Raw genomic sequence first — 56,475 nt, 5'->3', positions numbered from 1 at the left:
GATTGAAGTGATTGTTAGTTTGGCTGTCATTACTACGGCTTTTTGGGGGTTTTTGGAATTGGCCAAATTCGGTCTAAAAATTCAAGAAGAGAGTCAAGCGAAAATAGAAGCAAGCGGCTTAGCTAGTGAAACAATAGAAGCTGTTCGCGCCGCGCGAGACGAAAATTGGGACAATCTCGCCAATTTGTCTTTTGAAACAAGATATTACCCGATTATTTCGGAAAATAAATGGACATTAACCCCAACTAACCCTGGTTCAATTAATGGAATTTACGATCGTTGGTTTGTTTTGGAAAGGGTTTATAGAGACGCGAATGACAATATTGGTTCCTTAGGCGCGGAAGATTTTCTAACTAAAAAAATAACGGCTACGGTTGAGTGGAATAACCGAGAAAAAACGGAACAAATTAATCTAACAACTTATCTAACCAATTGGAAATGAACAACAAAAAAGGATTTACTTTAATTGAACTGATTATTTATGTGGCCGTTTTAGGTATTGTGGTTAGTTTGCTGACTTTATTTGTTTTTAATTTAATTAATGTCCAAGCGAAAATTAGAATTAGCAGAGAAGTTTTGGAAAATAGCCAACGATCTATGGAAATAATGCTTTGGGAGATTAGACGCGCTCAAGATGTATACTCATCAACCAGTTTTTTTGACAGCCATCCAGGCCAACTCTCTTTGAAAACGACTGAAAACGCTCCTTTTGGCGAAGAAATAACTTATCTTGATTTTTATTTAGACGAAAACAATCGGATTTGCTTAAAAAGAGAAGGTGTTGAAGCAGAAGCACTCACCGCGGAAAATATTAAAATAAATAATTTATCGTTTAGCCGTTTAACAACCAGCGGAGGCGAATCGATTAGAATCGAACTATCAGCCGCCTATAACAGCCCAAGTGGAAAAATCGCTTACCAAGCGACAACCACATTGGTTTCTTCAGCCAATTTACGCAATGACTAAAATAATAAAAATAAACGCGCGAGAAAAAGGAGGGGCTTTGTTGTTAAGCATTATGCTGATTTTATCAATCGGCTTAATTGTTGGTTCTGGCTTAAGTTTTTCAGCGTTTAATAGTTTGATTAGCGCGCGGGATAAAATCAAATCAATTGAAAGTTATTACGCCGCCGAATCAGGCCTTGAAGATAGTTTGCTGCGCCTCAAAGAAGGAATGCTTTTTCCCAGCCCAAATAGTTTATCAGTAGAAAACAATTCAACCGTTGTTGAAATATCGGATTTAATCGGCGGCTCTCAAACAATAACTTCGCGAGGCAACGCCGACGGACGAATTAGAAAACTAAGCGTTGCTTATCTTGTGACGACCGATGATGTTTCTTTCTTTTATGGCGCTCAAGTCGGCGAAGGAGGAATGATTATGGGCAATAATAGCCGCGTTGAAGGCAACGTTTTTTCTAATGGAAGTATTCTCCCGCTCGGAGGAGGGGTAAGCGAAATAACCGACACAGTCACGATCGCCATTAATGGAAACAAAATTGACAGCGTTAATGTCGGAGGTGATCTTTATACGCATTCCTGTCAGGACTCTGACATTACGGGCGTTCTCCACTATGTTTCAGGCGGCAGTATTGTTAATTGCGATTACGGAAGTTCTGAAGATATGGGACCTAATGAAATTGAAGCCAAAGACCTACCTATTTCTCAAGAGCAAATAGACAATTGGAAAAACGACGGGGCGGAGAGCGAAACATTTTCTGGCGATTACCTTCTTGATGGAGGAGCGGATTCTTTAGGACCGATTAAAATTACGGGTAATATGATTATTGACAACAGTTCTATTTTGAACATTACGGGATTGATTTATGTGGAAGGAGATATTATTATCAGAAATAAAGCGACAGTTAAATTAGACGATAGTTTTGGCTCAACGAGCGGAATAATTATTAGCGATGGCAGAATTACTGTGGGAAACAACGCCAATTTACAGGGCTCGGGACAAGAAGGAAGCTTTATTATGCTTCTTTCTACTAATAATTCTTTGGATATAGCTAGTCCAGCCGTTGATGTGAGTAATAACGCCCAGGGAGCGATTTTCTACGCTTCGCAAGGCCTAATCCATTTGCATAACAATATTTTAATCAGAGAAGCGACCGCCTACCAGATTGCTTTAGATAACAACGCGGTTATTAGTTATGAAACGGGCTTAGAAAATGTTAATTTCACCAGCGGACCAGGAGGCAGCCGCCGCGCCGAGAATTGGCGGGAAGTTGAGTAAATTAGCAATGGATATTTTATCATCTCTCAATCCAAAACAGAGGGAGGCGGCCGCCGCGACAAGGGGGCCGGTTTTAGTTATCGCGGGTCCTGGTTCGGGTAAAACAAGATGCCTGACTCATCGCATTGTTTATTTAATTCAAAAAGGAATTTACCCAGAAAATATATTAGCCGTTACTTTTACCAACAAGGCCGCCGAAGAAATGAGGGATCGGGTAAGGAAATTACTTGACGACTGGGGACAGTCCCCAAGAAAGGGGACTGTCCCCGAACCCACTATCGGCACTTTTCATTCTATTTGTTTAAGAATTTTGAGACGAGACATCGGCAAACTTTCTCTTGACGGTAAAGAGGGATACAAAAATAATTTTGTTATTTATGACACGACCGATCAACTTTCTTTAATTAAAAAAGCAATTAAGGACTTGGAAATTAGCCCTGACCAATTCAAACCCGCCTCCGTTCAAGCGGCGATTTCGCGCGCCAAAGATGAATTAATAGACGCCAACTCTTACGCGGAACAAGCGCGAGAATATTTTCCAAAAACCGTCGCTAAAATATATTTAGCGTATCAAGCGGCGCTCAAAAAATCCAACGCCCTTGATTTTGACGACTTAATTATGCTGACCGAAAAACTCTTGAGAGAAAACCCATCGGTTTTGGAAAAATACCAAAACAAATGGCAGTATCTTTCGGTTGACGAGGCGCATGACACGAATTTTAGCCAATACGCGCTCATAAAAATGCTTGCCGAAAAGCACAAAAATCTTTGGTTTATCGCCGACACTGACCAAAGTATTTATAGTTGGCGCGGAGCTGATTTTAGAAATATTCTTAATTTTGAAAAGAATTATCCTGAAGCAAAATTGGTCTTGCTTGAAGAAAATTATCGTTCAACTAAAAATATTTTAGAAGCGAGCCATCACATTATTGCCAAAAACACTCAACGCAAAGAAAAAAAACTTTGGACCAGAAATCCAGAAGGCGCGCTCATTAATATCATTCAAACAAATAACGAAACAGAAGAAGGCGATTTTTTAATTGAGGAAATAGTGGGATTGATGAGCGCGGAAGGGCTTAATTTAAACGACTTTGCTGTCCTTTACAGAACCAACGCCCAATCACGCGCGATTGAAGAGGCATTTCTTAAGGCGGGCTTACCTTATAAAATTGTTGGCTCTGTCAGGTTTTACGAAAGAAAAGAGGTTAAAGACATTTTGGCTTACTTGAAAATAATCTCCAACCCAGATGACTTGGCTGGATTGAAAAGAGTTATCAATACTCCGCCGCGAGGCATCGGCAAAATTACCGTCCAAAAGGAAATTTCCGATAGAGCGAGCATGGTTTTTGAAAGCAAAAACGCCAAAATTAAAAATTTCGCTCAACTAATCAACGAACTCAAAGACGCGAGCCAAAAAGAACCGCTGACAGAATTGATTAAAATAATTATTAACAAGACCGAATACGAAAATTATGTCAGAAAGATTTCGCCGACAACGGAAGAAGGGGAGAGACGATGGGAAAATATTCAAGAACTCCTTACGATTGCTGGCAAATATGATTCGCTTGAAAAAGAAAAAGGACTAGAACAATTTTTAGAAGAAATTATTTTGCTCACTGGGGCGGATGAACTCTCGCGAGAGAAGGGAATAATCAATTTAATGACCCTCCATTGCGCTAAAGGATTGGAATTTCCCGTTGTTTTTATTGTCGGCTGCGAAGAAGGAATTTTTCCCCATTCAAGAAGTTTGCTGGCGACCGAACAAATAGAAGAAGAAAGGCGGCTCTGCTATGTCGGAATTACCCGAGCCAAACAAAAGGCGTATCTAACCTTCGCCGCGCGCCGATGCCTCTATGGACAAACGATGGCGAACCCGCCCTCGCGATTTATTTCCAACATTCCGGAAGAATTGGTAGAATATAGATATGAAAACTAAAAATAATATTAAAAAACTCCTCAAACAATACAACATCCGTCCCAACAAAGTCCTGGGGCAGAATTTTTTGGTTGACGAAGGAGTGGTTGACCAGATGGTTAAGGCGGCCGAAATTTCTTCGGAGGATATTGTTCTGGAGGTCGGACCTGGCTTAGGCGCCTTGACGAGGAAAATAGCCCAAAAAGCGAAAAAAGTAATCGCCGTGGAAAAAGATAAAAAAGTCGCCGAGATACTAAAAGAAAATTTGGGCGATTTGGATAATGTAGAAATTATAGTTGGTGATATTTTGAAGATAATGGGGGCTGCCCCCGCCGCGGGGGCAGCCCCCATTATCTCCGCGCCCTACAAAATTGTCGCTAATATTCCATATTATTTAACTTCTTTTCTTATTAGAAAATTGCTGGAATCGGAAAATCCTCCGCGAACAATTATTTTCTTAATGCAAAGAGAAGTCGCGCGGAGAATATGCGCCTCACAAGGTAAAATGACCCTGCTCTCGGTCTCCGTTCAAATATATAGCCGTCCTGAACTTCTTTATGATGTTCCAAAACAATCGTTTTGGCCCAAACCAAAAGTTGATTCGGCTGTTGTCAAAATTAGCGATATCCGCAAGCCAAAAGATATTGATATGAAAAAATTTTTCCGCTTAGTTAAAGCGGGATTTTCCAGACCGCGCAAGCAGTTGGCGAATAATTTATCGGAAAAGCTAAAAATTAATAAAGAGGAAATAAAAAAAGCCCTGATTGAACTTGGTTTAGATGTTCAAATCAGGGCCGAAAGGTTAACGATTGAAGATTGGATTGGATTATTACATATAAATTTTTAAGAATATAAGAATTAGAATGTGCGCCGGATAGAACCAGTAAAACCACATGCGGGGAAAACGCATACCGTGAGCGCCGTTGTAGAAAAAAATAGGGAGTAAAGCAAATAGAGAAAAATATTGCAGTGAATTTGTTCCAGGTGGAATTTTGAATGAGACTGAAATCGCGATTAAAATAACAACAAAAGCAATATCTCTAATCTTGTGGCGTCTAAACCCGCGCAAAGCGCAGATAAGGAGCACTCCGTATGCTCCGTAATCAAACCGCAGCAACTCTGCAACTGTTGCTATCCCAATTAGCGCGGTTATGCCCGTAAAAGTAGAGTATCGATTTAATGCAATTAGTCCTAATAATCCAGCGGTAAGCGTAAAAAATATATTAAATCCTCCTGAGTACGGAGCGCTGCCGACCTTAAAAAGGAAATAATGCGGCACAAAAGAGATAAGGGCAAATATTGCAAGACGAAAAAAATATTTTTTTACATTGCTCGTTTTTTCATAGCCTTCGCCTATAAGAAACGCAAAAATTGGCAATGAAATTCTTCCTATAATTCTTAGCCATAATATATGAGGAAAGAACAAAAAACCGACATGGTCCGCGACCATAGTAATTACGGCGATAATTTTAAGGGAAAAAGATGACATATTCTATAATCTCAATTATACACTTGAGATCTGACCTTGGATTTAAATTTTATCACCTTTGTTTAAAACTGCCAAATAAGAAAATAAAAAAAGCCCTGATTTATTCTGCCAAATCAGGGCTAAAGATTATGACAGGGACAGTCCCTCGTCGCGAGGGACTGTCCCTTAATCGCCTGTTATTGGTACCCACCGTAAACGGTTGTGCGCTTGTCATAGACAATCACGCGCCAGCCGTAGTACTCGGTCGCCCATCTGCTTAAATCGTCCTCTTTAAATTGAGCGACTGAAACTTTAATTATTTCCGTTTTTGGAATTTTTTTCCATCCTCCGTAGGCGGAAAAATATTGCCATCTCTCAATGTGGAGAAAGTGCTCGCCGGGAGGAAGATTGAATTCTCTGATTTCGTTTGGATTGAATTCTGGCGGACCTGTTTCTGGTCCGATTAGGGTAATTCTTTGCCCGTTTGCTATTAGAAAAACCTTCGGAATATACGGGAACGCCTGATTTTCTATACATCCCCTCGTTAGGTCTGGATAAACATAAGATGTCTCAAAAAATTCTTCCTTCTGTTCTGCTTTTTCGCCTGTAGGAATTTCTTTAATAACAATCCTCGGGTTTTGCGATTTGTATATGATTGGTGGCGACTGATAAGCGCACGCCGCGAAACAACCAAGAAAAAATATCACGAGAATGCTTTTCATTTTTTACCTCCTTTTTTACGGTTCAATTTGGATTTTAATTCCGAATCTCGCTGGACCGCTTGTGTCGACATCGGGCAAGTCAATGATTTCGTCTGCCCAAATTGTTCCGAGGTAGGATTTGCACGAATCACGAGTGGCGTTATAACTTGTCTTAACAAAAATCGCCCTCTCGCCTAAAAACGCGCCGTTTACCCGCAAGTCGCGGACATAAAGAGTATAGCGACTGTTCGGCTTGAGATAAACAACAGCCGTTTGACTCGCCATTTTGCCGCCCTTAAATCTCATATAACTACAAGGAAGAATGAAATTACTCCTCCATTGTCCTCGCGTTTGGGGAGAAATAATTTCCTCCGACTTGAAGATAAGGTCTCTTCCTCCTATTTGAAGCAATTTCAAAGGAGAAACAGCAAAGACCTGATTCCCTCTTTCGTCGCAGGTCTTTAGGTCGTCAACGCCGTAAGAGCCAGCGAAAAGCCATATTTCTCTATCTGCTTTTGTCGCGTTCGCGATAATAACCATCCCCGGCTTTGGGGAGGGGAGACCTCCCGCGAAACAATAAATTGGGAAAAGCGCCATTGCCACTATTGCTGCTATTGTCAAAAATCTTAATCTTTTCATATCTATACCCCCTTTTCTTAAGTTTAGTTGTTAAGTTACTGGTTTAGTCATACAGTATTTTAATGAATATGTCAAGAAAAATAGAAAATGAAAAAGCGCTGGGATGATTTTTTTGAATCCCAGCGCCTATTAACCGATTCCATTAAATCCCGTTTGGACGAACAAGAGTATTGTAAATATACCCGATTCGTCCAGTTTTTACTAATTTAACTTTTAGCCAATTTCCCTCTTCATTGAGGAAAATTAACTCGGCGCCCTTCGGCGCGACCGCGACAATTTTGTAATTCGCGCCCGGTCCTTCGCGGATATTGCTGATTTGAATTGTCGCCCCTGTGACTGCGTCAACAACATCAGAATCGCCTTTATTAGCGATTGTTCCACCGCGACATTTTTCCTTAATCGCTTTAACGATTTCTTCCGCGTAAGTATAGTCCTTGTTACGAGTAAAAGGGATACCTATTTTGCTTTTTCTCGCCCTGGCTTGAACTTTCGTCATTTTATTAGAAAACGACGAAAGGATAATATGAACTTTCTCATGACGAGGCGAACTTCCGATAAGCAAAACTTCTCCTATTTTTTCCTGTTCTCTTCCTGATATGGTAATTCCCATTTCTTCAGCAACCGCCATCGCCGCCGTTTCGGTCTGATCTATGTCGACTTTAGCCACATCTTCCGCGTCAGCATCAGTTTCTATCCGATGTCCTTGCCACGCGGCTACTCCCAAACTGGTGGCAAGAAGTGTTTCAGCGCAGCCCGTTATTACTAAAGGCAAAAGCGCCAAAAAAACTAAAAACGAAAATCTTTTTATTAATCTATCCATTGTCTCCGCCTCCTTATGTAAAATGTTAAAGAAAATTTATTTTCCTTATTATAACCGCAAGAGCAATGTTTTGTCAAGCCCCGCGACCCAAAAATGAATTTTTCCTTGTCACGCTGTGGATAAGTAAAAAGAACGAACTTGGGAAATGCTGTAAAGTATTGTATAATACTATCAATGAACCAGTTTAAAAGAAAGTTTTATATCATTGCGGTCGTTTTGACATTGCTAGCGGGCATATCCGTCGGCGGATATTTGGTTTTGAAAAGCAAATCAAGCCGGGCTAATTTTCTTGAACAACTTATCACCCAAAATTTAAGCGCTGAAAGCATGACTAATGACCCAGACCATGACGGGTTAGATGACTGGGAAGAAAAAATTCATAAAACAGACCCTCGCAATCCAGATACGGATGGAGACGGTTATTCGGACGGAGAAGAAGTTGCCTCCGGATACGACCCACTCAAAAAAGCGCCTGATGATAAATTAGCGAGCGCGGATAAAAGCGACAGCAAAAAAATGGAAAGACCAGACCCTGGAAATTTAAGCCAAATGTTGACTTATCTTATAGGCAAACAAATGAGCAATGATTCTTTTGGTTTGCCCAATATTCAAGATCTCGCTTTGTTAGAAAAAACAGTTGAAGAAGCGGCAGATGAAAATGTCGCTAAAGCCCTACGAAAATCCTCCGCTAATTTTTTATCAGAGTTTATCCCTTCTTACCAAAAGGAAGGTTTTGAATTCCAAACCACAAAAGAGAATAATTTAGACGCTATTCGCAATTATGCCGGACGACTTCAAGACAGGACAAAAGATATCGTGAAATGCCCAATAGTAAGCATTGGGGACGATGCCGATATTATTCAAAAATTTATTGAAACAAATAATTTTGAGGGAGCTGATTGCTTGGCGGAAAGTTATTTACAATCATACCAAGCAATATTAAACGAGCCAATTCCTTTGGACTGGGTTGATATTCACAAAAAGACGCTTTCTGTTTTTTGGTCAATGTCTAAAGTTTATCAGCATATTCCTGAACATGAAAAAGACCCTCTTAAGGGAATACTTATTTTGAAAAAATTTGAAGAAACTGCTAAAAACTTACGCAGTTTGATTGAGGAGATAGTGGTAGATTTAGAAAGTCGTCAAAAATGATATTTTTTCAAAAAACAATTTTACAAAAATTTACTTCCACAGCTTTAATTGTTTGCTTGCTTTTTTCAGTAATGGGAGCAGTTTTTCTTATTCCTAAAAAAGCGGCGGCAATACCCGTTACAAATACCGAGTCATTGTCATGGACAACCGTCTTCCAAACCGTATTGGACAATGTGTGGAATTATATCAAAAGCTCGTACGACAAATTGTCCGATCTTTCTTTAAAAACAATAGCGGCTTGGACTATTTGGAAGAAAGCGCAAGATCTTATTACCTGGGCGGCCGCGGTTCTCTTGAATGTCCTTTTGCATCAAATACTCGCCCAATTAACGAACGATATTACCGCGTGGATTCAAAACGGGACAGAACCAAGATTTTTATCTGAAGGGCTGGATGATTGGCTAGGAAGAGCGGCTAATAACGCTGGTGGAAATTTTGTTGACCAATATTTAGGCGCGGGGTGGCTTTGCGAACCGTTTGATCTGGATATAAAAATCGCTTTAAGGGATGTGCCAACATTTGAAACCGAAGCCGAATGCACGCTTACGGATATTGTGGATAATATAGATGATTTTTATGACGACTTTACGACCGGCGGATGGAAGGGATGGATTGAATTGACGAAACCGCAAAACACTTTTGCGGGAGCTTATCTACTCGCCAAAGACGAAAAAGTAAGAGTTATGACGCAAGAAATAAATAACGCGCAAAAGGATTTAGAAATGGGCGAAGGATTTTTAAGTCCCAAGGATTGCTATTGGTATAGCGCGGATGGAGATTTAGTTGAAACGCAAACAGATGTCTGGGGTTCGCCGTCTCTGCCTAGTGATTGCCAGCCAGACCCAAATAATAAAGGGTTTACTACAGCAGGATACACCGCGCCTTGTTCTAAAATATGCCAAATCAATACTCCTGCTTCGGTGGTAAAGGATGTTGCCAGTAAATCAGTCACTACCGCTTTTGATAAAATGAACACATATATAGGAGCGGCATTGTCAAAAACAGGACCTTACGCGGTATATATCCAAGCAATCGCCGACGCTTTAATTAACCGAATTCTTACCGAAGGCAAAGGGCTTCTTCAGGCGGATGCTGTGCCTTCGCCCAAATACGGCGATACGGGCGAATCAGAAAATTTGCCTGAAATCGTAGACACAGAGGACAATTACACGGCTGAAGCGTCCGCCAACGAATTAATAACTAACTTAAATTCTCTTGAAGAAACGCTTGATGATTACCTCATTCCGAAGCAAGAAGAAACCTTGGTCGCGTGGAATTTGGTCTATGACGCTTATGAAGACGCTATTCCTTTCTTGGAAACAACCATGGCGGAATGTTCAGGTGTGATCGCAGATAATTACACTTGGGCTTCAAGCACAAAAGCAGAAATTATTAATAATATCTTGCCTTCTATTGAAGAAGAAATTAATCAATTAGAAGAAGATATTTTTAATGCTAACGAAGCAATTTCATTAGTTAGCGTTGCTATGTTTTCCGTTGAAGATTTAATTGTTGAAATAAGAGAATGGGAAGCTCTGTACGAAGAAAGTTCAGGAATAGAAACAGATGAAATAATCGCGGCGCAAGATGATATTGATGTCGCGAAAGAGGTTGTTATTGGAGATGTCCAAGATATTTTAATAGTATTAAACCCTCTTCTAACCTCTGTTAATCTTAACGAAACAGCGACTAGAATTGATGACTTGTCCGATGAAATTTATGACGCTCTTACGGAAGTGCTAATGTTGTACTCTGATCTCGCGGGAGAAATAGGAGACCCAACCTATCCTAATTCCGGCACGATTTACGCTGAATTAGAAGCTGCCAATGAAATAATAGAAGAAGCCAAAGCAAAAGCAACTGCGTGTATTGACGAAAAAAATCGCCTCGCGGCAGCAGCGCGAGATAATTAAGACGATTTGCATTAATGTCTAACTTCTTTCTAAAACACAAAAAAATTATCGCGAGTTTGTCGCTCATTTTGGCGGTGAGCGCTTTTGGTATTTTTGTTTTTAGCGCGGGGGAGGCGAGGGCAAGTTGGGCGGAAAATGCTTTTTTTGGAGTTGTTTCAGGCGTTATCAGCGCGATTGGCGTTGTATTTACCTCTATTTTTTCCATCATTTTTTATCTCGCGTCAATGCTTTTGGAAATGGCTTTTGGATTAGAAAAGTTTACAAATATTAGTATTGTGAAAACAGGATGGGGAATTACGCGCGATGTGGCAAATATGCTTTTTGTCATAGGACTCATCATTATTGCTGGAGCGACCGCCTTAAAAATAGAGTCGTATGATGTAAAAAAATTACTGCCAAAACTTATTATCGCCGCCCTTTTGATTAATTTTAGTTTAGTTATTGGTGGCGTAATTATTGATTTTACTCAAGTCGCAACTCATTTTTTTTACGAGGAAGTAACTTCTGAAATGGGCTTTACGGAGCAATTGGCAAAACTTATGAAAGTATCAAGCGCTTTGTCTATAAATGAAAATGCCGATGCTGGAGAAAAATTAGCAGCCGGCGCAGCTGGGGTTTTGATGTTGATTTTTACCCAGCTTGCCTCTGTAGTTTTTTTATTTCTTGCTTCAATCGCGGTCGGCATAGGCGCTTTCTTTTTAATAGTTAGAATGATTACGCTTTGGATTTTGTTAATTTTAGCGCCCATGGCTTGGGCTATGTGGGTTTTGCCCGCAACAGAAGATCTTTTTAGAAAATGGTGGAGTAATTTTTTTAAATGGTCTTTTTTCGCCCCTATTTACGCCTTTTTTATCTATTTAGCGGTTGAAGCGACTAATAGCGACTCGCTTTCTAATATTATTAATGATGAAATGGCAAGCATTGTTGAGGCGACAGGATGGAAAGAAACTTTTTGGAATGGTCTTATGTCTTCACCAAATGTGTTGATGCAATATTTAGCCGCCACTGGATTTCTTTTTGGAGGAATTATCGTCGCGCAAAAATTGAGCATTTATGGCGCCGCTGGAGTAATAAAAATGGCGCAAAACGCAGGAAAAGGAGCTGGTGATTGGGGAAAGAGAAAAGCGTTAAGAGCGGGCGCGATACCATCTGGCTGGGCTGGAGAAAAGTTGAGCGCCGCGGCCGAACGAATGGGATGGACGGGCAAATTAACTGGAGCCAAGACATTAATGAAGCAAGGTGGCAGAGGACTCCGTTCTCTTTCAGAAATAGAAAGAGCGGCAACAGGAAAAGAAAAAGAAAAATACAAGAGTTATACCACCGACAACCTTCAACGGACAAGCATGGCGGTTGACGGGAGAGCGAAAGTGGCTATCGCTCAAATTTTAGCCGAGAAAAAAGCGTTTAAGGAAAACGAAAAGACGGGCTATACCCACGAAGAGATTCAAAAAGCGATTAAAATCGCCCAAAGACACGGACAAGAAGGAGATCTTTTGTCGGCCAGGCCGGATATCGCGGCTTCTATGGCATTTAACGCCGCTCCTTTAGGGAAAAAAGACGAAGCGGCAAAAGCGGCGCTTGAAAAATATATTTCTTTCACAAAGGATGGACTGTCAAAGATACAATCTGAATCGCTTGGCGGAGAAAGTCCCAATTCCGGTCAAGCGGCGGTTCAAGGATTTATTAAAAAATCCATAACTGAAAAAGGTGGAAAAATGAATCCCTCAACGCTATCCAAATTACATGAAAGCAACCCTGCGTTATCCAACCATATTACAGAAAAGGCCATCAAGCCAATATATCAAGATGAAGCAAAAAAGAAAAAACTTAAAGAAGATAGGCCTGATACAGCTAATTATGTTGAAAGCAGCGCGGGAAAGGCGCTGGGGATAGTTTAATTTTTAACTTATGCTTAACCAAACGCAAATGGAAGCGTTAAAAGATATTCCAGATCCTTTATTAAAAAAAAGGTACTTAAAATTTCTTCAACTTCCGCAAAAATTAAGAGAAACAATTCCCTCTGTGGAAACAGCTGATAAAATAAGAGCGGTGGCTGAAAAAAACAAATTAAGCAAAAACCAACTTTGGGACTTTTCTTACATTGTCGGGATGGTTCTTTTGGGCGAGACAAATATTACTGAATTTGTAAAAGAAATTCGTGACAAATGCGGATTAAATGAAGAAACAGCTCGCCAAGTCGCGCGCGATGTTAATCAATCGGTCTTTCTGCCCGTTAAAGAAGAACTTAAAAAAATTCATAATATCGCGCGATGGCCAAGAGAAGAGGAGCAAAACGCGCCAAATAGAACAATAGAACCCAAGCTAGAAGGCAATATTGTTAATTTAAAAGCAACCCATAATTCATAATTCATGCAATTTCAAGTTCCACAATTAATTGACATTGAAGATAAAATCATAGGCCCTCTGACATTGAAGCAATTTTTATATTTGGGAGGAGGGGCAATGGCAGTCGCTTTTCTTTGGAGTGTTTTAACTTTGGGAGCGTTTATTATTGTTGCCGCTCCGGTTATTGCTCTCGCGTTGTCTCTCGCTTTTTACAAAGTAAATGGACGACCTTTTGTTAATTTTCTGAATTCATTCATTACTTATTCAGTCAAACCAAAATTATATTTATGGAAAAAATAAACGCCGCTTCTATTCAAAAACATATAGAGATTAAAGAAATTAGAGATGATGTTATTTTTCTTAAAAATGGCGGGATGCGCGCTGTTTTAATGACAACAAGTTTAAATTTCGCTTTAAGGTCTGTTGACGAACAGGACGCGATTATTTTTCAATACCAAAACTTTCTTAACTCGCTTGATTTCTCAATCCAAATTGTCGCCGCTTCGCGAAGATTTAACATTAAACCATATCTTGAAAGTTTGGAACAAAAACAAATAAAGCAAGAAAATCAACTTTTAAAAATGCAATCTTACGAATACATTGATTTTGTTAAGGGCTTGACCGAATTAACCAATATTATGACTGAATCGTTTTATGTGGTTGTTCCGTATAGCCCTTCTATTGTCAAAAAATCCAGCTTTTTTGATGTTTTTTCAAGTAAACAAAACCATTCCGCTAAAGAGCAAAAATTTCAAGAAATTAAAAACGACCTTTGGCAAAGAGTAGAGTTTGTTGTCTCTGGTCTGCGCGGCGCGGGAGTTAAAGCGATTCCCTTAAAAACCGACGAATTAATTGAACTTTTTTATAAACTGTATAACCCCAGCGCCAAAGAAGACGCTGAAATTAAAAAATCTAAAGATATGAGAAACCAATGAACCTATTCAAAAAAACAAAAGAAACAAAATCGGAGGACTTGCTCCCAGGAGAACCGACTGAAACGATTGATTTAATCGCTCCTGCGGGAATGATGATTGACTCTAATTATTTACAAATCGGCGAAAAATACGCGCGAACAATTTTTGTTTTCTCTTTCCCTCAAACGATAGTGTCTAATTGGCTATCTCCTGTCATCACGCTTGACCAAGAGATGAACATCGCTCTCTTTATCCATCCAGTTGAGACAAGCGCCGTCTTAAAACAATTAACAAAAAAAACAGCGCAAATTCAATCTCAAATATCATTCCAGCAAGGAAAGGGGAAGGTTCGCGATCCCGCTTTAGAGTCAGCGCTAAGAAATGTTGAAAATATTAGAGATAAACTTCAAGAAGGGAACGAACGCTTATTTAAGTTAGGGATTTATATCACTTTCTTTGCCGACTCTCCAAAAGACCTTGATAGCGCTGAAAATAAAATCCGAGCGCTTTTGGAAAATCAGATGGTCCACGCCAAACCAGCCGTTTTTCAGCAAGAACAAGGATTTGTTTCAACGCTTCCTCTACAAGAAGACAAATTGCTTGTCCATAATAACTTTAACACCAGCCCTCTTTCTTCCACATTTCCCTTTGTTTCATCTGATTTAAGCGATAGTAAAGGAATTCTTTACGGCATCAACCGCCATAACAATTCCTTAATCTTGTTTGACCGCTTCAGTTTAGAAAACGCGAATATGGTCGTATTCGCAAAAAGCGGATCTGGCAAAAGCTATTCCGTAAAGTTGGAGATATTGCGTTCGTTAATGCAAGAAACCGATGTTATTGTTGTTGACCCGGAAAAAGAGTATAAATATTTGGCTGAAACGGTTGATGGAACATTTATTAATATTTCTCTTTCTTCTAGGCATTATCTTAATCCATTTGACCTGCCCGTTCCGGGACCAGACGAAAAGCCATCTGATATTTTAAGAAATAATATTATTAGTTTGGTTGGATTAATAAGAATTATGCTCGGTGGACTGACACCGGAAGAGGATGCGATTGTAGATAAGGCGTTGACTGAGACATACGCCGCCAGAGATATTACAGTAGATTCCGATTTTAGCGCGATTGCTCCTCCGCTCATGCAAGATTTTCAAGCTATCTTAAAGGGAATGACCGGAGCTGAAAGTTTAGTCGTTCGCTTAGAAAAATTTGTCAGTGGAAGTTACGCGGGATTTTTTAATCAACCAACCAATGTTAGATTAGACAAAGAATTGGTTGTTTTTAGTATTAGAGATATGGAAGAAGAATTAAGACCTTTGGCAATGTATATTATTTTGCGATATATTTGGAACATTATCCGCACAAAAAGAAAGAAGAGGATGATGGTTGTTGACGAAGCGTGGGTGATGATGCAACACGAAGACGCTGCTTCTTTTCTCTATGGAATTGCCAAGCGATGCCGCAAATATTATCTCGGACTAACCACAATCACACAAGATGTAGCCGATTTTATACAATCCAAATATGGCAAGCCGATCGTCACGAACTCATCTATCCAACTTTTATTAAAACAATCGCCCGCCTCAATAGACCTTATTAAAGAAACATTCAATTTAACTAATCAAGAAAAATATATGCTTTTGGAAAGCGCTGTCGGGGAGGGGATTTTCTTTGTTGGAGCAAAACATGTCGCAATCCAAATAGTCGCTTCTTACACAGAAGACCAAATTATCACATCCGACCCAGCGCAATTATTGGAAATCGAAAAAGCAAAAGAAGAATTAGCAAGAGAAGAAGAAGAAAGAGAAAAAGAAAATGAAAAAAATAAAAGCGCCCTCTAGCAACATTACTGACGCCGAGTTCGCGATTATCGGCTTAATCGCTTTCGCGAATGATTTTTGCGATTGGTTTGGATTGGACTTGCTCTTTTTTAGAATGATTGACACGATGACCGCTTTTATCCTTGGTTTTTGGTGCTATTTTCGCCTTCATAAGTTTCCTGCCGGAAAATTTAGCGGAACATTCCTAATTGAACTTATTCCTATCGTGGGCGATATTTCCCCAACTTGGACTATTTTTGTGGTAAGTATGTATTTTGAACAAAAAAAATGATTATTTTTAAAAAAAATTTATATTTTTTATTAGTTCTTGTCTTTTTTCTTTTGCCTATTGCTTTAATTCAAGGACAGTCTTCAGATATAGAAGTTGTTCTTACTTGGTCAACCAATACATATACTCACCCCACTTATACAGGGAAAGCCCTTCCTGACAGAGAAAGCTCCGTGGAGGTAGTCGCTAATATTTTTTCTCAAGAAGTTAATCCCCAAGAATTAGTTTATAATTGGTTTTTGGATGACCGTATTCAAAACGAAAATTCAGGAGAGGGAAAACAAATTTTTAGGTTTAATATGGGAGGAAGTTCCGCTAAAAAATCTATTAAATTAGAAATTAAAAACCAAGAAGGAGCGACTATAGGACAACCTTATTATTTAGTGATTAAACCGCAAGAGCCAGAAATTATTCTAAAAACAAACTCTCTTTTTAACGGATATTTTGGAATTACGCCAAAATACCAGGTCTCTTCTAATAAAAAAATTGTTTTTTCCGTTCAGCCATATTTTTTTAACATTAAAAATATTGAGGAATTAAATTACCAATGGGAACTTGGCGAAGAAAAAGCCGTTCTGACAGACGAGAAAAGTCCTGACATTCTTACTCTTGAAATTGGACAATTGGTGAATTCTTTTACGAGAAATTTAGTCGTCAAAGCGGAAAACAAAAACAATCCGCTTCAAAAAGCCCGCCTAACCGCGGAAATAAATTTTAAACCATGAAAAAAAATCTTTATAAAATTTTATTTGTCATCACTTATTACTTGTTGTTTGCCGCCGATTTCGCTTCAGCTGGCTACAAAATAGAAATTGCTTTGCCTAATGTGGTCTCTGGCAAGGAAGTCACATTTCCTGAATATATCGGATATCTTTACACATTTGGAATAGGTTTTGTCATTGTCGCCGCTTTGGGCGGGCTGGTTATTGGAGGTTTTTCCTATATGCTTTCTGATGTCGTGACAACAAAAGAGAAATCCAAAGAATACATTTGGGGAGCGCTTTCTGGATTAGTTTTAATTCTCGCCGCTTATTTAATTTTAAGCAAAATCAATCCAAATTTAGTCAATTGGTCAATAACACTATAATCACAAAATTATGCCTCTCAAAAAAATACTCGTAGTTTTAATTGTTTTGCTCGTTTTGTCGGCAACTCTTTTGCTTATTTATAATTATTTCTTCAAAGAAGAAATGGAGCCATCTGATGGAGCAGCAGAACAAGCAACGCAGTCCTATTGGAGCGATAAAATAAAGACCATCTCTCAAGAACCAGCAATGGGAGCGGCTGTTGACGGACAAAAAATTAAATATTATTCATCCAATAATGGCAATGTTTTTGAATCCGATTTTGACGGCTCAAATCAAACGCGCGTTTCGTCAAATATTCTGACGGACCTTTTGGAAATTCTTTGGTCGCCAAGTAAAGATAAAGTAATCGCCATTTTTGATGAAAGAGGATTGCCAAAAAAATATCTTTACGACTACTCCACAAAGATAACCACTCCTCTTGCGACGCAAGTCCGCTGGATTGCCTGGTCACCCGATGAGGATAAAATCGCTTACCAATACTATAACTCCCAAAACGAAGATAATAATATTAGCATATCCAACCCCGACGGTTCCGAATGGGTTAATGTTTTTTCAACGAGAATGAAAAACCTAATTATAGAATGGCCGAGTCGAAACAAAATCTCAATTAGAACCAGGCCCAGTGGCTTAGCTAAAAGCATTGTTTACGCGATTAACTTGCCCAACAACAATATTGAAAAAATATTGGGCGAGGCATACGGGATGTCTGTTCTTTGGTCGCCCAATAGCAATAAAATACTTTTTTCGGAGACAAACAGCGATGGCAAGAACTTAAAATTAAAAATAATGGATTGGGATAAACAAACCATTAAAGAATTAAGTTTTATTTCATTGCCCGAAAAGTGCGCTTGGAGCCAAGATAACCGAAATATTTTTTGCGCCATTCCAAAAAAAATATCGTCTTCAGCTGTTTTGCCTGATGATTACTACAAAAACAAAATTCTTTTCTCTGACGATTTTTGGAGAATTGATTCAGACACAGAAGAAGCAATTAAAATTTTTGAAGGAGAAGACAATCTAGAAAATAGTTATGACGCTCAAAAGGTAATTCTATCTCCGCAAGAAGATTATCTTTTCTTTATTAATAAGAGAGACGGATTGCTTTGTAGTTTAGAGCTATAATCAGCCAAAAAACAACCGCCAAGTCATTTTTCCAGTAAGTTGTGTCAACTAATCCGTGAATTAGAACACAAATCATCGTCGCCATTAAAATAATGGCTAATGAGTTTATTTTTATTCTAAAGAACCTAAATAAGAGCCAAATAAATCCGAGCAGGCCGAGTAACCCTGTTTGGAGCCAGAACGCCAGAAAGAGGTTGTGGGGCTGAGGAACGGCCCATTCAAGATAGGGTTCAAGGGTTACTTGGTATTTCAAATAATATTCTTGAAATAGTCCGGGACCAATCCCATTAAAGGGATGGTCTTTTATTATCTCCCAAGCGCTTTGCCAGATTACGAAACGAGAAGACAAAGAGGGATAAGAAAAATCAATCATTCCCTGAAATTTTTGGCTATTAATTTGAAAAGCGAAAAAAGAAGCGACAATCAGAAACATAATCCCTATTAAATAAAAAATCTTTTTCTGTTTTTTTATCGTCGCTAAAAGAAAAAACAAAGAAGCGATCAGTCCAATCCACGCGCCATAAGAATAAGTTAAATACAAAACAACAAGTAATGAACAGTGAGCGGCAAACAAGAAAAATTTAATAATTTTTTTATCAAAAACAAAATATAAATAAAGAGATAAAATCAAAATAGGCGATAAATACATCGCCAAGTGGTTGGGGGATTCGTAAAATGCTTTCAATCGGCCATCATAAGTCAGATTATGACTGAAAAAATAAAAAAGAGCGATTAAAGAGACCCAAAAACCAGAAAAGAACAGGGATGAAATAATTTTTTGAACCTGTTTCCCATTTTTAATCGCGTTTAAAACGACAACAAAAAACAGCAAAGGAACAATAAACCAACTCTTCCATATCCCAGCGCTTGTGATAATATCATCCGAAAAAATAGTTGAGATGCTCGCGCCTAAAAAGATAAGTAAAATCGGCGGGAAAAATGAACTTTTAAACATACTGCGCGATATTTCAGGTATTTTGTTAAAATTTCCAATAAACCAAGCGAGGAACAAAACACTAACAAGAGCTTCTAAAAGATTAGTCGGAATAAGCCAAATTTTGAAAGAAAAAATGTATGTTGGAATTAAAAAAACAACCAAGTAAATCCCAAAGTTAATAATTTTTTGAAAAGATAAAACTAACATTTAATGTTGTTTATTGGGCGCTATTATGATCGCGCTGGAAATTCCCAGAATGACCATTAAAAGAGATAAAACCGAAGGGTTATAGACGGGCGTTTCAAAAAAACTATGGACTAAAAAATAAGAAAGAGAACCAAGCAGACCGATAATAATGTACTTTTCTTTTGTATTATCTGATTTTTTAAGCTTTTGAAACAACTGCCAAATAGTTCCTAAGAGTAAAAAAAGCCAAAAAAACAAGCCCAGAAACCCAATTTCCGAGAAGATGTCTAAGTAAAGATTGTGCGCCGTAATTGGATTTCTGTACCCAAAACCCGAGTCAACAACAGAAGAATAATTCCCCAATCCAACCCCGCTCCAAAAATATTGAAGACCCGTTTGCCCTGATTGTCGCCACATTTCCAACCTGCCAGAGTTTGAACCTTCATCTGCGTCAAAGGAAGAATAAAATCTATCCGAAATTGGAGTGATTGGAATAATAAAAACCAAAATCAGCGAGCAAAGCGCGACCGCCGCTTTTTTGTTTTTAGCGAAAAACCAAAAAAGAACGCCCATAAAAAGAAAAGCCGCAATAATCGCCAAATAAGCGCCCCTCGCGAAAGACAGAAGTAAGCCAACAAACATTAAAAAGAAAAATATATAACTATTAAAATAAACCGCCGCCAGTGGCGCAAGCATTCCTACATAAAAAGAAAACATATGAGGGTCAGAAAATAAAGAAAATGCCCTCATAATGGTCTCGCCGTTCACATTAACCAGCCAGCTTGGGTAAGATAAAAGCATCGCGCCAAAGTTAAACCCTGAAAAAACTGGAACAACATTCCATGCCCAAAAATTATAGACCCCTTCTAATCCAAAAACGAAAACAGATAGAAACTGAAGCAAACCGACAAGCGCGAAAACAGCGCCGCCTCCGACTAAAATTAAAATTATTTTTTTAATTTTTTCTAAATTATTAACCAAAGCAAGCGTTAAAAAATAGAGCGGGAAGACGGACATAAAAAATACAATTTTTCTCAACCCCCAAAAAACATTTTCCGCTCCAATTAGCGACAGAAAAGCAGCGACAAAAAAAAGAATTAAGCCCGCGCTTTGGATGTTTTTAAGATAAACTCCCTCGCGAATAGTTTCAAAAATTTTTTTATAATTTTTCGCTAGCCAAAAAAGAAAAAAGAGAACAATTAAAACCCTCAAAGAAGACAAATCAAAACCGCGCGCCGGATTGAGGGCGACCTGAAAGGGGAGGTATAAGATTAGCAAGAGAAACCAATTATGCATCTTTTTTGATTAAAAACATTATTTCCTCCGAAGAGACGCCTTTAAAAAGCCAAAGACATACGAAATAAATCAAGGCCGAGAGAGGAGCCAAAATAAACAAATGCCAATCGCTTAAAAAATAGAGCGGCAAAATCATGATTAGAACGGCCGCCGCGCATTTAAAAATAATTTTGAAAGAATGTAGATAATTTAACGATTTATAAACAATAAAAATCATCATCGCCGTAACAATTAATTCCGTTAAAACAGTCGTCCACGCCGCCCCATAATAAGAATATTTAGGGATAAAGATAAAGTTGGCCGCCAAATTAAAAATTGCTCCGAACCCATAAATAACTGTTAACGCCTTTTGTTTTTTTAAGGAAATAATTATATTGGAAAAAAGAACTCCCAAAAAAATTACACCTGCGGCGATAATTAAAACATTTAAGACGCCGCCAGACAAAATAAAATCATCGCCGCCAATTAGAACAACTATTTTAGAAGAAAGAAAAAAGATGCCCGCCATCATGGGAAAAATGAAAATTAGCAGGATATCAAGCGTTTTTTGGGTGATTTTTTTAAATTTATCTTTTTTAAAAATGGCGTATCTGGACATCAAGGGCATAATCAACCCGACAAACATCGCCGGAAAAAAGAGCAAACTTTCCAAAAGTTTATAAGAAAGATTGTAAATACCGACATCAACAGGCGACTTCATTAAAGAAAGCATGATTGTGTCCAGTTTAAAATAAATTACAGTAAAAACAATCGCCAAGGCTAAGGGCAGAGATTCTTTTAGTATTTTTTTCCAAAAAATAAAATCAAACTGAAAGGAAACGGGAATAAATTCGCGAGTAAAAAGAAAGACCAAAATAAAATTAATTAAAGCCCCGCCTACAAAAGCGGCGACAATCGGCAAAAAGCCAAAATCGCGCCAAATAAAAAAAACGACCAACCCCAACTGTGTCAGCCGCCCAAGCAATTCACCCGCGATAATCCGATCCATTTTTAAATGTTTTTGGAAAACACCCACTAAAACCTGTTGATTTGAAAGAGCCCAGAAACCAATTGCCCCGATTAAAACCCCAATTTTAACCTGTTCAGGATAAGGAAAAAAATAAACAACCACAGGAGCAAGTCCTAAAAAAAACAAGCCGGCAAAAAATCGCAACGAAAAAGCGTTGCTGACTATTTTCTTCTCATCTGCTCCAATTCTAGAAATATCCCTCAAACAAACCGAATAAAGCCCTAAATCCGCCAAAACATTAAAAAAATAAAGGAAAGCCAAAATGGTCGCGTAATAGCCAAACTGAACTTGTCCTAAATAACGAGCAATTAAACCAACCGTTATTAAAGAAAGAGCTAGTCCAATAATCCTAGCCCCCGCCGAAATAATCGTGTTGTAAGCTATTTTTCTACTTAGCATACTCAACCACAGAAGGCGCTTTTTCTTTCTCTGGAATAGCCGCGTCTTCAACTATAATTCTGTCTTTTTTGATCTCAATAATTTGACTAGCGTCGATAATTAACGGCTCTTTGATTAAATTAAAAAAGTCCCCTGAAACGAAATATTTAACAATATTCTGTCCGGAGACATCCACTTGAAAATCAGTAACTCTGCCCAAAGAAGAACCGTTTTGGCTAAAAACTTTATTTCCAATAATTTTTTTAGCGTTAATAAGCATATGTTCTATGTTCTTAATAATTCGCGGGTTTTACAACAATTCTTCTTTCCGCGCCTTCGCCAACGCTTTCCGTGCTAATATCCAAATTTTCAGCCAGAACCAAATGAATAATCCTTCTCTCGTAAGCGGGCATTGGGCGGAGAGTGACCGACACCTGGTCTGATAATGTTTTTTGGGCGATATTATTAGCCAAATCCCTTAATGATTCTATTCTGCTTTTGCGATAAGAATTAACATCTAAAATAAAATGAATTGGCTCTTCGTTTCTCTTGTTTACGACAATCCTCGCTAAAAATTGCAAAGCATCCAAATTGGCCCCCGACTGCCCGATTAAATATCCCGCTTGTTTGGTTTGAATGTTCGCTAAAACATCATCCTTATTAAAAGAATCAATATCAACCTCGCCCTCAAAACTCATTTTTCTCAACAATTCCTCCACTGTTTCTTTGATAATATTGTTTGTGTTTGTCATGTTTTTGTAAAATGTTGTTGGATAATTCCGAAAAGAGTAATCACTACCCAATAAAGAGGAAGGGCGGCTGGCAATCTCCAAGCGATAAAAACAGTGATGATGGGCATAAAATACATCATTTGCTGGCCCATCATAGAAGCCATATCTGAACCCTTACTTTTTTGCCCAACGCTTTTTTGCGGCATAATCATCTTTGATTGAACAAACTGTAGTCCGCCTGCCAAAAGAGCTAAAAAAATACTTCTTTGAGAAAGGTCAATTAGTCCTAAAAACATAAAGTTAAGCGTTTCTGGTTTTTGAATAAATCCGTAAAGATTATTCATGTTTTCAAGATTAAGACCTGTGAAAAAAACTCTGTATAACGCGATTAAAACTGGGAATTGAACTAAAATAGGCAAACAACCAGCCGCTGGATTAATTTTATGCTTTTTATACAAAAGCATCATCTGTTTCGCTTGCTCTTCTTTGTCTTTAAATTTTTTCTGAACCTCTTTAATGTCTGGCTGCAGCTTAGCCATCGCTTTTTGCGACTGGATGGCTTTTTTAGAAAGAGGATAGAGAATAAAGCGGATGATAATAGTTAAAATAACAATCGCTATTCCTAAATCGCGAAAAGGAAGGATGTTATATATCCAAATTAAGGCGTTTAATAAAGGAAGATAAAGAACTTGATCAAATATTTTTACTATTATTTCCATATAACTTTTTTATATAATCCTACTAATTCTTCTTTAATCTCGCTGTATATTTTTTCTTTAATTACGGGGTCAACCATAACTACAACATCAAACCCTTGCTTTAATTCATTAAAAATTAGCCGCGTTATTTCTTCTAGTCGCCGTTTAATTTGGTTTCTTTCCACCGCTTTTTTAGATACTTTTAATCCCACAATAAACCCAAAGCGATTTTTTTGAAGGTTGTTTTTCGCAAATTTTAATTTAATAAAACTCTTCTGACAATATCTTCCGTTGTTAAATACTGCCTTAAAATCGTTTTTCTTTTTTAGTTTATGTTCTTTGGGTAACATGCGCCGAATTAATTACGCGGTTAGTTTTTTTCTCTTTTTTCCTCTTCTATTAGACAAAACTTTCTTGCCCATTTGTGTGGACATTCTTTTTCTAAACCCGCTTGTTTTCTTTCTTTTATTCTTTTTTGGTTGATAAGTAATAGACATATTTTTTTAATTTAGGATAACACCTCAAACAGGCATAGTCAAATACAATAGATAAATCCAACAATAAACTTTTCCACATATTATTAACATATTATTAACAAAATCATCTTTTTTTGTATTTTATAAATTTCTTGCTTGTGCTATAATAAGTTTAAATTATTTTATAATCATTATGAACTTAAAAGAACTCTGGCAAACCGTCTTAGGCGAGGTTGAATTAAATATTTCTAAAGCAAGTTTTATTACTTGGTTTAGAGACACCAAGATTGATTCCCAAAAAGAAGGGTTAATTACTGTGAGCGCGCCAAATGGATTTACCAAAGAGTGGCTGGAAAATAAGTATAATAAACTTATTTTAAAAATTCTTCGCGATAATTCAACCGACATTAAAGAGGTTAATTTTATTATCGGCAAAGCAAAACAGATAAACGACGATTCTAAAAACGAAACGATTCGAATTCCCGATTCAATCGGAAGCCAACTTAATTTTCAAGAGTTTTCTATTAATAAAGAAACAAACTTAAATCCTAAATATACTTTTGATAATTTTGTTATTGGTTCTTTTAATGAATTAGCCCAAGCGGCGGGTAGAGCAATTACTAAAAATCTTGGAACACTCTATAACCCCCTTTTTGTCTATGGAGGAGTAGGGTTAGGTAAAACCCACCTTATGCAGGCAATTGGAAATCATTTAATAAAAAAAAATCCGCCTAAAAAAGTAAAATACTTAAGTTCTGAAAAATTTACCAACGAATTAATTAATGCTATTAGAAAAAAGGGGATGGATAGTTTTAAAGATAAATATCGCAAAATAGATGTTTTAATTATGGATGATATTCAGTTTATCGCCGGCAAAGAAAAAACTCAAGAAGAATTTTTTCATACATTTAATTATCTTTATCAGAAAAACAAGCAAATTATTATTACTTCCGATAGACAACCAAGCGCGATTTCCACATTAGAAGATCGGCTTCGTTCGCGTTTTGAAGGAGGAATGATCGCTGATATTAGTTATCCTGATTTAGAAACAAGAATAGCTATTTTAAAAAACAAAACAAAAGAGAAGGAATTTAAAATTTCCGAAGATGTTTTAACTTATATCGCCACAAATGTCCAAAGAAATATTAGAGAATTAGAAGGGGCGCTTAACCGCGTCATCGCTTATTCTCAATTAAATAACACTATTCCTACACTAGAAGGCGCTTCTAAAATACTTTCTCAAATTATTAACCCCCCTCAAAAAACAACAAATTATAAAAATATAATTAAAACAGTGGCTGAATTTTATGATATTAATATTAGTGATTTAATTAACCGTTCAAGAAAAAAAGAATTAGTCCAACCACGCCAAATTAGTATGTATTTAATTAGAAAAGAATTAAGCGGGTCTTATCCTTTTATTGGTGAAAAAGTCGGCGGTCGCGACCACACAACCGTAATGTATGCTTGCCAAAAAATAGACAATGCATTAAAAAATAATTCGTCTTTTCAACAGGAGATAGATTTAATCAAAGAACGGCTATATAATTAACATTTTATCCACATAATAAATATCATAATATCCACAAATTATTCAATAAAAATTACTTAATAAATATAATAAACAAGCCAAAAAAATAAGTTATCCAGTTTTCCACAGTCCTAATGATAATGATTATAAATTTAATTAAATTATAATAATTATAAGAGTTGTTAAATAAAAAAATAAACTAAAAAATATGCAATTAATTTGTCTTCAAGAAAATTTTAAAAAGGTTTTAAATATCGCCGAAAGAATTATAGGCAGAAGTTTAACTTTACCTATTTTAAATAATATACTTTTATCCACCGAAAAAAATAAACTAAAAATATCTTCAACTAATTTAGAAATAGGGATTAATTGCTGGTTAAGCGGGAAGATTGAAAAAGAGGGCAGTATTACCGTGCCGGCTAAATTAATTAGCAGTTTTGTGAATAACTTGCCTAATAAAAAAATATTACTTAAAACAAAAAATAACCAATTAGAGGTTAAATGCGAGAATTATAAGTCAGTTATTAATGGCTTAAGTTCTGATGATTTTCCAATTATTCCTAAAATTACCGACAGTCCTTTAATAAAAATAAAAGGAAGTGTTTTGAAAAATAATTTCGCGCAAGTTGTGGATATGGTTTCTTTTTCTGAATCGCGTCCAGAAATATCAGGCGTTTATATGGAATTTAATAATAATTCAATTAAATTAGCCGCGACTGATAGTTTTCGTTTGGCTGAAAAAAACATTGAAATTAATGATAAAAAATTAAACAAGCAGTTTATTATTATCCCCCAAAAAACAGTTCAAGAGTTGATTAGGATTTTAGGGGAAGATGATATTGATGTGGATATTATTTTGTCTCATAATCAGGTTTTATTTGATTTAGGCGATGTTCAAATTATCTCCAGGTTAATAGATGGTCAATACCCAGATTATCAACAGATTATCCCAAATAAATTTATAACCCAGGTTGTGGTTAATAAGGCAGAATTAATTAATAATATTAAAATCGCCAGTTTGTTTAGCGAGAAAAATAATAATATTAATTTTTCAATCAAGCCCGACAAATCAATAATAGAGGTTTCCGCGAAGAGCGGAGATATTGGAGAAAACAAGTCGCAATTAGAAGCGAAAATTGAAGGAAAGGGTTTGGATATAATATTAAATTCCCGCTATTTCTTAGATGGGTTAAATAATATTTTCAGCGACAAAGTAATTATAGGACTAAATGCCGACACAAAACCAGTAGTAGTCAGACCCTTTGGAGATATTAGCTATACTTATGTTATAATGCCAATCAAGGCGTAAAAACCGTCTTTATCTCTATCTCGTCTTCTTGTCTGTTGAGGACGGTGTCGTAGGCGCGGACCTTGATTGTTTGGGTGGAGGAATTAGTTAGATAGGGGAGAATGTTGAAATTGACGGAGTATGGCTTAATTGTGTCAGAACCGATTAATTGGTTATTAAAAAAGAAGTCGGTTTGTTTAATCCCTAAAGACGCTTCGGCTTCGGCTTGGATAGTTAAAACCGACTGGCTAATTAAATCGTTTTGCTCGGGCGAAGTGATTTTTATTTTCGGCTGGTTTTCTATTGTATGAATGTCGTCAGATTGAGTCGGGGGATTTTGGTTATAACAAACGCCTTTAGCGCAGGGTTGATTTCTCGCCCATTCTAAAACAGGTCCTTCCCAATTTTGGAATTGAGGGTCTTCGGCGGATTTGTTGGTGTAATAAAGGACGCAATGAACTTCTTGATAAATATGTTCTTCAATTAAATCAGGAGGAGTTAAATTTGTGGCTAATTTTTTGGAAATTTTATCAATTTTAACTTTATTATTATACGCGATTTCCCCGTTGAGCATAGGAATCGCGCTACTCGTGATTGGTTTAGGCGCCGTAAAATTTTCTACTTCTATGTTTTGTGTCTCATGCGCTTTTGTTATAAACTCATTCCAAATCGGGGCGGCGACATAGAGACCGGCCGCGCCTTTTTTCATTTTTTCCGTAAAATCGTTGTTTCCCGCCCAGACGCCAACGACTAATCGTGGGGTGTATCCGATTGTCCATCCGTCCGTGTAGTCCTGGGTTGTGCCTGTTTTGGCGGCGGTTGGTAGGTCTGCGGTATAAAGATTTGATTTGGCGCCGAACATGGGCGCGCGCGCCGCTTCGTCCGAGAGAATGTCAGTAATTTGAAGGGCGATTTGTTGCTCTAAAACATTTGTCGCTTTGTCCTTGTATTCTTCTAAAATATTTCCTTCCGCGTCCTCTATTTTAAGAATAAAGTTTGTTTGATGTCTAACCCCTTCGGCGGCGAAAACGCCATAAGCGGCGGTTTCGTCTATAAGTTTAACCTCGCCGCCCCCCAAAACCAAAGACAAGCCATATTGCTTTCTGTCTTTAAGGGTCGTAATTCCCATATCTTGCGCTAAGTTGATCGTTTCGCTGACGCCGGCAAGGTAAAGTGTTTTAACGGCGGGAAGGTTGATGGATTGGGCGAGCGCCTGCCTCATCGTGAGCGGCCCTCTGAATTTTAAGTCATAATTGTTTGGCGCGTATTCCGTCCCTTCTCCTGGTCCGAATTTGCCAAAACTGGTCGGCAGATCAAATAAAATACTTTCAGGATTAAATCCCTTTTGGAAAGCGGCGGCGTAAGCGAACGGCTTAAAAGAAGAGCCGGGCTGTCGGTAAGGGCTAGTGGCGACATTAAATTGGTCTTCGGCGTAGTTTTTTGAGCCGACCAGAGCGAGAACCTGTCCAGTTTTTGGATCAAGCGCCACTAAAGCGGCGTTATCGGCGTTGTATCTTTTCTCATTTTCCAGAGCTCCTTCGTTGACGACTTCTTCGGCTAATTGTTGGAGATCCCAGTCTAAAGTAGTGTGAACCTTTAAGCCCGCCTTATTAATATCGGCATAAGTTCCGCTGTATTTTTCTTCTAAATATTCTTCAACCATCGCGACAAAATGATGCGCTTTAAGGTCTAATCGCCCAACATATTCTATTTTTTCTTCTTTTGCTATTTTCGCCTGCTCCTCGGTGATATAGTTGAATTTAACCATTCGGTCTAAAACATATTCCTGTCTGTTTTTAAGTTCTTCCGGGTGTGAGCCGTAAGGGGAATAATAACTGGGCGCTTGGGTTAGGGCGGCTAAAATCGCCGCTTCCGCCAGCGTTATATCTCGCGCTGATTTATTAAGGAATGTTTGGCTCGCCGATTCAACTCCGTAAGCGTTTGAGCCGTAGGGGACTTGGTTTAAATAAAATCCCAAAATTTCGTCTTTTGTATATTTGCTTTCTAATTCCACCGCCAAAACAACTTCCTTTATTTTTCGCGGATAAGTTCTTTCCGCCATGGGGCCACCCAAGTAGGCGTTTTTAATAAATTGCTGGGTGATTGTGGAACCGCCTTGAGAGATTTTATTTTTATTTAAATTCGCCCAGGCCGCGCGCAAAATTCCTTTCCAATCAACGCCAAAATGATGGTAAAAATTATCATCTTCAATCGCAACTGTCGCGTCTTTGACGAATTGGGGAATTTCTTCGAAAGGAATAATTGTTCTTTTTTCCTCTCCGTGAATATCATAAAGTATTACTTCTCCCGTTCGGTCGTAAATTTTCGTTGACTCAACAATCTGCCGCTCCTCCATTTTAGACGGGTCGGGCAGGTCTTTGGCAAAATAGGCGAAAATCCCAACAACTCCCAAAACGAAAAAAACCCCGCAAAAAACGGCAAATCTAAAAAGAGCCCTAATAATTTTCCTCTTCTTCTTTCGCATTACAATTCAAGTATATCAAACCATAAATTGCTGTCAATTTTAAGAAATTCAATTAAGAAATCAAGGTCAGACCTTTCTATCAGTTTGTCACTAAATAATAAGCAATCGCGATAATGTTGTTTTGAAAGGTCTGACCTTTAATTTCTTTTGGCGTTCCTGCCAACATTACCCAATTTTATTGACAAGTTTTGGTTTTCGTGCTAATTTGGGAGTGGTATTTTTAACATAAAAATATAAAAAGAAAAAGGAGGGGGATATGAAGGCAAAAACAGTAGTAGCGTATGGATTTGTTGGGGCAGCGGTTGTTTCAGCTATATTGGGTATAATTGTTGTGGCTACATTTTATCTTGACACAACCAAAACAGCGAATACAGAATTACAAAAACCGCAAGAAAAACAAGAAAGACTTTATAAGGATGATGGCTTGGGAATAATGACGATATATAGACATAGCCACAGATTATTAAGAGAAGGATATGCTCAGTGGAAGAAAGATTATCCCGAGCGAGAGGATAGAATCATTGATTTTGCTATTCACGGGCTTGATAAGGTCGGTCTCGTTTTGCTTTACAAAACAGAATAACGGCGCATAGCGCGAAAAATAAACCGATGGTTGGGCATAAAAACCAAAACAACCATCGGTTTTTTTATTTGTTTCTCCAATACGAGGACACCCCTCGCCGCGAGGGGTGTCCTCTCGGGAAGCGCGGTTTTTTATTTCTGTCAGAATAATTGTTGCAAAATGCAACAATTAAACAAAATAAATGCAACAATTAAATTAATAAAAAAATAGAGAAAGATAGGGACAGTCCCTCGCGGCGAGGGACTGTCCTTATCTATATTTTGATGGTATATTGGGGATATGTCTCTATCAGTTGGAATTGTTGGTTTGCCTAATGTGGGGAAATCAACTTTATTTCAAGCGATTACAAAAAAACAGGTGGATTGCGCCAATTATCCATTTTGCACAATTGACCCGAATGTGGGTGTGGTTAAGGTTCCCGATGAGAGGGTTGAAAAACTCGCCGCGTTGAGCGGCTCCGCGAAAAAAGTTTATGCGACGATGGAATTTATTGATATCGCCGGATTAGTTAAAGGAGCGAGCCAAGGGGAAGGTCTGGGCAATAAATTTTTGGCGAACATTAAAGAAACGGACGCGATTTTATACATTCTGCGATGTTTTAAAAACGAAAAAATTATTAACACCCAAACGGAAATTAATGTTTTGGACGATAAAGAAATTTTAGACACAGAAATGGCGTTGAAGGACTTGGCGATGGCGGATAAAATCATTTTTGGGCTGGAAAAGAAAATCAGAGCGAACGATAAAGAGGCAGAGAAAGAAGGCGGTGTTTTAAAAAAAGCGCGCGATTTTTTAGAAAAAGGACTTGTTTTAATTGACCAAAACTGGGAAGAAGAGGAAGCGAAAATATTAAACAGTCATCAATTTTTAACAATGAAGCCGAGGTTGTATTTATTAAACGGAGGCGCGGATGAAATTCCAGAAAATATTAAGGATTTATTTAAAAAGAATGAATGGCGTTTTTTGACAATGGATACTTTAATAGAATTGGAGGCGATTGATTTTAGCGGAGAGGAAAGAATATCTTTAGGGTTAGAGAAAGAACCGCAAATCAACGCCCTTATCAGGGAATCGTATCAATTGCTTAATTTAATAACTTTTTTAACGACTGGCGAGGACGAGACGCGCGCTTGGACGCTTAAAAAAGGAAAAACAATCCGAGAGGCGGCGGGCGTAATCCATAGTGATTTTGAAGAACGGTTTATTAGGGCTGATGTAATTAACTGGCAGGATTTACTTGAAGCGGGCGGATACGAAAAAGCCCGCGAAAAGGGGCTTATTAAAACAGAAGGGAAGGAATATATCGCGCAAGACGGCGATGTAGTTGTGATAAAGAGTGACGCTTAGCCCTTTGCTAAGAAGTTAGGGGCGAAGAATTTTTTAATTTTAACGAAACGGACCGGTTTTATTTGGAACGCCCCGTAAACGGTTTGGGCTACTTGCGTTGCCCAGGGGTTTAATTTTTTGTAATCTGTCTCGTCTAATAACGAGTTAAGAGTTAAGACGCGACAGAGGCGGCGATTGGGACTGAAATGAGATTTTTTTAACGGAACGCCGTCCGCTAATAAAAACTCTTCATTGTTTTCTAAGTGGCATAAATCATAGCCCGGCCTCAAATATTTCAAAGAATTTTCTTTTGTTAGTTTATAAACACCCGCTTTTAGTTGACGATGGTTTTTTGCCCAGCGGCCGGTTAAGTTGCGGACAAACATATGGGCGCCTCTTTTTTCTTGACGCATTGATTGGTTGACCGCTTCAATGTCTATTTGATAGTCAACGCCTAAAAATTCCAAAACATGGCAAGCAAGAATAGGAACTTCGTTATTCAGGAGTTGCGCCATATTAACCGTTGGAAGCGTCCCAACGAGTCGCGGGTTGCATTCAACGACATAAAGTTTGTCGGTTTTTTTATTTAAAACAAAATCCAAGCCAAAAATTCCCTGATAGCCAAGTTTTTTGAAATATTCCCCAATCTTTTCCGTATACTCAAACGCTTGTTTTGAAACTGATTCCGAAAAATGCGAGCTTGTCCAATCGTGCCCGCAAAAAAGCCCAGAGCCTTTTTCTGGGTTGTAGAGTTCGGGAATATCCAAAACCTGATACTGGAGAGATGTTGTTAAAATACCATATTTAGTCACGCATCCGGCGATGCTTGGCGAAGGGCCGTCAATAAATTTTGCGACAACGACTTCGTCCGCCTCTTTAACTTTTTGTTCGTCGTCTTCGTTCCAGACGCTCTCTAAATTTTCAATTGCTTTCTCAAAGTCGGCGCGGTTATTGATAAAAAAAGTTCCTTTGCCTCCGCCTCTTGTTGGGTGCTGAATCACAAAAGGCAGGCCGTATTTATTGATTAAATGACCATAGTGAAGTTTATCAATGGAAGCGATTTTGCCCGATGGAACAGGGATGCCAATTTCTTGAAGAATTTCTCTAAACTTAATTTTATTCTCCAAAAGTTCTTTCCCAAAACCAAAAGGATTGGCTATTAATTTCCAGCCGTTTTTTTCGCAAGTTTCCTCCATTTTTTTAGATGGTTTATAAACAAGAACAAAAGGTCCGAGTTGGTTTGGGTTTTTGGTGGCGATTTTTTCGATATATTCTTTTGTTTTTGGAATTCTGCTAATAACGGTCGTGGCGTTGCGCGCCTCTTGGATGTGCTTTGTTCCCATACCCTTTTCCAAAGAGAGGATTTTAACATCTTCTTCAATTAATTTTGTGTCCAAACTATGCCGCAAGGCGATAATCCGGTAATCAGGAATAATTTTTTCCATCCCCAGTCGGTCAAAAGCGTAAACGCCCGCCCCAAAAATGAGCGGCTGATGCTGGTTAAAAAATTCTTTTAATGTTTGAAGGTCTTTAATAATCATTTTTGTCCTCTCATAAAAACATTTTTCGCGGGGTCAACCAAAAATCTTTTCAGGTCGCGACGGCCGATAATAATGTCGTATTTCATTTCCGAACGGTCGGCGACGAACGCCTCGGCGGCGACTAACCGTTTGTCTAAAATAAAAGAAAGATTAATAATGGGCCTTTCCGCGGCGCCTAAAACACTTCTTACTTTTTTATATCCAACAATCTGGCTCATAACGCCTAATTGTTCGGCTAAATTCTTGCAAATAGTTGTTCGGTACGCTCCCGTGTCAATTTTCGCCATGGTTGGGTATTTGTTTTTTCGCGCGTCAAGAATTTCAATCGGTTCGTTGATGCCGATGACTTTGCGACCTGAAATTTCTTCAAGTCCTTCTTCCACATCGCCGCCGAAAAGATCTTGGGCTATTTTGACGCCCTTGCTCGCGTTTTTAATTTTCAAGCCCTTGACTCTTTTAAGCCGTTCATTAAGCGGCGACATATTGGCTAATTGAATAGATAATCCAGGGCGGACATTGAGCTCTAAGACAACAGGACCCTTTTCTCGGTCAAGGGCAATATCTATTCCAAGAAAACCAATTTTAGTTACCTCCTGAGCATGAATTGCCAGCCGTAAGACATCCTTCCAATCAGGGATTTGAATTCCGCTTAAGGGCAACCTTGTTCCTGGCGCGTATTCAATCAGACGGTCTCGATGGATAGCTGTGGTTGTAACGCCCGCGCCCATATCTATTCCGACGCCAACTCCCCCTAAATGAAGATTCGCTTTTCCGCCGGATTCCCTTGTCGGTAAACGCATTTCCGCCATAATGGGAACGGAATTATAGACGATAATTCTTATATCCGGGATGCCGCGATAAGAATATGGCTTAAGAAGTTTGAGAAGTTTAACTCTTTCCTCAAAAAAGGCGATGTCGGGCAATCCTGTTCGCGAAAAAGTTCCCTCTAAAATATTTAAGGCGTGGCTTTCTAAATCCCTGTTGTCTAATTGACTTCGGTCCGCCTTGACCCACGAATAAGGGAATTTCTTTTTTCTTCCGTAAACAATCAAAATACCTTCGCCGCCCAGACCTTGGTTTGGTTTAAGAACAAACGATGATGGAAGAGCCGCCCAGTCAAAGTCCCTCAAATCCTTAATTTGGCGGACGACCGAAAATGTTTCAGGAACGGGCAAGCCCGCTTTTTTGAGAATTCTCTTTGTCGTGAGTTTATTGTCCGCAATACGAACAGCCCTCAAATTATTAGAGGGCCGAAGGTAAGTCAAGTTGCGGGCGTTTAAGCCCAGGATATGCTTACTTTTTCCGAGAGGATTCAACATATTTAATTAACTCTCTAAAGCGGAAATATTCATAAAAACGCAAGCCAGTCCATTTTCCGAGAAATATGTTTATGATAATCGCCGCGAAAAAAACCAAAACAGGATAAGCGAAAACTGTGTTTTGCAGCCAGAGCCAACTGGCGACCCAATAGCAGACAATAGAAAGAATGAGCGTTTCAGATGTTAGAATAACCGCTTTTCTCGCTCCTCTTTCTATTTGGGCGGAGACAAATTTTTCAACCAAAGTAATCATAATTAAGATGGCGAAAACAGAAGACGATATTAGTCCGGTTTTTTCAGTATACGCCCCCAACCAAAAAATAGTTAAAATCGCCAAAGCGACAGAAGACAAAACAATCGCGATGCGAGGTAAATAGAGGAGACGCAAACGGCTTTTTTTAACAAGATATCTTGTGACAGTGCCGACTAAAAGAATGGCCACAAAAAAAGCCAAACCATATTTGAGGCCGGTGCTTAAAAAAGCGAAGGAGAGAATCAAGGGAGTATAAATACCAAACCCCTTGATACCGATAATTTGGCGCGCGAAAGCGATAACCGTCGCGACAATCGGGAGCATCAAAAGAAGGATGACCGTCTCTTGAGGAACTCCTTGGCTGACCATGTATTGGGTGATAAAAGACATAAAATTAGAAACTATTTGTATTTGCGCAGCAGATGGCTATAGCTAAGGCGTCGGCGGCGTCGTCGGGCTTAGGGATTTCTTTTAATTTAAGAATATTTTTGACCATTTGCTGGACTTGGTTTTTGTCGGCTCGACCATATCCTGTAACAGCTTGTTTGACTTGAAGGGGCGTGTGTTCGAAAATAGGGAGCATCATTTTTGACGCCCTGAAAAGAATTACCCCTCGCGCCTGACTTACTTTAATGATGGTCTTAGCATTTTTAAAAAAGAAAATATCTTCAACGGCCACTTTTTCGGGCTGATATTCATTAATTAACTTAACAAACTGAAGGTCTGTTTCTTTAAGTCGTTCGGCTGTCGATAAAGACGTTTCGGTTCGGATACATCCATAGTCAATCATTTCCAGTCGGCCGAATTCGCTCTTTATAATTCCATATCCAGTAATGGCTGTTCCTGGGTCAATGCCGATAATAATCATAATTACTTTAAATTACTGTAAACTTCCTGCACATCATCGTTTTCTTCTAACGCTTCAAAGAGTTTTTCCAATTGGCTGACGGTTTTTTGGTCAGTTATTTCCAAAGGATATTTGGGTTCCCATTCGTTTTCTTTTTTATTAAAAAGATAGAGAACGCTTCCGCCTTCGGCGAGTTTTCCGTCATGTTGTTTTAAGGCGTGTCTAATCTCGGCAATCGTTCGGTTTTTGTTGTCGGTAATAATTTCTATAATAATTGCCACGCCTGAAGGACCGTATGCTTCGTAAGTAATTTCTTCCATTCTTGCTCCCTCAATTTCTCCCGAGCCCTTTTTAATTGCTCGTTCAATATTTTCTTTGGGCATATTTTCTTTGCGCGCGGCGTCAATCGCCATGCGCAAGCGAGGGTTCATTTCTGGGTCGCTCCCTTTCTCTCTCGCGGCAATGCTAATCAGACGGGACATCTTGCTAAAAATCTTGCCCCGCTTCACATCAGTCGCTCCCTTCTTATGTTTAATAGTTGAGAAATGACTATGTCCGCTCATGCCTACATAATACTATCGCGAGAGAGGAGGTGTCAATGGGAAAGGATAAAAAACCTGAATAATATTACTATTCAGGTCTTTTTATTATCAGCGTATTAAAGTTTAATCTTTTTGGATCGGCTTTATTGTTTTATCGTATCTGTTTATCAAATCTCTTTGCTCTTTGTTGGCTTCTTTGGCGGCTTGCGTTAATATTTCTTTTTGTCTTTCTGGAGAATAGTTAGAGAAAGCGTAAAAAGAACCATAATGCGGCTTTGTGTCTTTTTCTTTTCTGCCAAATTTATAACAGTTTTTTAACAGTTTTTTAATATAATCTACCATAATAACAATTTATTTAATTCTTCTTTAGTATATCCGATTTTAATATAATTATCAATATCAACATCAAGTCCAATTTTTGAATAGTCAGTTTTGAGGTTTCTTTCTATGACGCGGATTTTTACTAAATCTTTAAATTCTTTTTTAATTTTACTTACATTTTCTTTCGCGTTAAAAAAGTGTTCTATAAAAGCTTCTTTTGGGATATGTCTTCCGTCTATTTGTTCTCTTTTTTTAGTAAAACCCCATGCGATTACTGGGTCTTGGTAAACATAGTAAATAAAAATAAGCCGTTTCCTTTTGATAGATCTGTAGATATTTTCTCTTACCTTATTGTAATTAGAGAAAGTCCCGTCTAAAAGAAAATCAAAATTATTTTTAAGAACATAATCGTGAATTTTATCAACAGCTACAGAGCAAGCGGCTTGGAACAAGTCGGAATTTCTTCCGTTATATAGTGGTAATTTTTCTCTGATATCATCGGGGTCTATTCTAGTGATTTTTTCGTATGCTTTAGCGTTGGGATCATGTTCAATAATTTCTATTGATTTTTTGGACATTTCTGTTTTCCCCGCGCCGGGTGAACCAGCCATAAAAACAGAAACAGAAAAAAGTTTATTTTTACCAAAAGATGCTTTATCGCCAACAATTTCTTGTATTATCTTTTTTGAATTTTCTTTAACATATTTTACAGCATTCTGCGTTATAATTTCATTTTTATTCATTATGCGTAATATTATTAAGTGATTTTCTCTTTGACAGCATAATCAATCCCCAACTGGCGAGGAGGGCGGTGGAGATTATGATTGAGATGATTAGAATTAAGGTTGATTTTTGGTTTGGTTGGGCGGATTGGGCGAGAGATGCGGTTTGGTTTTGGGGGTTGACTGTTTCCGAAAGAACTGTTTTTTTGTTTTCTATGCTTCCGACATTTTCCGCAGGCGCGTTTAGGGCGGAAAAACTCTCGCTTTGATTGAGATTAACCGCGACTATGTTTTCTGGCGTATTTTGGGCTTGTTGGGCGATAGGGTCGGGATTGTTGGCGGATAGATTTTCTTCTTTTGCGTTTAGGTTGTTAGAGGTAATAATATTAGGCGAACCGGGCGTGGGGGTTTTTGTCCAAAAATATTCAGAGCCGTCAAAAGCGATTGAAAACCCTTCTTTCTTTTCCGCTAAATATCCAACTTCGGCGGCTAAAGAGCCGTCGGGGTAAATAAGGCGGACTTGGTCATTGTCGTTATTGAGGGCGATTTTTGTAATCGGCCTGATTAAAACCAGAAATTGATTAGGCGCAATGAAACTGTTTGCTGGAAAAACAAAAGGCGAACTTCCGCCTTCTTGGTCGTCTAATTGCCAATTTGTTAAATTAGCGATTTGGTCGCTTTGGTTAAATAATTCGATCCATTCATTTTCCGCGTCTCCTTCTTCGGGAGCGGGCATAAATTCGCTGATAATAACTGATTGATTGTAGATATTAATGCTCACAAGAGCCAAATCGGAAAATTCTCCGTCGTTAACGAGCAAACTTGCGATATATTGTCCCGGATAAAGATAAGTATGTTTGGATAATTGTTCAGTGTCGGTCGCGCCATCGCCAAAGTTCCAAAAATACGACAACTCGTCATTATCGGGGTCAGAAGACAGGGAGCCGTCAAATAGTATTTCCTGTCCAATTAGAGCGACCATATCCGACCCGGCATTGGCAATAGGGGGATTGTTAACGACGGGAGTGGGGACGGCGGAAGAGATAGGGACAGTCCCTGTTGCGGGGACTGTCCCTATCTCTTCTTGTCCGCCCGAGTTTTGCGGATTGGGCGTGCTTTGAATAACAAAATCAGCGCTATTGTTGTTTGAATCATATCCGACTGGTTGCCGCTCTATACTTTGGTTGTTTTCTGGATTAGGGGCGGCTTGATTCTCAAAATCAACAACTTCTTCACCATAGCCAACCTTATCAACAACGGTATCTTCTTTGTTATAGAGAATAATGGTATTGTCGCTTGCGATAGAATACGAGGAGCCCGAATAGGCGAGGTCGGCGTTGATTGTATTTTTGTAATCAGGATGGGCGATTAAAAAATACCCGCGCGCGGGTATTATACCGATAAATTTGGACGAACTAACTAAATTGCTTTCAGCGCCGCTCTTTGTTTTCTTTTTTAACTTGTATTCTGTCAAATCAATGTTGTTTTCAGTAGAATTGTATAATTCAATAAATTCATTTTTAGCCGCGCCAGTTTGACCGACCATAATTTCGTTAATCACAACATCGCCAGCGCTGGCGAGAGAAGGGAGACAGAAAACAAAAACAAGACAAACAGAAAAGAAGATTTTTATTTTGAATTTATTTTTAAACATAATACTTGACAAGAATTTTCGCGTTTGATAAGATTGTAATACAGATTATTACAGCAAAATAATAATAATAAATAAAAATAAAACTATGCGCAATATCATCAATATTTCTTTGCCTGCCGCGACGGCTAAAATGGTCAGGCGGGAGGTCAAAAAGGGTAAGTATGCCAGTATCAGCGAATTTTTTCGCTCTATTTTGCGCGACTACGAAGAAGAGAGTAATCTCTTGGCTGAATTGGAAGAAATGGACAAAGAATTTGACGCCGGCAAGGGCGTGGTTTTGCGTTCTCTAAAAGATTTAAGATAATTAAAATAAAATAAAGGTTATTAATAAATAATTATATCTATAAAAATCATCGGTGGGTTATAGGTAAACTAAAGATGTCAAAATTAAAAATATTCTATAGTTCTAAGTTTATTAGAAACTATAAAAAATTGCCAGATAAAATTAAAAATTTGGCAGGAGAAAAAGAAGATATTTTTCTCCAAAATCCTTTTGATAAACGACTAAAAACCCATAAACTTTCTGGAAAATTTAGGAAAAAAGTTGAGAAATATTGGTCATTTTCTGTTGGCTATAGATATAGAATTGTTTTTAGGTTTATAGACAAAAATACGGTTCGTTTCTATTTAATCGAAACACACCGCATTTATCAATAATTAAAAACGCAGTTTGTTTTCTTCTTCTTCGCATTTAATTCCGAGGTGGTCGTAGGCGAGTTTGGTTGCGACTCGGCCGCGGGGGGTGCGGGCGAGGAAGCCGGTTTGGAGGAGGTATGGTTCGTGGACATCGGCGATGGTTTCGGCTTCTTCGTTGCTAGAAGCGGTCAGGGCTTTGATGCCGACGGGGCCGCCGTTGAATTTTGTGATAATGACTTCCAAGAGATGACGGTCTGCTGGTTCAAGCCCGTATTGGTCTATTTCCAGCATTGCCAGCGCTTCTTTGGCGGTTTGCTTGTTAATAATTCCGTCGCCTCTGACTTGGCTGTAATCCCGGACCCTTTTCAAAAGGCGGTTTGCCACGCGAGGAGTTCGGCGCGCCGCGTTGGCGATAATCTTGAGCGCCTTATCGCAATCTATCTCTATCTTGAGTATTTTCGCTGAATGAGCGATAATACTCTCTATGTCCTCTTGTTCGTAAAAATTCAAGCGATAAGTAGCGCCAAATCTTCCTCGCAGGGGAGATGAAATCAATCCAATTCTTGTCGTTGCGCCAATAAGAGTAAAGCGAGGCAGTTCCAATTGGAGTGTTCGCGCTGACGGGCCTTTGCCGATAATGATGTCCAAAGCGAAATCTTCCATCGCTGAATAAAGCGTCTCCTCAATGGTTTTATTGAGGCGGTGGCACTCATCAATGAAAAGGATGTCATTATCCTGCAAATTTGTTAGAATAGAAGCAAGATCGCCAACTTTTTCAATTGCTGGTCCGGAGGTGATTTTTATGTTGCCGCCCATCTTTCGAGCGATGATATGCGCCAAGGTAGTTTTCCCCAAGCCAGAACTGCCGTATAATAGGATGTGTTCAATCGCTTCTTCTCTTTTTTGCGCCGCCTCAATTAGAACGCTCAAGTTGTTCTTGATTTTTTCCTGTCCAACATAGTCCTCAAAAACGCGCGGCCGTAAAGCTGCGTCTAAATACTTGTCTTCTGTTGTTTGTGTTGGTGAAGTGAGCATAAAAATACTTGACAAAGATTACTTAACCTGATATGATACGGGCAATATAGGCCTCCTAAGGGAGGTCTTTAGATAGCCCTTTTTAGTCTGCGGGTAATAGAGTTTTATATTACTATAGAACTCTTTGGGATTTTCTCTTAGATTTTGGACGCCTTGGTTCCGACTGAAGCGCTCCTCGGAAGAATCTTTCTCTCTGTTCTCAGGCAGGGAGCTTTGCCCGCGGACTAATGGGGGCTATTTTTATTCCCCGACGGTTCGTTCTAAGTCCTCATAAGTAATTAAACCTTCTAACGCCTTCAAGAGACCGTCTTGGTAGAGAGTTAGCATCCCTTTGCTTTTGGCTGCTTCTTCTATTTCGGCGGCGCTGGCTAAAGAAATGATTTTCTCTCTTATTTCTTCATCGGCGTCTAAAATTTCAAACAAAACGACTTGTCCTTTATACCCCTTTTGATTACATTCATCGCATTGTCCTGGTTGATATAGTTTAATTTCTTTAATTTTATTCCTATAAGAAGCGGGCATTGCTTTAATCTCTGCTTCAACTTTTGCCATAATTTCAGGAGAAATTTTAGTTGGTTTTTTGCATTTTTGGCAAAGTTTTTTGACTAGCCGCTGGGCGATGGCTGCCCTTAAAGAAGATCCAACATCGGTTGGCTTAATACCAAGGTTTACCAGCCGTTGGATTGTTTCAACAGCGCTGTTGGTATGGAGAGTAGTTAAAACCAAGTGTCCCGTTAAAGATGCCTGAATAGCCGCTTGAGCCGTTTCAGCGTCTCTTGTTTCTCCAAGCATAATAATATTCGGGTTCTGTCTTAATAACGCTCTTAAGGCCTCAAGAAAAGTGTATCCCTCTTCAACGCTTACTTGCGTTTGAATGACGCCGCTCAAGCGGTATTCAATCGGGTCTTCAATGGTGAAGATTTTTACTTCAGGACGGTTAAGTCGCGAGAGAATTGAATAAAGAGTCGTTGTTTTGCCGGCGCTGGTCGGTCCGGTGACAAAAACAATACCGTTAGGCGATTTGATGATTTTTTCAATCGTTTCTAATTGTTCTTCTCTAAACCCGATTTCTTTTAATGATAAAACAGAGACATCGGATTTAAGGAGGCGGATAATAACGGACTCTCCATAACCGCTTGGGATAACCGAGACCCGAGTGTCATACGATTTTCCATCGGGGTATTCTATTTTAAATCGACCGTCTTGCGCTCTTTTATGGACGGATATTTGCATTCCCGCCAATTCTTTGATTTCAGCCACCATTGGCAGGAATAATTCTTTTTGGATTTCCGCCACTTCTTCAAGAACACCGTCTACTCTCAATCGAATCCTGAAAACATTTTCATCGGCCTCCATGTGGATGTCAGAGGCGTTCAATTGCAGAGCGGCCGCTGATAACCATTCAACCAATTCTTCCATTTTAACTTGATCAATTTTTGCTTGTATTTTTTTCCTGTCTAAATTTAGTTCTTTCGCCCAATCGTCGGCTTTTTTACTAATAACCAGCGCCCTGGTCAACATCGACATAATTGCTTTGCCATAAAGTTGTTCAATATATTGAGGCGAACCAATAACTCGTTGTATTTCTTCAATAGTTGTTATTCCTTCAACTACGCGGAGCATCGCGTCTTGCATGAGAGTTACCATTCCTTCTTCCATCGCCTTGGCGTTTAATTCAAGCGAGGTGGCTTTTTCAATAATTAGTTTTTCAATTGTGTCGCTAATGGTGAAAAATTCAAAAACTCCGAGTCGTCCCTTATATCCCAAACCATGGCACGCGCGGCATCCGACGGACTTATAAAATGTCGTTATTTTTTTAGGAATATCTATGCCAGACCTTGGAGAAATTAGAGAAAATATTTTTTTAGTTATTTCTATTTCTTCAGAAGTCGGCTTGTAGGGCTCTTTGCATTTAGGGCAAAGTTTTCTGACCAGTCGCTGGCCGATAATCAAATTAACCGCCGCAGGAACAAAGGATGGTTTGACGCCCATATCTATCAGTCGCGGGATAGCGCCGGCGGCGTCATTAGTGTGAAGCGTGGAAAAAACCAAATGCCCCGTTAAAGCGAAGCGAATGGCAATTTCCGCGCTTTCGTTATCTCTGATTTCTCCGACCATTAAAGCGTCTGGGTCTTGGCGAACAACCGCCTTGAGCGCTTGGGTAAAGTCCTGTCCTTTGCGTTTGTTGATTTGGGTTTGAGTAATTCCCGCGAGGCGGTATTCAATCGGGTCTTCAACGGTGATGATTTTGTTGCCTGGCTTATTAATATAATTAAGGCAGGCGTAGAGGGTGGTTGTTTTTCCCGAGCCAGTCGGTCCTGTGGTTAAAACCATTCCGTGCGGACGGGTAATTTGACTTTTAACTGTTTCGAATAATTCTGGTCTGATACCAACATCACTTATGCTTAACTCTACGGCTGACGATCCCAAAAGCCGTATTACGACGCTTTCTCCATATCCGCTCGGCAAAACGGAAATTCTCAAATCAATGATTTTGATTATTTTATCGTCATCAGAGATTCTAACTGAAAATCGTCCATCTTGGCTGATATCATGAACATTCAAGAGCATATCTGACAATGTTTTAATTCTAAATAAAAGAGAAAGGTAATTTTCTGTCGGAAAATCAGTAATATTTTGGAGTATTCCGTCAATGCGGTATCTTAATTTAGTGTTGTCTTTGGAGGGCTCAAAGTGAATGTCAGACGCTTTCATTTTTATAGCGCCGGCGATTAAAATTGCTAAAAGCTGAGTCGTAGATAAATCATGAACTGCTTTTTTCAGATCTTGAATTGTTTCAAGTGATTTTTCAAATTTGTTTAATTCTTGTTGTTGGATAATAAGGAGCCCTCGAAGATCGGTGGTTTCTTGAGGTATGAGTTCATAACGATTCCATGCTTTTTTAAGTCCAGTCAAAGAAACAACAAATAGATGACAATCAAAATTTTGTTTTTTAAGTTCTTCTATAACTTGAATCGTTCTCGTATTTTCAGGGTCCTGAACGGCGATTTGAAGAACGCGTCCGGCTTTTTTCATAACAACCATTATTCCTTCTTTGGCTTTTTCTTTTGGGATAATAAGTAGGTCTTGCGAATCAATTGGCGTGATGTTTAAATTAACATAAGGAAGATTAAGTTTTTTAGCCAAATCTTCCGCTCTTTTTTCTTCGGCTTGCCGCCTAATAACATCCATTTTTTCTACTAATGTGTTTTCTTGAGAAATATTTGAAGTCATGTTTCTTATTTTATCTTTTTTTTGGTTTTGGGTCAAATATGCTATACTTAAAAAATGAAGAGCAAAGAAATTATTACTCATAGCGCGGCGGAGACGAAGAGGTTGGGGAAAATTTTGGCGGAAGAAATTCTGAAGACAAAAAGCGAGGGCGCTTTAATTATTGGGATGGAAGGAGATTTAGGAAGCGGGAAGACATCGTTTATTCAGGGAACGGCAAAGGGGTTGGGAATAAAAGGAAAAATCACCAGTCCAACCTTTGTAATTTTAAAAAAATATAAAATACCAAAAACCGTTCGCTGTCTTTATCATATTGACTGTTATCGCGTTCAGGCGGATGATTTAATAGATTTAGGATTTAAGGAAATCGCGGAAAATCCCCAAAATATCATCGTGATTGAATGGGCGGAAAGAGCGAAAAAAATATTAAAAAACGCCCCGCGGATTAAGTTTGAGCATTTGGGGGAGGATAAGAGGAAAATAATTTTATGAGAAAATTTGTAATTATTGACGGGAATGCTTTGATTCATCGGGCTTATCATGCTTTGCCTCCTTTTAAGACAAAGGAAGGTAAGTTGGTTAACGCTGTTTATGGGTTCGCGAGCATTCTTTTTCGGGTGATTAAGGAATTGGCGCCTGATTATTTGGCGGTTGCTTTTGATTTGGCGGGTCCGACTTTTCGCGATTTGGAATATAAAGAGTATAAAGCCAAACGAGTTAAACAGCCGCAAGAGTTTTATGACCAAATTCCTTTGGTTAAAGAGTTGGTTACTTCTTTGTCTATTCCCATTTTTGAACAAAAAGGTTTTGAAGCGGACGACCTAATTGGAACAATTATCCAAAAAACGAAAGACAAAAAAGTAAGAAACATTATCGTGAGCGGCGACCTTGATTTGCTTCAGTTGGCGAATGGTCAAACAGAAATTTACACTCTCAAAAAAGGTATTAAGGATACGGTCGTTTATGACGAAGAGATGATCAAAGAGCGGTACGGTTTGGTCCCGTCTCAATTGGTTGATTTTAGAGGCCTAAAGGGTGATTCTTCGGATAATATTCCAGGTGTGCCTGGCATTGGAGAAAAAACGGCGGTCGGGTTAATTCAAAAATTTGACTCGCTTGAAAATCTTTATCATAATTTAGGAGGGAGCGACTTAAACCCGAAATTAAAAGCGAGATTGCTGGAATACAAAGATGAAGCGTTTTTTAGCCGCCGTTTGTCAGAAATTAAAAAAGATATTTCGATTGATTTTGATTTAGAAAAATGCCGTTTTGGGAAATTTAATCTTGAAAAGATTGAGGCATTATTAGAGGGCTGGGGATTTAAAAGTTTAATAGATAGGATTCCTATGGTATAATATTTTAAATTATATGCTACAAAAAGAAAACAATTCAAAGAAGAAACTAAAGGATCTGGAAGAAAAGATTCTAAAAAAATGCGATGAATTAGAAAAAGCGAAAGTGACTCTAATTAAAACATTAGAAAAAACGAAAGAGGCAGAAAAAAAGTTTGAGGAAGAAAAAAACAAAACAAGGGCAGCTTTGATTAGTTTAGCGGACGGCCTGATCGTCTTTGATAAAGAAAAAAAAATTACTTTGGTTAATCCCGTCGCCGAAAAGGTCTTAGAATTAAAAGAAAAAAATGTTTTAAACAAAACAATAAACGAGATTTCTGGATATCCCAATTTAGATAAACTTTATCGCGCGTTGGGAGGGGAAATAGAATGGACGGGGAGAAGATACGAATTAACATTAGATGGCTTATTGAAAAGATATTTTTATGTTTCAATCACTCCCGTTGTGGTCGCGGGAGAAGAGGTTGGTCTTATGGTTGTTTTTCAGGATATTACTCGCGAGGAAGAAATCAGCCATATGAAGACGGAATTTGTTTCTATCGCGGCGCATCAATTGAGAACGCCTCTTTCGGCGATCAAGTGGATTTTGCGGATGCTTTTGGACGGAGATGTCGGCAAACTTTCAAAAGAACAAATTGACTTTTTAGAAAGAGGATATCAAAGCAACGAAAGGATGATTCTTTTAATTAACGATTTGTTAAATGTGGCGCATATTGAAGAAGGCCGCTTTATTTATGAGCCGTCTCTTCTTTTTTTGGAAGATATCGCGCGAAAAAATATCGCTATTTTAGGTGGAATAGCCAAAAAAAGGGATATCGAAATTGTTTTCAATGAACTAAAAGATGGCTCATCAAAAGAAGTTAAGGCAGACAGGAAAAAAATGGAGCTGGTGTTCCAAAATTTATTAGACAACGCGATTAGATTTACTGACCCAGGCGGCAAGGTGACAATTTCAATCGGATATGATAAAATTAGCGCGAAGGTAATGATTAAAGATACCGGGGTGGGAATTCCGAAAGAACAACAGTCGCGTATTTTTACGAAGTTTTTCAGAGCGAATAATGTCGTTAAAATGGAAACAGAAGGAACTGGGTTGGGCTTATTTATTTGCAAGAACATTATTAACGCGCATAACGGCAAGATTTGGTTTGAAAGCAAGGAAAATGAGGGAACTGCTTTCTACTTTACTATTCCTCTTAATTCAAAATTGTAATTAATTAATAAACTTATATGAAAAAAATTATTATTATTGAGGACGAAAGGATTTTGCTTGAACTTCTAAAAGAGAAGTTAATTCAGGATGGTTATGAGGTTATTACCGCTATGGACGGGCAGGAGGGGATAGACAAAATCAAAGAGGAACTGCCAGATTTGATTTTGCTTGACATTGTTATGCCCAAAAAGGGAGGTTTTGAGGTAATGGAAGAATTAAATCAGGACGATAAGTTGAAAAATATTCCAGTTATTATCATTTCTAATTCAGGTCAACCCGTGGAATTAAGCAGAATTAAAAAATTAGGGGCTGTTGATTGGCTCATTAAGACCGACTTTAATCCGCAGGAAGTGGCTAGTAAAATAGAAAAATATTTAAAATAACAAAAAAGGAGACCTTTATTATGACCAATCATTTAGAGAATTACAATCAAGACGATCAAGAGCAAAATAACGGAGGGAAGGGAATATCAGTTCTTATTGTTGAAGACGACAAGTTTTTGAGGGAGCTTTTGGTCCGCAAATTAGAAAATACAGGGTTTAATGTTTCGTTCGCGGTGAATGGAGAGGAAGCGCTTAAAAAAATAAAAGAACAAATGCCTCAATTGATTTTACTGGATTTGGTCCTACCGGGGATAGATGGCTTTGAGGTTTTGAAACAGGTCAAGGAAAATCGTCAAATGGACGGGATTGCGATCATTATTTTAAGCAATTTAGGGCAACAAGGAGAGGTTGAGAGAGGGATTCGTCTGGGAGCTGATGATTATTTAATTAAGGCCCATTTTACGCCAGACGAGATTATTCAGAAAGCGAAGATGATATTAAAGAAGAAGCAGGGGTAAAAATAATCTATGTTTGCGAAGAATAAATATGTTTTATTTATAGCGATTTTTTGTTTAGCCCTTTTGGGGCTTATTTTTGTTTGGCAGTTAAGCGGGCGGACGATTGAGATAGAGAGGCAATCCAATAATCTAACAGAGCGGGCGGAATTAGCGGGAGAGGGATTTAGCCCCTTAAGCGGGTTATCTTGTCAAAATTATCAAAGGCGTCCTTTTGCGGTGGTGATGGCGAATGACCCGGTGGCGCGACCTTTGACAGGCCTTTCGCAAGCCGATTTGGTTTTAGAAATGCCTGTTATCACAGGTAGTATTACTCGCCTTATCGCTGTTTATCTCTGTGAATCGCCTGACGAGATTGGCTCTTTGCGAAGCGCGCGCCACGATTTTATTCCCTTGGCGCTCGGGTTGGACGCTATTTTGGTTCATTGGGGAGGTTCGCATTTCGCTTTGGACCAATTGGATGCGGGAGTAATGGATAACATTGATGCCTTAAAAGACGCGTATAATGTTTTTTTCCGTAAAAACGAAATCCCCAAGCCGCACAACGGATTTACTTCAATGGAAAGAATGATGAGCAGTTCTCAAAAAATGGGTTATCGTTTGGAAAATAATTTTAAGGGATACCTTTTTCAAGAAACGCCCGTTCGGCTATCCGATAGCCGAACAGATGGCGTGTTAAAGATTGGGTATGCTTATCCTTATGATGTGTTGTATCAATATGATTCGGGGACTAATTTGTATTCGCGTTGGCGGGCGGGGGAGAAGGAGATGGACAGAAGTAATAACCAGCAGATTGCTGCTAAAAATGTTGTGGTGATGCGGGCTTTTTCTCGGCAGATTGAGGGACCTGATTATAATGATTTGGATATTGAGGGCGAGGGTGAATGCGTTGTTTATCAAAACGGCGAAGTTATTCCTTGTTTTTGGGAAAAAGACGCGAGCGATCCGTCCAGCAAATTATATTTTTTAGATAAAAATAGCGGCGAAGAAATTCCTTTCGTCCCGGGACAGACATGGATAGAAATTGTGGAGCCGGGGCAGGAAGTGAATTGGGAATAGTTTAGTTTTAGCTGGTATTTTTTGCCCGCCCCCCAAGCGGGTTTTTTGATTGATTTGTCTTGTCGGTTGGGGTAAAATGAGGGGGATGGGATGGTAAGCAAAGAGGTTTGACATAAAGAGTAGCGACATTTCTTAAGGTCGCGCTCGTAGGTCGAACCTCGTTAAGATTAACTATGGATAAGCAAGAAGGTGTCAAACAAATAGAAAAATTGATAGGCAGATATGAAGTGCTGACTGCCGCGCAACGCAAGAAATATAACGAGTCAATGACTTGCAAGGATTTTATCTTGCCTCTTTTTCAATCTTTGGGCTGGGATGTTTATAATAGTTTTTCCAAAAATGAAGTTATTTCCGAAAAACAGGTTTCCGGCAAAAGAGTTGATTACGCCTTTAATGTTGACGGAGTAATAAAATTTTTCGTGGAAGCCAAAAAGATAGAAGTTGATTTGCGCGAGGAAAAATGGTCGGAGCAGGCGGTAATGTATGCTTGGCATAAAAGTATTTCTTGGGCGATTCTAACGGATTTTGAGTCAATCAAGGTTTTTAACGCAGAATGGGACGAGCCAAACATTGAGCAAAGTTTGCTTTTTGAAATTCCATATAAAGATTATCTGACCGACAAGAGGTTGTGGTGGCTATCCAAAGAGTCCATTGAAAAAGGCGAGTTGAATAAATACGCCGAAGAGAACTTCAAAAAACCAAAAAGGGAGCCAGTTGATAAGCAATTAGCGAGCGACTTAATAAAGTGGAGAAGGATTTTATTTGATAAGTTGAGAGGGTGGAACGACGACAAAAAATTTAGCAACCAACAAATCATTGAGAGCGTTCAAAAACTGCTTAACAGATTTATCTTTATCAGAACCACCGAGGACAGGGGGATTGAAGACCAAAAATTGCGCGAAGCGATTAGGAACTGGGAAAACAATCAAGACAAAACAGATTTTTTGTGGCAGAAAATTAAGGAATTATTCGGGTATTATCGGAAGATCTACGATAGTAAATTATTTGATGAGCACACTTGCGATATTTTGGAATATCAAGACGATTTTTTAGCGGAAGTAATTAGAGAATTTTATAAAAACAAAAAAGGCATTCGCTATAATTTCGCGTCAATTAACGCCGATATTTTAGGTAGCGTCTACGAGCAATATTTAAGCAAGATTCAACTGGAAAAAAAGGAAAAGAAGAATAGTAAAAGAAAATCGCAAGGCATTTATTATACCCCTCGCTACATTGTTGATTACATTATCAAAAACACATTAGGCGAAGTGCTGAAAGACAAGCCGGGGCATGAGGCGGTGAAAATTAAAATTCTTGACCCGGCTTGCGGCTCGGGGTCTTTTCTAATTAAAGCGTTTGAGGTTTTGGATAGCCACATCAAGAGAGTAAATAATCAAATTGAAGCGAAGCCGGAAGTTAATTACATCCGCAAAATTTCTATTTTAAATTCAAACATATATGGCGTTGATTTAGACGAGGAGGCGATTGAAATCGCCCAACTCAACTTATTGATTAAGGCGCTGGAATTCCGCGAACTTTTGCCGGATTTATCTTACAATATTAAACGCGGAAATTCTTTAATTTCAGGCACGGAGAAAGAACTCAAAAAATATTTCGGTAAAAAATGGAAAGAAAAAAGACCGTTCAACTGGCAAGAAAAATTCCCCGATGTCCTCAAAAAAGGCGGCTTTGATGTAATCATCGGCAACCCGCCGTATATTAGAAACAGGGACTTAGAGACAAAAGATAAAAAATATTTTGATGCACAATACTGTTCAGCCGCTGGACAATATGACATTTATCAATTGTTTTTTGAGCAGTCCATTAAATTATTAAAAGAGGGCGGGTATTTGGGATTTATTACTTCCAACAAATACGCCATTGCTGATTACGGAAAAAAATTAAGGGAATATATTTTAGACAACTGCAAAATTATTTCTATTGTTGATGTTTCTAATTTACTGGTTTTTAAGGACGCGTCCACCTATCCCTATGTCATTATTTTACAAAAAGACAAAAATAATTCAGGACATAAAATTAAGGGATACAAAATAGAAAAAGAAACCAATCTTTATGCTGGCGAGGTGCTAATTGACCAAGATAAAATTAATAAAAGCCGAGACAAAAATTTGACTGTTAAAACAGAGCCAGATTTTTTTGAAAAAATTGAAAAAAAATCGTTGCGATTAGGAGAAGTTGCGGAAATTAAAGAGACAATTCATACGGGGAACATAAGAAGCAAATTAATTGTTAACGAAAAAGTTGATGATACTTGCAAAAAATTATTGGCAGGCAGGGATTGTCATAGATATTGGCTTAAATGGGATGGTAAATATGTCAGATACGACAAAAGTTTGATAGATAAAAACAAGGGGGAATATGCCAATTTGTGCGCAGAAAGTTATTTTGAAAAGCCAAAAATTTTGTTAAGGGATATTTCAAAGTTTCCAGAAGCTGTTTTTGACGATGAGGGTTATTATTCGGTCAACACGCTTTATTCTATTCAGCCCATTGGGCTTGATTATGACTTAAAATATATTTTGGCTATCATTAACTCTAAACTGATAGATTTTTATTTTAAACAAAGATTTGAAGATACACATGTAAGCGGCGGTTTTTTAAGATTTAAAAAAATCTATACCTCGCAAATTCCGATTTACAAAATTGATTTTTCCGACAAAAAAGAAAAAGCCAAACACAACGAATTAGTAAAATTAGCCGACAAAATGTTAAAACTAAGCGAAGAACTCCAAAAACTCCATCCAATTATGGACGACAAAGAATACGAAGAAACAGAATTAGAAATACAAAAAATTGATGAGATTATAAACCAAAAAGTTTATAAATTATATGGGTTAACAGAAGAGGAAGTTAGAATTGTGGAGAATTAAACTATGCAAAACAAAAATCTAAAGAATAAGATCGATTTAATTACAAATAACCCAGTTAGAATATACAAAGAAGCGCATGAACTTATTATGCAGGCTTTTCATTCGAGTATGATTCGAGATAAAATGAGAGATTATCGCTATAAGCGCGCATCTAAGAGAAAAGAATATAATGCAATTACTTCATTTTCGCATGTTGCATTAGAGAATTATGCTATTCTTCAACTTTGGAAATTGTTTGATAAAAATAATAGTGTTTTTAATGTGTGGTATATTGTTAAAAATATACCAAATAAAGATTTAAAAAGTTGGTTTAATGTTGAGATAAAAAAAATTCAAGAAGACATAGATTATATTTCTGCATGGAGGCATAATTTTGTAGGACATAGATCTGAAATAGGATATTTTAGTCCTGAAGAATTTGAAGAAAAATTCAAAAATATTAAAGGTAGCGAAAGTCGGTTAAAACAATTTTTATTATTTTTTTTATGTCAGATAAAGTTTGAGATGCAACGCATCCCCATTCATCAGACAAAGGAAGAATTAGCGAAGCAATTGAAAGGTTATGCTGTTTTTATAAATAAAGAAAAAGTTAAAGTATTAAAAAGTATATAATATTATAAAGTAAAAAGGTGTCAGGAACTTTTTAGAAAAGCAGATGATGGGGGCAGCCCCCGCAGACGGGGGACTGTCCCCATGAACAGAAAGTGATTAAAAAGCCGCCAATTTAAAAAGGTCAGACCTTTTTTATCAAATTAAAAAATTGCAAAGAGAAAAGTGGTCGGGAGCCTTTTTGCCAAAAAAATACCCCCGTCACACAAAGCGCGACAGGGGTGACACACCTTTAACTATTGTGTATGGCATGCGTTAGAGCAATAATAACATCCATTTGATTGTCGATAATGTTTTTTTGCTTCTGCAACTGCGCTGCGACATGTTGCGAATTCACCAAGATACTGTCTGTTTTCTGGATTAGGCATAAATCGGCAACCAAATTTATGTACTTCGTGATCTCCGTTCGCTTGCGCGTTTCTATTAACATAATATTTATTCATATTAGTAATCTCAATATTATTTTCCCAAAAATTGAAAATGTGTTATCCTGTTAATTAAGGTTAATATGTCTAGGAATCGACCTAACATATTCTCAAACAGGGTTCGACCATTTAGCGTTGACCCTGTTTTATTTTTAGGCTTATATTTTAGTTTACTCCAAATTAATTTCTTTGTCAACGCTTACCTTGTGTCAAGATTTACTTGACTGGGGATAAGAATGGGTGTAGAATTTAATTATGCACAAAATTCAACAAAAAATTTTAGGTTTGGCGGAAGATAATAATTTGGCTGATTTGACTTTGCGTCGGATTGGCGAATTAATTGGAGAGAAGGGCAGCCCTCAAAAGATTAAACATCATCTCGGCAAATTGATTGAGGCGGGCTTGCTTTTGGTGAACGCGGAGGGAGATAAAATAGTAAAGACCAAATCCGGAGTTAATCAAAAAGACGGATTGATTTCGCTTCCTATTTTAGGCGACGCTAATTGCGGGCAGGCGCTTTCTTTCGCCGATGATATTCCAGCGAGCGAGTTTGTTAAAGTTTCAATCGGCATTATTGGTCGTTCTCTCGCGAAAAGGGTCAAAGATATTTTTGTTCTGCGGGCGGTGGGAGATTCTATGAATCGGGCTAAAGTATCCGAGGAGGGAAAAAGCATAGAAGAGGGCGACTTGGTTTTGGTGGATAAAAAAAGAGAAAGAGCGAAAAGCGGTGATTACGTAGTTTCAATTATTGATGGTTGCGCCAATATTAAAAAATTGTTTTTTGATAAACAAAACAAACAGGTCGTCTTATTATCAGAATCAAGCCGCGACTATCCTCCGATTTATATTCACGAAAACGATTATACGGAGCATCTTATTAATGGTTTGGTGGTGGATGTCCTAAAAAAGCCAGACGAATTGTCTGACTTTATTCAAACTGGGGCGAATGATGTTTTGAAAGATTTGGGTCTAATCTCAAAGAAAGAGGTTGAATATTACGAAAATTTATGAGCATAGACAAAAAACTACTTAAACAAGGAGAGATATTTTTAGTTAATTTTGATCCAAGTTTTGGATACGAATATCAAGGCAAACGCCCTGCTGTTATTATTGAAAGCGAAAAACAAATTAGAAAAACGAACTTAATTACGGTTGTTCCGTTGACTTCAAATTTAAAGAACAAGATGGCGGATGATATTTTAATTACCAAAAACAATGATAATAAATTAATTAGCGATTCAATTATTAAGGTTTACAATGTTTGCTCTTTTGATTATTTAAGATTTATTAATAAAATTGGCATAGCGGATGTAAAAATTATTAAACAGATAAAAGATTATTTGAAAAAACATTTTGATATTTAGTTAGGTGATTAAAAAATTGTTATTTTAAAAAAGGTCCGACCTTTCAAGCGAGACCTTCGGAAATGTCTCTACTTGCAATGTCAGACCTTTTTTATCAAATTGAAAAATCGCCAAGTAAAAAGTGGTCGGGAAAATGCGCACCTATTACACAGAAATATAAAATAAATCAATATTTTGTATGCGCCTGATGGGTACAATAGATTGATTGTGTTGGCGTTTTAATTTATAATCTATATCTATGATTATTTTACTTTATGGCGAGGATACATATCGCCTTAGACAAAAATTAAAAGAGATTGTTTCGGGATACAAAAACAAGCATCAGAGCGGGTTGAGTTTCGCGCGTTTTGACGAGAAGAATTTTGACTTTGGCGAAGTTAAAAATATAATTGAGGCGGTTTCAATGTTTAGTGAAAAAAAACTGATTATTTTGGAAAATGTTATTAAAGAGAAAGATTTTCAAAAAGATTTTTTTGAGTACGCCAAGAAAAACAAGATTAAGAATAACCAAGACATAATCGCGGTTTTGTTTCAAGAAGGGAAATTGGCGGCGTCTGTTTTGAAGAAAAAAGTTAATATGTTTGAAGAGTTTCTTCCGCTCAAGGGGGCTGGGCTGACGAATTGGATAAAAAAAGAAGTTTCCAAAAACGGAGGCGTTGTTGATAGCGGGGCAGTGAGCGAGCTTTCTTTTCGTGTTGGGGGCGACCTTTGGCAGATGAGCAACGAAATCGGTAAGCTGGTCGGATACAAAAAAAACGACTCTATTACTAAAGAAGACGTGGTCTTGATGGTCAAGTCGGAGGCAGACCTTAATATTTTTGCGGCGATTGACGCCTTGGCGGCGAGAAACAAAAAAGACGCCTTGCGTCTTTTACACCAGCATCTTAATCAGGGGGTCAACGAAAATTATTTATTTTCCATGTTTGTTTACCAGATCAGGAATTTGCTTAAAATCAAGGACTTAATGGAAAAGGGAATTCCTTTTCCATCGTTGGCGGCAAAGAGCGGGTTGCATCCTTTTGTCGCCAGAAAGACGGCCCAACAAGCGGCGAATTTTAGTTTAGATCATTTGCGAACAATCTACCGCCGCCTCTTGGAAATTGAAACAAAAACAAAAACAGGCCGCGCAGGCATCCTCACCGCTTTAGACCTGTTTGTCGTGGAGATATAATTTTATCCCTTTATCTTCTCAACAATCTTCGCGAAGATTGTTGGTTTTTTTTCGGCTAAGTTTGCCAAGATTTTTCTGTCTAATTCAATCTTGGCCTTTTTTAATATCTCAATAAAACGGCTGTATGTGACGCCTTGCTGGCGGACGGCGGCGTTGATTTTTATTTGCCAGAGGCGGCGAAAATCCCGCTTTCTCACTTTACGGTCGCGATAAGCGTAAGTCCACGCGTGTTTAAGCGCGTCTTTGGCTAATTTATATTTTACATTTCTGCCCCACTTAAACCCTTTCGCCAATTTAAGGATATTTTTGCGGCGCTTGTTGGCCATTATTCCTCTTTTTACTCGTGTCATAGTTTTATATGCTAATTAAATATTTGAGAATATTTCTTTTATAACTTTCCTATTATCAGAAGAGACCCCGGTCGCTTTTCTTTTGCTTCGGGTTTTATTGCCGGATTCTTTTGAGTTCAGATGGTCCTGGTGAGTCGGTCTTTTCATAAACTTTCCGCTACCGGTAATTTTTATTCTTTTTAATAACGCTTTTCTTGTTTTAAATTTAGTCATAATTGTTAGACTTATTCCTTAGTAATTACCATCCCCAAACCCCTTTGTTGTCTTCTTGCTCCTTGCTCAATTTTAATTTCTATCGGGATTGTTTCAATAAATTCTTTCATTTTGCTTTGGGCTATTTCAAACATTCCCTTTTCTCTGCCGCGCAAGATCATTTCTATTCTAACCTTATGTCCTCGCGAGAGAAATTTTTCCGCCTGCTTGGCTTTGAATTCCGCGTCATGCTTGCTAATGCCCAAACTAATTCTAACTCCCTTGATGTCTGTTTTTACCTGCTTTGTTTTTTGTTTCTTTTCTACTTGCGTTTTTTGGTATTGGTATTTGCCAAAATCCATAATGCGGCAAACGGGCGGCTGCGCGCTGGGCGCGATTTCAATTAAATCAAGCCCTTTTTCAAGGGCCATTTTTAACGCCTCCCCCGTTTTGACGATGTCAAGATTATTCCCTTTCTCGTCAATTAATCGGATAGGACTTACCCTTATCTGATGATTAAGGCGAGGCCTTCTGACAAATGGTTTGTAAGTTTTTTTGTAGTAAATAGTTTTTATTTTGCTTTTTACCGAGTGGAGATGGCGGGAATTGAACCCGCGTCTAAAAGTTGATTCTTAATAATTCTACAAGATTAGATTAGTTTAATTTGTTCGCCAAAAGCGAACTAAAGAATTAAAAACTTAAAACTAAACAAAAAATTTCTAATTCTTACCCCTAAGTTGTCGGCGGTCAAAGCGAGATAATTTTGTCCGCTTATCCTGAAAAATGACATTCAAATCCCTCTATCAGGAATCAAAGGTTTGAACGGCTGTTGACTAATTATTTAGGCGACAGCTAAAGCCAGGTTCGGAGCGCTAAATAGCGAAGCTACCGCGTTCCTTGCCTTTGAAAATAAATTGACATTTATTATCTTAATCGATCTTTAACGAGTGTTCGATTAAACTCGTCTTGCTTATTAAGAAATTGACTTTCATCGAAGCCAATCATCCCCTTTTTTAAAACCATTCCTTCAGCGCGCGGTTGATTTTTCTTTGTGTTTCTCTCTTTTTAATTTTTTCCCGCTTGTCGGATTTTCTTTTCCCGCGACCCAAGCCGAATTCCAGTTTAATCTGATTTTGTTTAGTATAAACGCGGATGGGCGTTAAAGTCAAGCCCTTTTGTTTTGTCTTGCCGATTAACTCTTTAATTTCGCTTTTATGAAGAAGCAATTTTCGAGAACGGGTTGAGTCATAATCGGCGGGTGTATTTTTGGGCTGGTAGGGAGAGACCTGCGCGTTGATGAGCCACGCCTCGTTATTTCTAATGGCGACATAAGCGCCTTTTAAACTGATGCTTCCTCTTTTAATCGCTTTAACTTCTTGTCCAATTAAAACCACTCCAGCCTCGTAGGTGTCTAAAATTTCATAATCATATCTGGCTCGTGGGTTAATAGCGAGAGTCGGCATGTTTTAATTGTATATCTTTTTGGTTTATTGAACAAATCTTAATAATGGGATATGATAGAAGATATGATCAGAGATGAAGTTAAGAAAATTATTGAGG

61 protein-coding genes and 1 other RNA gene (2 of these 62 only partly in view) are annotated in these 56,475 nt (G+C 38.2%); 34 read left to right on the top strand and 28 right to left on the bottom strand.

Annotation, left to right across the window (positions count from 1 at the left end; translation table 11 throughout):
- The 5 genes in view from KKF19_01835 to rsmA are tightly spaced (each overlapping or abutting the next) and all read left to right on the top strand, a layout consistent with a single transcriptional unit that may run on beyond the window.
- Nucleotides 1–442: the 3' portion of a hypothetical protein gene (locus KKF19_01835; protein MBU2579685.1), read on the top strand. Its footprint begins 35 nt before the window's first position; only the last 442 of its 477 coding nucleotides appear in the window; the start codon falls outside the window, past its left edge; the stop codon is at nt 440–442.
- Nucleotides 439–966 (top strand): type II secretion system GspH family protein, encoded by a 528-nt coding sequence (locus KKF19_01830; GenBank protein MBU2579684.1) that lies wholly within the window; start codon nt 439–441, stop codon nt 964–966. Before KKF19_01835 ends, KKF19_01830 begins: the two co-directional genes overlap by 4 nt.
- Nucleotides 959–2,236, top strand: coding sequence for a hypothetical protein (locus tag KKF19_01825; protein MBU2579683.1), 1,278 nt, complete (start codon nt 959–961; stop codon nt 2,234–2,236). The genes KKF19_01830 and KKF19_01825 overlap by 8 nt, the downstream gene beginning before the upstream one ends.
- A complete protein-coding gene (locus tag KKF19_01820; protein ID MBU2579682.1) occupies nt 2,172–4,172 on the top strand; it encodes a UvrD-helicase domain-containing protein in 2,001 nt (666 codons plus the stop codon). The genes KKF19_01825 and KKF19_01820 overlap by 65 nt, the downstream gene beginning before the upstream one ends.
- Nucleotides 4,162–4,998 (top strand): ribosomal RNA small subunit methyltransferase A, encoded by an 837-nt coding sequence (gene rsmA, locus KKF19_01815; GenBank protein ID MBU2579681.1) that lies wholly within the window; start codon nt 4,162–4,164, stop codon nt 4,996–4,998. The genes KKF19_01820 and rsmA overlap by 11 nt, the downstream gene beginning before the upstream one ends.
- Here the strand turns inward: rsmA and KKF19_01810 are convergent.
- The 4 genes from KKF19_01810 to KKF19_01795 form a co-directional block, all read right to left on the bottom strand.
- Nucleotides 4,981–5,640 (bottom strand): conjugal transfer protein TraX, encoded by a 660-nt coding sequence (locus tag KKF19_01810; protein MBU2579680.1) that lies wholly within the window; start codon nt 5,638–5,640, stop codon nt 4,981–4,983. The genes rsmA and KKF19_01810 overlap by 18 nt on opposite strands.
- Nucleotides 5,641–5,816: 176 nt before the next feature.
- Complete coding sequence (locus tag KKF19_01805) at nt 5,817–6,341, bottom strand: hypothetical protein (protein MBU2579679.1); 525 nt, start codon at nt 6,339–6,341, stop codon at nt 5,817–5,819.
- Between the two features lie 15 nt (nt 6,342–6,356).
- Nucleotides 6,357–6,959, bottom strand: coding sequence for a hypothetical protein (locus tag KKF19_01800; protein ID MBU2579678.1), 603 nt, complete (start codon nt 6,957–6,959; stop codon nt 6,357–6,359).
- Nucleotides 6,960–7,101: 142 nt separating this feature from the next.
- On the bottom strand, nt 7,102–7,779 hold the full coding sequence (locus KKF19_01795) for an SH3 domain-containing protein (GenBank protein ID MBU2579677.1): 678 nt from the start codon (nt 7,777–7,779) through the stop codon (nt 7,102–7,104).
- A gap of 174 nt (nt 7,780–7,953) precedes the next feature.
- On the opposite strand from KKF19_01795, the gene KKF19_01790 reads away from it, so the two are divergent.
- The 11 genes from KKF19_01790 to KKF19_01740 are packed head-to-tail and all read left to right on the top strand — an operon-like array spanning nt 7,954 to nt 18,426.
- Nucleotides 7,954–8,931 (top strand): thrombospondin type 3 repeat-containing protein, encoded by a 978-nt coding sequence (locus KKF19_01790; GenBank protein ID MBU2579676.1) that lies wholly within the window; start codon nt 7,954–7,956, stop codon nt 8,929–8,931.
- Nucleotides 8,928–10,844, top strand: coding sequence for a hypothetical protein (locus tag KKF19_01785; GenBank protein MBU2579675.1), 1,917 nt, complete (start codon nt 8,928–8,930; stop codon nt 10,842–10,844). Before KKF19_01790 ends, KKF19_01785 begins: the two co-directional genes overlap by 4 nt.
- A 14-nt stretch (nt 10,845–10,858) precedes the next feature.
- Nucleotides 10,859–12,742, top strand: a complete 1,884-nt coding sequence (locus KKF19_01780; GenBank protein ID MBU2579674.1) for a hypothetical protein — start codon at nt 10,859–10,861, stop codon at nt 12,740–12,742.
- A 10-nt stretch (nt 12,743–12,752) separates the two neighbouring features.
- Nucleotides 12,753–13,211 (top strand): hypothetical protein, encoded by a 459-nt coding sequence (locus KKF19_01775; GenBank protein MBU2579673.1) that lies wholly within the window; start codon nt 12,753–12,755, stop codon nt 13,209–13,211.
- A gap of 3 nt (nt 13,212–13,214) precedes the next feature.
- On the top strand, nt 13,215–13,490 hold the full coding sequence (locus KKF19_01770) for a PrgI family protein (GenBank protein ID MBU2579672.1): 276 nt from the start codon (nt 13,215–13,217) through the stop codon (nt 13,488–13,490).
- On the top strand, nt 13,478–14,125 hold the full coding sequence (locus KKF19_01765; protein MBU2579671.1) for a hypothetical protein: 648 nt from the start codon (nt 13,478–13,480) through the stop codon (nt 14,123–14,125). The genes KKF19_01770 and KKF19_01765 overlap by 13 nt, the downstream gene beginning before the upstream one ends.
- A complete protein-coding gene (locus KKF19_01760; GenBank protein ID MBU2579670.1) occupies nt 14,122–15,948 on the top strand; it encodes an ATP-binding protein in 1,827 nt (608 codons plus the stop codon). Before KKF19_01765 ends, KKF19_01760 begins: the two co-directional genes overlap by 4 nt.
- Nucleotides 15,923–16,219 carry a hypothetical protein gene (locus tag KKF19_01755; GenBank protein ID MBU2579669.1) on the top strand — a complete coding sequence of 99 codons (297 nt, stop codon included), beginning with the start codon at nt 15,923–15,925 and terminating at the stop codon, nt 16,217–16,219. The genes KKF19_01760 and KKF19_01755 overlap by 26 nt, the downstream gene beginning before the upstream one ends.
- Nucleotides 16,216–16,941 carry a hypothetical protein gene (locus KKF19_01750; GenBank protein MBU2579668.1) on the top strand — a complete coding sequence of 242 codons (726 nt, stop codon included), beginning with the start codon at nt 16,216–16,218 and terminating at the stop codon, nt 16,939–16,941. The genes KKF19_01755 and KKF19_01750 overlap by 4 nt, the downstream gene beginning before the upstream one ends.
- Nucleotides 16,938–17,303, top strand: coding sequence for a hypothetical protein (locus KKF19_01745; GenBank protein ID MBU2579667.1), 366 nt, complete (start codon nt 16,938–16,940; stop codon nt 17,301–17,303). The genes KKF19_01750 and KKF19_01745 overlap by 4 nt, the downstream gene beginning before the upstream one ends.
- A 10-nt stretch (nt 17,304–17,313) precedes the next feature.
- On the top strand, nt 17,314–18,426 hold the full coding sequence (locus tag KKF19_01740; GenBank protein MBU2579666.1) for a hypothetical protein: 1,113 nt from the start codon (nt 17,314–17,316) through the stop codon (nt 18,424–18,426).
- Here the strand turns inward: KKF19_01740 and KKF19_01735 are convergent.
- From KKF19_01735 to rpmH, 8 genes are read right to left on the bottom strand one after another with little or no spacing between them, the layout of a single operon-like run.
- The gene (locus tag KKF19_01735; GenBank protein MBU2579665.1) at nt 18,386–19,570 is read right to left on the bottom strand and encodes an O-antigen ligase family protein; all 1,185 of its coding nucleotides are present in this window, start codon (nt 19,568–19,570) and stop codon (nt 18,386–18,388) included. The two genes, KKF19_01740 and KKF19_01735, sit on opposite strands and share 41 nt — an antisense overlap.
- Nucleotides 19,571–20,845 carry an O-antigen ligase family protein gene (locus tag KKF19_01730; protein MBU2579664.1) on the bottom strand — a complete coding sequence of 425 codons (1,275 nt, stop codon included), beginning with the start codon at nt 20,843–20,845 and terminating at the stop codon, nt 19,571–19,573. It abuts the gene before it with no gap.
- Complete coding sequence (locus KKF19_01725; protein ID MBU2579663.1) at nt 20,838–22,253, bottom strand: flippase; 1,416 nt, start codon at nt 22,251–22,253, stop codon at nt 20,838–20,840. Before KKF19_01725 ends, KKF19_01730 begins: the two co-directional genes overlap by 8 nt.
- Nucleotides 22,243–22,512, bottom strand: coding sequence for a PRC-barrel domain-containing protein (locus KKF19_01720; protein ID MBU2579662.1), 270 nt, complete (start codon nt 22,510–22,512; stop codon nt 22,243–22,245). Before KKF19_01720 ends, KKF19_01725 begins: the two co-directional genes overlap by 11 nt.
- Nucleotides 22,513–22,525: 13 nt before the next feature.
- A complete protein-coding gene (locus tag KKF19_01715; GenBank protein MBU2579661.1) occupies nt 22,526–22,984 on the bottom strand; it encodes a KH domain-containing protein in 459 nt (152 codons plus the stop codon).
- Nucleotides 22,981–23,682, bottom strand: coding sequence for a YidC/Oxa1 family membrane protein insertase (locus KKF19_01710; GenBank protein MBU2579660.1), 702 nt, complete (start codon nt 23,680–23,682; stop codon nt 22,981–22,983). Before KKF19_01710 ends, KKF19_01715 begins: the two co-directional genes overlap by 4 nt.
- Complete coding sequence (gene rnpA, locus KKF19_01705) at nt 23,673–24,011, bottom strand: ribonuclease P protein component (GenBank protein ID MBU2579659.1); 339 nt, start codon at nt 24,009–24,011, stop codon at nt 23,673–23,675. The genes KKF19_01710 and rnpA overlap by 10 nt, the downstream gene beginning before the upstream one ends.
- Before the next feature lie 12 nt (nt 24,012–24,023).
- Nucleotides 24,024–24,158: a 50S ribosomal protein L34 gene (gene rpmH / locus KKF19_01700; protein ID MBU2579658.1), complete on the bottom strand. Its 135-nt coding sequence runs from the start codon at nt 24,156–24,158 to the stop codon at nt 24,024–24,026.
- 169 nt (nt 24,159–24,327) lie between these two features.
- Between rpmH and dnaA the strand changes: the two genes are divergently transcribed.
- Both dnaA and dnaN read left to right on the top strand, forming a co-directional pair.
- Entirely contained in the window at nt 24,328–25,689 is a 1,362-nt protein-coding gene (gene dnaA / locus KKF19_01695; GenBank protein ID MBU2579657.1) for a chromosomal replication initiator protein DnaA, read from the top strand.
- 187 nt (nt 25,690–25,876) lie between these two features.
- Nucleotides 25,877–26,977 (top strand): DNA polymerase III subunit beta, encoded by a 1,101-nt coding sequence (gene dnaN, locus KKF19_01690; protein ID MBU2579656.1) that lies wholly within the window; start codon nt 25,877–25,879, stop codon nt 26,975–26,977.
- Here the strand turns inward: dnaN and KKF19_01685 are convergent.
- Nucleotides 26,967–29,441, bottom strand: a complete 2,475-nt coding sequence (locus KKF19_01685) for a PBP1A family penicillin-binding protein (GenBank protein MBU2579655.1) — start codon at nt 29,439–29,441, stop codon at nt 26,967–26,969. The genes dnaN and KKF19_01685 overlap by 11 nt on opposite strands.
- A 256-nt stretch (nt 29,442–29,697) precedes the next feature.
- Here KKF19_01685 and KKF19_01680 point away from each other — a divergent pair, with 256 nt between their 5' ends.
- Together KKF19_01680 and ychF are read left to right on the top strand one after the other, a co-directional pair.
- Nucleotides 29,698–30,024 (top strand): hypothetical protein, encoded by a 327-nt coding sequence (locus tag KKF19_01680; protein MBU2579654.1) that lies wholly within the window; start codon nt 29,698–29,700, stop codon nt 30,022–30,024.
- 279 nt (nt 30,025–30,303) lie between these two features.
- Nucleotides 30,304–31,371, top strand: a complete 1,068-nt coding sequence (ychF, locus tag KKF19_01675) for a redox-regulated ATPase YchF (GenBank protein MBU2579653.1) — start codon at nt 30,304–30,306, stop codon at nt 31,369–31,371.
- Here ychF and KKF19_01670 read toward each other — a convergent pair.
- The 8 genes from KKF19_01670 to KKF19_01635 form a co-directional block, all read right to left on the bottom strand.
- Complete coding sequence (locus tag KKF19_01670) at nt 31,368–32,891, bottom strand: ATP-grasp domain-containing protein (protein MBU2579652.1); 1,524 nt, start codon at nt 32,889–32,891, stop codon at nt 31,368–31,370. The two genes, ychF and KKF19_01670, sit on opposite strands and share 4 nt — an antisense overlap.
- Complete coding sequence (locus KKF19_01665; GenBank protein MBU2579651.1) at nt 32,888–34,210, bottom strand: RimK/LysX family protein; 1,323 nt, start codon at nt 34,208–34,210, stop codon at nt 32,888–32,890. Before KKF19_01665 ends, KKF19_01670 begins: the two co-directional genes overlap by 4 nt.
- The gene (locus KKF19_01660) at nt 34,185–34,853 is read right to left on the bottom strand and encodes a hypothetical protein (protein ID MBU2579650.1); all 669 of its coding nucleotides are present in this window, start codon (nt 34,851–34,853) and stop codon (nt 34,185–34,187) included. The genes KKF19_01665 and KKF19_01660 overlap by 26 nt, the downstream gene beginning before the upstream one ends.
- 4 nt (nt 34,854–34,857) lie before the next feature.
- The gene (ruvC, locus tag KKF19_01655) at nt 34,858–35,331 is read right to left on the bottom strand and encodes a crossover junction endodeoxyribonuclease RuvC (protein ID MBU2579649.1); all 474 of its coding nucleotides are present in this window, start codon (nt 35,329–35,331) and stop codon (nt 34,858–34,860) included.
- Nucleotides 35,332–35,333: 2 nt separating this feature from the next.
- Complete coding sequence (locus KKF19_01650) at nt 35,334–35,873, bottom strand: YebC/PmpR family DNA-binding transcriptional regulator (GenBank protein MBU2579648.1); 540 nt, start codon at nt 35,871–35,873, stop codon at nt 35,334–35,336.
- A 102-nt stretch (nt 35,874–35,975) separates the two neighbouring features.
- Complete coding sequence (locus KKF19_01645; GenBank protein MBU2579647.1) at nt 35,976–36,194, bottom strand: hypothetical protein; 219 nt, start codon at nt 36,192–36,194, stop codon at nt 35,976–35,978.
- Nucleotides 36,188–36,916 (bottom strand): zeta toxin family protein, encoded by a 729-nt coding sequence (locus tag KKF19_01640; GenBank protein ID MBU2579646.1) that lies wholly within the window; start codon nt 36,914–36,916, stop codon nt 36,188–36,190. The genes KKF19_01645 and KKF19_01640 overlap by 7 nt, the downstream gene beginning before the upstream one ends.
- Complete coding sequence (locus KKF19_01635; GenBank protein MBU2579645.1) at nt 36,909–38,549, bottom strand: lamin tail domain-containing protein; 1,641 nt, start codon at nt 38,547–38,549, stop codon at nt 36,909–36,911. Before KKF19_01635 ends, KKF19_01640 begins: the two co-directional genes overlap by 8 nt.
- Before the next feature lie 85 nt (nt 38,550–38,634).
- On the opposite strand from KKF19_01635, the gene KKF19_01630 reads away from it, so the two are divergent.
- Nucleotides 38,635–38,853 (top strand): ribbon-helix-helix domain-containing protein, encoded by a 219-nt coding sequence (locus tag KKF19_01630; GenBank protein ID MBU2579644.1) that lies wholly within the window; start codon nt 38,635–38,637, stop codon nt 38,851–38,853.
- A 74-nt stretch (nt 38,854–38,927) separates the two neighbouring features.
- Nucleotides 38,928–39,206, top strand: a complete 279-nt coding sequence (locus tag KKF19_01625) for a type II toxin-antitoxin system mRNA interferase toxin, RelE/StbE family (protein MBU2579643.1) — start codon at nt 38,928–38,930, stop codon at nt 39,204–39,206.
- Here the strand turns inward: KKF19_01625 and ruvB are convergent, their stop codons facing one another.
- Together ruvB and KKF19_01615 are read right to left on the bottom strand one after the other, a co-directional pair.
- A complete protein-coding gene (ruvB, locus tag KKF19_01620) occupies nt 39,207–40,220 on the bottom strand; it encodes a Holliday junction branch migration DNA helicase RuvB (protein ID MBU2579642.1) in 1,014 nt (337 codons plus the stop codon).
- Nucleotides 40,221–40,460: 240 nt separating this feature from the next.
- Complete coding sequence (locus KKF19_01615; GenBank protein MBU2579641.1) at nt 40,461–43,454, bottom strand: GspE/PulE family protein; 2,994 nt, start codon at nt 43,452–43,454, stop codon at nt 40,461–40,463.
- A 54-nt stretch (nt 43,455–43,508) separates the two neighbouring features.
- Here KKF19_01615 and tsaE point away from each other — a divergent pair, with 54 nt between their 5' ends.
- The 11 genes from tsaE (at nt 43,509) to holA (ending at nt 54,373) form a co-directional block, all read left to right on the top strand.
- Entirely contained in the window at nt 43,509–43,943 is a 435-nt protein-coding gene (gene tsaE, locus KKF19_01610) for a tRNA (adenosine(37)-N6)-threonylcarbamoyltransferase complex ATPase subunit type 1 TsaE (protein ID MBU2579640.1), read from the top strand.
- On the top strand, nt 43,940–44,806 hold the full coding sequence (locus tag KKF19_01605) for a hypothetical protein (GenBank protein MBU2579639.1): 867 nt from the start codon (nt 43,940–43,942) through the stop codon (nt 44,804–44,806). Before tsaE ends, KKF19_01605 begins: the two co-directional genes overlap by 4 nt.
- A 13-nt stretch (nt 44,807–44,819) precedes the next feature.
- The gene (locus KKF19_01600; GenBank protein MBU2579638.1) at nt 44,820–46,016 is read left to right on the top strand and encodes a PAS domain-containing sensor histidine kinase; all 1,197 of its coding nucleotides are present in this window, start codon (nt 44,820–44,822) and stop codon (nt 46,014–46,016) included.
- 17 nt (nt 46,017–46,033) lie between these two features.
- Nucleotides 46,034–46,399, top strand: coding sequence for a response regulator (locus KKF19_01595; GenBank protein ID MBU2579637.1), 366 nt, complete (start codon nt 46,034–46,036; stop codon nt 46,397–46,399).
- A 20-nt stretch (nt 46,400–46,419) separates the two neighbouring features.
- Nucleotides 46,420–46,857, top strand: a complete 438-nt coding sequence (locus tag KKF19_01590; GenBank protein MBU2579636.1) for a response regulator — start codon at nt 46,420–46,422, stop codon at nt 46,855–46,857.
- Between the two features lie 9 nt (nt 46,858–46,866).
- On the top strand, nt 46,867–47,913 hold the full coding sequence (locus KKF19_01585) for a DUF3048 domain-containing protein (protein MBU2579635.1): 1,047 nt from the start codon (nt 46,867–46,869) through the stop codon (nt 47,911–47,913).
- 173 nt (nt 47,914–48,086) lie between these two features.
- Nucleotides 48,087–50,804 (top strand): N-6 DNA methylase, encoded by a 2,718-nt coding sequence (locus KKF19_01580; GenBank protein MBU2579634.1) that lies wholly within the window; start codon nt 48,087–48,089, stop codon nt 50,802–50,804.
- A 3-nt stretch (nt 50,805–50,807) separates the two neighbouring features.
- The gene (locus tag KKF19_01575; protein ID MBU2579633.1) at nt 50,808–51,416 is read left to right on the top strand and encodes a hypothetical protein; all 609 of its coding nucleotides are present in this window, start codon (nt 50,808–50,810) and stop codon (nt 51,414–51,416) included.
- 677 nt (nt 51,417–52,093) lie between these two features.
- Nucleotides 52,094–52,849, top strand: coding sequence for a hypothetical protein (locus KKF19_01570; protein ID MBU2579632.1), 756 nt, complete (start codon nt 52,094–52,096; stop codon nt 52,847–52,849).
- Entirely contained in the window at nt 52,846–53,202 is a 357-nt protein-coding gene (locus tag KKF19_01565) for a type II toxin-antitoxin system PemK/MazF family toxin (GenBank protein ID MBU2579631.1), read from the top strand. Before KKF19_01570 ends, KKF19_01565 begins: the two co-directional genes overlap by 4 nt.
- 238 nt (nt 53,203–53,440) lie before the next feature.
- A complete protein-coding gene (gene holA / locus KKF19_01560; protein MBU2579630.1) occupies nt 53,441–54,373 on the top strand; it encodes a DNA polymerase III subunit delta in 933 nt (310 codons plus the stop codon).
- Between the two features lie 2 nt (nt 54,374–54,375).
- Here the strand turns inward: holA and rplT are convergent, their stop codons facing one another.
- The 5 genes from rplT to smpB form a co-directional block, all read right to left on the bottom strand.
- Nucleotides 54,376–54,723 (bottom strand): 50S ribosomal protein L20, encoded by a 348-nt coding sequence (gene rplT, locus KKF19_01555; GenBank protein ID MBU2579629.1) that lies wholly within the window; start codon nt 54,721–54,723, stop codon nt 54,376–54,378.
- Between the two features lie 15 nt (nt 54,724–54,738).
- Nucleotides 54,739–54,939 carry a 50S ribosomal protein L35 gene (locus KKF19_01550; GenBank protein MBU2579628.1) on the bottom strand — a complete coding sequence of 67 codons (201 nt, stop codon included), beginning with the start codon at nt 54,937–54,939 and terminating at the stop codon, nt 54,739–54,741.
- An 8-nt stretch (nt 54,940–54,947) separates the two neighbouring features.
- Nucleotides 54,948–55,490 carry a translation initiation factor IF-3 gene (gene infC, locus KKF19_01545; GenBank protein ID MBU2579627.1) on the bottom strand — a complete coding sequence of 181 codons (543 nt, stop codon included), beginning with the start codon at nt 55,488–55,490 and terminating at the stop codon, nt 54,948–54,950.
- Between the two features lie 13 nt (nt 55,491–55,503).
- Nucleotides 55,504–55,924: a transfer-messenger RNA gene (gene ssrA / locus KKF19_01540) on the bottom strand.
- Between the two features lie 4 nt (nt 55,925–55,928).
- The gene (smpB, locus tag KKF19_01535; GenBank protein ID MBU2579626.1) at nt 55,929–56,378 is read right to left on the bottom strand and encodes an SsrA-binding protein SmpB; all 450 of its coding nucleotides are present in this window, start codon (nt 56,376–56,378) and stop codon (nt 55,929–55,931) included.
- A gap of 51 nt (nt 56,379–56,429) precedes the next feature.
- Here smpB and KKF19_01530 point away from each other — a divergent pair, with 51 nt between their 5' ends.
- Nucleotides 56,430–56,475: the beginning of an arginine--tRNA ligase gene (locus KKF19_01530; protein MBU2579625.1), read on the top strand. Its footprint extends 1,493 nt past the window's final position; 46 of the gene's 1,539 nt are visible here — the first part of the coding sequence; its start codon is at nt 56,430–56,432; its stop codon lies off the right edge, out of view.

This window comes from Patescibacteria group bacterium (assembly GCA_018830295.1).
Taxonomy (GTDB): Bacteria; Patescibacteriota; Minisyncoccia; order Portnoybacterales; family UBA2143; genus JAHJSM01.
This window is presented reverse-complemented; position numbering and strand designations above follow the sequence as displayed.

What these genes read in the sequence shown, in the direction of transcription:
- KKF19_01830 (MBU2579684.1), top strand. Translation starts at nt 439, where the DNA reads ATGAACAACAAAAAAGGATTTACTTTAATTGAACTGATTATTTATGTG.
- KKF19_01825 (MBU2579683.1), top strand. Translation starts at nt 959, where the DNA reads ATGACTAAAATAATAAAAATAAACGCGCGAGAAAAAGGAGGGGCTTTG.
- KKF19_01820 (MBU2579682.1), top strand. Translation starts at nt 2,172, where the DNA reads ATGTTAATTTCACCAGCGGACCAGGAGGCAGCCGCCGCGCCGAGAATT.
- rsmA (MBU2579681.1), top strand. Translation starts at nt 4,162, where the DNA reads ATGAAAACTAAAAATAATATTAAAAAACTCCTCAAACAATACAACATC.
- KKF19_01810 (MBU2579680.1), bottom strand. Translation starts at nt 5,640, where the DNA reads ATGTCATCTTTTTCCCTTAAAATTATCGCCGTAATTACTATGGTCGCG.
- KKF19_01805 (MBU2579679.1), bottom strand. Translation starts at nt 6,341, where the DNA reads ATGAAAAGCATTCTCGTGATATTTTTTCTTGGTTGTTTCGCGGCGTGC.
- KKF19_01800 (MBU2579678.1), bottom strand. Translation starts at nt 6,959, where the DNA reads ATGAAAAGATTAAGATTTTTGACAATAGCAGCAATAGTGGCAATGGCG.
- KKF19_01795 (MBU2579677.1), bottom strand. Translation starts at nt 7,779, where the DNA reads ATGGATAGATTAATAAAAAGATTTTCGTTTTTAGTTTTTTTGGCGCTT.
- KKF19_01790 (MBU2579676.1), top strand. Translation starts at nt 7,954, where the DNA reads ATGAACCAGTTTAAAAGAAAGTTTTATATCATTGCGGTCGTTTTGACA.
- KKF19_01785 (MBU2579675.1), top strand. Translation starts at nt 8,928, where the DNA reads ATGATATTTTTTCAAAAAACAATTTTACAAAAATTTACTTCCACAGCT.
- KKF19_01780 (MBU2579674.1), top strand. Translation starts at nt 10,859, where the DNA reads ATGTCTAACTTCTTTCTAAAACACAAAAAAATTATCGCGAGTTTGTCG.
- KKF19_01775 (MBU2579673.1), top strand. Translation starts at nt 12,753, where the DNA reads ATGCTTAACCAAACGCAAATGGAAGCGTTAAAAGATATTCCAGATCCT.
- KKF19_01770 (MBU2579672.1), top strand. Translation starts at nt 13,215, where the DNA reads ATGCAATTTCAAGTTCCACAATTAATTGACATTGAAGATAAAATCATA.
- KKF19_01765 (MBU2579671.1), top strand. Translation starts at nt 13,478, where the DNA reads ATGGAAAAAATAAACGCCGCTTCTATTCAAAAACATATAGAGATTAAA.
- KKF19_01760 (MBU2579670.1), top strand. Translation starts at nt 14,122, where the DNA reads ATGAACCTATTCAAAAAAACAAAAGAAACAAAATCGGAGGACTTGCTC.
- KKF19_01755 (MBU2579669.1), top strand. Translation starts at nt 15,923, where the DNA reads ATGAAAAAAATAAAAGCGCCCTCTAGCAACATTACTGACGCCGAGTTC.
- KKF19_01750 (MBU2579668.1), top strand. Translation starts at nt 16,216, where the DNA reads ATGATTATTTTTAAAAAAAATTTATATTTTTTATTAGTTCTTGTCTTT.
- KKF19_01745 (MBU2579667.1), top strand. Translation starts at nt 16,938, where the DNA reads ATGAAAAAAAATCTTTATAAAATTTTATTTGTCATCACTTATTACTTG.
- KKF19_01740 (MBU2579666.1), top strand. Translation starts at nt 17,314, where the DNA reads ATGCCTCTCAAAAAAATACTCGTAGTTTTAATTGTTTTGCTCGTTTTG.
- KKF19_01735 (MBU2579665.1), bottom strand. Translation starts at nt 19,570, where the DNA reads ATGTTAGTTTTATCTTTTCAAAAAATTATTAACTTTGGGATTTACTTG.
- KKF19_01730 (MBU2579664.1), bottom strand. Translation starts at nt 20,845, where the DNA reads ATGCATAATTGGTTTCTCTTGCTAATCTTATACCTCCCCTTTCAGGTC.
- KKF19_01725 (MBU2579663.1), bottom strand. Translation starts at nt 22,253, where the DNA reads ATGCTAAGTAGAAAAATAGCTTACAACACGATTATTTCGGCGGGGGCT.
- KKF19_01720 (MBU2579662.1), bottom strand. Translation starts at nt 22,512, where the DNA reads ATGCTTATTAACGCTAAAAAAATTATTGGAAATAAAGTTTTTAGCCAA.
- KKF19_01715 (MBU2579661.1), bottom strand. Translation starts at nt 22,984, where the DNA reads ATGACAAACACAAACAATATTATCAAAGAAACAGTGGAGGAATTGTTG.
- KKF19_01710 (MBU2579660.1), bottom strand. Translation starts at nt 23,682, where the DNA reads ATGGAAATAATAGTAAAAATATTTGATCAAGTTCTTTATCTTCCTTTA.
- rnpA (MBU2579659.1), bottom strand. Translation starts at nt 24,011, where the DNA reads ATGTTACCCAAAGAACATAAACTAAAAAAGAAAAACGATTTTAAGGCA.
- rpmH (MBU2579658.1), bottom strand. Translation starts at nt 24,158, where the DNA reads ATGTCTATTACTTATCAACCAAAAAAGAATAAAAGAAAGAAAACAAGC.
- dnaN (MBU2579656.1), top strand. Translation starts at nt 25,877, where the DNA reads ATGCAATTAATTTGTCTTCAAGAAAATTTTAAAAAGGTTTTAAATATC.
- KKF19_01685 (MBU2579655.1), bottom strand. Translation starts at nt 29,441, where the DNA reads ATGCGAAAGAAGAAGAGGAAAATTATTAGGGCTCTTTTTAGATTTGCC.
- KKF19_01680 (MBU2579654.1), top strand. Translation starts at nt 29,698, where the DNA reads ATGAAGGCAAAAACAGTAGTAGCGTATGGATTTGTTGGGGCAGCGGTT.
- ychF (MBU2579653.1), top strand. Translation starts at nt 30,304, where the DNA reads ATGTCTCTATCAGTTGGAATTGTTGGTTTGCCTAATGTGGGGAAATCA.
- KKF19_01670 (MBU2579652.1), bottom strand. Translation starts at nt 32,891, where the DNA reads ATGATTATTAAAGACCTTCAAACATTAAAAGAATTTTTTAACCAGCAT.
- KKF19_01665 (MBU2579651.1), bottom strand. Translation starts at nt 34,210, where the DNA reads ATGTTGAATCCTCTCGGAAAAAGTAAGCATATCCTGGGCTTAAACGCC.
- KKF19_01660 (MBU2579650.1), bottom strand. Translation starts at nt 34,853, where the DNA reads ATGTCTTTTATCACCCAATACATGGTCAGCCAAGGAGTTCCTCAAGAG.
- ruvC (MBU2579649.1), bottom strand. Translation starts at nt 35,331, where the DNA reads ATGATTATTATCGGCATTGACCCAGGAACAGCCATTACTGGATATGGA.
- KKF19_01650 (MBU2579648.1), bottom strand. Translation starts at nt 35,873, where the DNA reads ATGAGCGGACATAGTCATTTCTCAACTATTAAACATAAGAAGGGAGCG.
- KKF19_01645 (MBU2579647.1), bottom strand. Translation starts at nt 36,194, where the DNA reads ATGGTAGATTATATTAAAAAACTGTTAAAAAACTGTTATAAATTTGGC.
- KKF19_01640 (MBU2579646.1), bottom strand. Translation starts at nt 36,916, where the DNA reads ATGAATAAAAATGAAATTATAACGCAGAATGCTGTAAAATATGTTAAA.
- KKF19_01635 (MBU2579645.1), bottom strand. Translation starts at nt 38,549, where the DNA reads ATGTTTAAAAATAAATTCAAAATAAAAATCTTCTTTTCTGTTTGTCTT.
- KKF19_01630 (MBU2579644.1), top strand. Translation starts at nt 38,635, where the DNA reads ATGCGCAATATCATCAATATTTCTTTGCCTGCCGCGACGGCTAAAATG.
- KKF19_01625 (MBU2579643.1), top strand. Translation starts at nt 38,928, where the DNA reads ATGTCAAAATTAAAAATATTCTATAGTTCTAAGTTTATTAGAAACTAT.
- ruvB (MBU2579642.1), bottom strand. Translation starts at nt 40,220, where the DNA reads ATGCTCACTTCACCAACACAAACAACAGAAGACAAGTATTTAGACGCA.
- KKF19_01615 (MBU2579641.1), bottom strand. Translation starts at nt 43,454, where the DNA reads ATGACTTCAAATATTTCTCAAGAAAACACATTAGTAGAAAAAATGGAT.
- tsaE (MBU2579640.1), top strand. Translation starts at nt 43,509, where the DNA reads ATGAAGAGCAAAGAAATTATTACTCATAGCGCGGCGGAGACGAAGAGG.
- KKF19_01605 (MBU2579639.1), top strand. Translation starts at nt 43,940, where the DNA reads ATGAGAAAATTTGTAATTATTGACGGGAATGCTTTGATTCATCGGGCT.
- KKF19_01600 (MBU2579638.1), top strand. Translation starts at nt 44,820, where the DNA reads ATGCTACAAAAAGAAAACAATTCAAAGAAGAAACTAAAGGATCTGGAA.
- KKF19_01595 (MBU2579637.1), top strand. Translation starts at nt 46,034, where the DNA reads ATGAAAAAAATTATTATTATTGAGGACGAAAGGATTTTGCTTGAACTT.
- KKF19_01590 (MBU2579636.1), top strand. Translation starts at nt 46,420, where the DNA reads ATGACCAATCATTTAGAGAATTACAATCAAGACGATCAAGAGCAAAAT.
- KKF19_01585 (MBU2579635.1), top strand. Translation starts at nt 46,867, where the DNA reads ATGTTTGCGAAGAATAAATATGTTTTATTTATAGCGATTTTTTGTTTA.
- KKF19_01580 (MBU2579634.1), top strand. Translation starts at nt 48,087, where the DNA reads ATGGATAAGCAAGAAGGTGTCAAACAAATAGAAAAATTGATAGGCAGA.
- KKF19_01575 (MBU2579633.1), top strand. Translation starts at nt 50,808, where the DNA reads ATGCAAAACAAAAATCTAAAGAATAAGATCGATTTAATTACAAATAAC.
- KKF19_01570 (MBU2579632.1), top strand. Translation starts at nt 52,094, where the DNA reads ATGCACAAAATTCAACAAAAAATTTTAGGTTTGGCGGAAGATAATAAT.
- KKF19_01565 (MBU2579631.1), top strand. Translation starts at nt 52,846, where the DNA reads ATGAGCATAGACAAAAAACTACTTAAACAAGGAGAGATATTTTTAGTT.
- holA (MBU2579630.1), top strand. Translation starts at nt 53,441, where the DNA reads ATGATTATTTTACTTTATGGCGAGGATACATATCGCCTTAGACAAAAA.
- rplT (MBU2579629.1), bottom strand. Translation starts at nt 54,723, where the DNA reads ATGACACGAGTAAAAAGAGGAATAATGGCCAACAAGCGCCGCAAAAAT.
- smpB (MBU2579626.1), bottom strand. Translation starts at nt 56,378, where the DNA reads ATGCCGACTCTCGCTATTAACCCACGAGCCAGATATGATTATGAAATT.